The organism is Sphingobium algorifonticola (genome assembly GCF_004005485.1).
GTDB lineage: Bacteria > Pseudomonadota > Alphaproteobacteria > Sphingomonadales > Sphingomonadaceae > Sphingobium > Sphingobium algorifonticola.
In genome coordinates this window covers 1-55320 of record NZ_RZUL01000004.1, presented here as the reverse complement: position 1 = coordinate 55320, position 55320 = coordinate 1, and the positions used below count along the sequence as shown (strand labels likewise).

General features: G+C 63.6%; 56 protein-coding genes and 6 tRNA genes (1 of these 62 only partly in view). 33 read left to right on the top strand and 29 right to left on the bottom strand.

The window, feature by feature from the left end:
- From ENE74_RS12410 to paoA, 9 genes are all read right to left on the bottom strand, one after another.
- Positions 1-132 carry the 5' end (the start) of a cation:proton antiporter domain-containing protein gene (locus ENE74_RS12410; RefSeq protein ID WP_127691251.1) on the bottom strand. Its footprint begins 1683 nt before the window's first position, so the window shows 132 of its 1815 coding nt (coding positions 1-132); its start codon is at positions 130-132; its stop codon lies beyond the left edge, outside the window.
- A complete protein-coding gene (locus tag ENE74_RS12405; protein ID WP_127691431.1) occupies positions 132-566 on the bottom strand; it encodes an iron-sulfur cluster assembly scaffold protein in 435 nt (144 codons plus the stop codon). The genes ENE74_RS12410 and ENE74_RS12405 overlap by 1 nt, the downstream gene beginning before the upstream one ends.
- 45 nt (positions 567-611) lie before the next feature.
- Positions 612-1130 (bottom strand): CvpA family protein, encoded by a 519-nt coding sequence (locus ENE74_RS12400; protein ID WP_127691250.1) that lies wholly within the window; start codon positions 1128-1130, stop codon positions 612-614.
- An 88-nt stretch (positions 1131-1218) separates the two neighbouring features.
- Positions 1219-1291, bottom strand: a tRNA-Arg gene (locus tag ENE74_RS12395).
- A 1-nt stretch (position 1292) separates the two neighbouring features.
- Positions 1293-1366, bottom strand: a tRNA-Gly gene (locus tag ENE74_RS12390).
- Positions 1367-1536: 170 nt separating this feature from the next.
- Positions 1537-1610 (bottom strand) — tRNA-Gly (locus ENE74_RS12385).
- A gap of 53 nt (positions 1611-1663) precedes the next feature.
- Positions 1664-3871 (bottom strand): aldehyde oxidoreductase molybdenum-binding subunit PaoC, encoded by a 2208-nt coding sequence (gene paoC / locus ENE74_RS12380; protein ID WP_127691249.1) that lies wholly within the window; start codon positions 3869-3871, stop codon positions 1664-1666.
- A complete protein-coding gene (locus ENE74_RS12375) occupies positions 3868-4824 on the bottom strand; it encodes an FAD binding domain-containing protein (protein WP_127691248.1) in 957 nt (318 codons plus the stop codon). The genes paoC and ENE74_RS12375 overlap by 4 nt, the downstream gene beginning before the upstream one ends.
- Entirely contained in the window at positions 4821-5453 is a 633-nt protein-coding gene (gene paoA, locus ENE74_RS12370; protein WP_127691247.1) for an aldehyde dehydrogenase iron-sulfur subunit PaoA, read from the bottom strand. Before paoA ends, ENE74_RS12375 begins: the two co-directional genes overlap by 4 nt.
- A gap of 108 nt (positions 5454-5561) precedes the next feature.
- On the opposite strand from paoA, the gene sorA reads away from it, so the two are divergent.
- Entirely contained in the window at positions 5562-6806 is a 1245-nt protein-coding gene (gene sorA / locus ENE74_RS12365) for a SorA family sulfite dehydrogenase catalytic subunit (RefSeq protein ID WP_241241980.1), read from the top strand.
- Entirely contained in the window at positions 6803-7123 is a 321-nt protein-coding gene (sorB, locus tag ENE74_RS18525) for a SorB family sulfite dehydrogenase c-type cytochrome subunit (protein ID WP_127691246.1), read from the top strand. Before sorA ends, sorB begins: the two co-directional genes overlap by 4 nt.
- Positions 7124-7144: 21 nt before the next feature.
- Here the strand turns inward: sorB and ENE74_RS12355 are convergent, their stop codons facing one another.
- Together ENE74_RS12355 and ENE74_RS12350 are read right to left on the bottom strand one after the other, a co-directional pair.
- On the bottom strand, positions 7145-8374 hold the full coding sequence (locus tag ENE74_RS12355; protein WP_127691245.1) for an NHL repeat-containing protein: 1230 nt from the start codon (positions 8372-8374) through the stop codon (positions 7145-7147).
- A gap of 27 nt (positions 8375-8401) precedes the next feature.
- Positions 8402-9583, bottom strand: a complete 1182-nt coding sequence (locus ENE74_RS12350) for a YncE family protein (protein WP_164847465.1) — start codon at positions 9581-9583, stop codon at positions 8402-8404.
- 263 nt (positions 9584-9846) lie between these two features.
- Between ENE74_RS12350 and ENE74_RS12345 the strand changes: the two genes are divergently transcribed.
- From ENE74_RS12345 to ENE74_RS12320, 6 genes are all read left to right on the top strand, one after another.
- Positions 9847-10614: a GntR family transcriptional regulator gene (locus ENE74_RS12345; RefSeq protein WP_127691243.1), complete on the top strand. Its 768-nt coding sequence runs from the start codon at positions 9847-9849 to the stop codon at positions 10612-10614.
- A gap of 193 nt (positions 10615-10807) precedes the next feature.
- The gene (locus ENE74_RS12340; RefSeq protein WP_127691429.1) at positions 10808-11959 is read left to right on the top strand and encodes a fumarylacetoacetate hydrolase family protein; all 1152 of its coding nucleotides are present in this window, start codon (positions 10808-10810) and stop codon (positions 11957-11959) included.
- A 168-nt stretch (positions 11960-12127) separates the two neighbouring features.
- Entirely contained in the window at positions 12128-13504 is a 1377-nt protein-coding gene (locus ENE74_RS12335) for an amidohydrolase family protein (RefSeq protein WP_241241979.1), read from the top strand.
- Complete coding sequence (locus ENE74_RS12330; protein WP_241241978.1) at positions 13501-14799, top strand: MFS transporter; 1299 nt, start codon at positions 13501-13503, stop codon at positions 14797-14799. Before ENE74_RS12335 ends, ENE74_RS12330 begins: the two co-directional genes overlap by 4 nt.
- 106 nt (positions 14800-14905) lie before the next feature.
- Positions 14906-15775: a DUF362 domain-containing protein gene (locus ENE74_RS12325; protein WP_127691242.1), complete on the top strand. Its 870-nt coding sequence runs from the start codon at positions 14906-14908 to the stop codon at positions 15773-15775.
- Complete coding sequence (locus tag ENE74_RS12320) at positions 15772-16455, top strand: hypothetical protein (RefSeq protein ID WP_127691241.1); 684 nt, start codon at positions 15772-15774, stop codon at positions 16453-16455. The genes ENE74_RS12325 and ENE74_RS12320 overlap by 4 nt, the downstream gene beginning before the upstream one ends.
- A 60-nt stretch (positions 16456-16515) precedes the next feature.
- Here ENE74_RS12320 and ENE74_RS12315 read toward each other — a convergent pair whose 3' ends face one another.
- Positions 16516-18375 carry an outer membrane protein assembly factor BamB family protein gene (locus tag ENE74_RS12315; protein ID WP_127691240.1) on the bottom strand — a complete coding sequence of 620 codons (1860 nt, stop codon included), beginning with the start codon at positions 18373-18375 and terminating at the stop codon, positions 16516-16518.
- A gap of 242 nt (positions 18376-18617) precedes the next feature.
- Here ENE74_RS12315 and ENE74_RS12310 point away from each other — a divergent pair, with 242 nt between their 5' ends.
- On the top strand, positions 18618-19589 hold the full coding sequence (locus ENE74_RS12310) for an SMP-30/gluconolactonase/LRE family protein (protein ID WP_338142988.1): 972 nt from the start codon (positions 18618-18620) through the stop codon (positions 19587-19589).
- A 19-nt stretch (positions 19590-19608) separates the two neighbouring features.
- Here the strand turns inward: ENE74_RS12310 and ENE74_RS12305 are convergent, their stop codons facing one another.
- A complete protein-coding gene (locus tag ENE74_RS12305; RefSeq protein WP_127691239.1) occupies positions 19609-20622 on the bottom strand; it encodes an NADP-dependent oxidoreductase in 1014 nt (337 codons plus the stop codon).
- Positions 20623-20795: 173 nt separating this feature from the next.
- Between ENE74_RS12305 and ENE74_RS12300 the strand changes: the two genes are divergently transcribed.
- The 5 genes from ENE74_RS12300 to ENE74_RS12280 are packed head-to-tail and all read left to right on the top strand — an operon-like array spanning position 20796 to position 24895.
- Complete coding sequence (locus ENE74_RS12300; protein ID WP_241241976.1) at positions 20796-22136, top strand: aromatic ring-hydroxylating oxygenase subunit alpha; 1341 nt, start codon at positions 20796-20798, stop codon at positions 22134-22136.
- Complete coding sequence (locus ENE74_RS12295; RefSeq protein ID WP_164847463.1) at positions 22133-22534, top strand: nuclear transport factor 2 family protein; 402 nt, start codon at positions 22133-22135, stop codon at positions 22532-22534. The genes ENE74_RS12300 and ENE74_RS12295 overlap by 4 nt, the downstream gene beginning before the upstream one ends.
- Positions 22534-23295 (top strand): SDR family NAD(P)-dependent oxidoreductase, encoded by a 762-nt coding sequence (locus ENE74_RS12290; protein WP_164847462.1) that lies wholly within the window; start codon positions 22534-22536, stop codon positions 23293-23295. Before ENE74_RS12295 ends, ENE74_RS12290 begins: the two co-directional genes overlap by 1 nt.
- Positions 23292-24092 carry an SDR family NAD(P)-dependent oxidoreductase gene (locus tag ENE74_RS12285; RefSeq protein ID WP_127691235.1) on the top strand — a complete coding sequence of 267 codons (801 nt, stop codon included), beginning with the start codon at positions 23292-23294 and terminating at the stop codon, positions 24090-24092. Before ENE74_RS12290 ends, ENE74_RS12285 begins: the two co-directional genes overlap by 4 nt.
- 8 nt (positions 24093-24100) lie before the next feature.
- A complete protein-coding gene (locus ENE74_RS12280) occupies positions 24101-24895 on the top strand; it encodes a sugar phosphate isomerase/epimerase family protein (protein WP_127691234.1) in 795 nt (264 codons plus the stop codon).
- Here ENE74_RS12280 and ENE74_RS12275 read toward each other — a convergent pair.
- The 4 genes from ENE74_RS12275 to ENE74_RS18265 form a co-directional block, all read right to left on the bottom strand.
- On the bottom strand, positions 24890-26056 hold the full coding sequence (locus tag ENE74_RS12275) for a mechanosensitive ion channel family protein (RefSeq protein ID WP_127691233.1): 1167 nt from the start codon (positions 26054-26056) through the stop codon (positions 24890-24892). The two genes, ENE74_RS12280 and ENE74_RS12275, sit on opposite strands and share 6 nt — an antisense overlap.
- Positions 26057-26129: 73 nt before the next feature.
- On the bottom strand, positions 26130-27215 hold the full coding sequence (locus ENE74_RS12270; protein ID WP_127691232.1) for an acyltransferase family protein: 1086 nt from the start codon (positions 27213-27215) through the stop codon (positions 26130-26132).
- Positions 27212-28576 carry a putative O-glycosylation ligase, exosortase A system-associated gene (locus ENE74_RS12265; RefSeq protein WP_127691231.1) on the bottom strand — a complete coding sequence of 455 codons (1365 nt, stop codon included), beginning with the start codon at positions 28574-28576 and terminating at the stop codon, positions 27212-27214. The genes ENE74_RS12270 and ENE74_RS12265 overlap by 4 nt, the downstream gene beginning before the upstream one ends.
- Entirely contained in the window at positions 28569-28727 is a 159-nt protein-coding gene (locus ENE74_RS18265; RefSeq protein WP_164847461.1) for a hypothetical protein, read from the bottom strand. Before ENE74_RS18265 ends, ENE74_RS12265 begins: the two co-directional genes overlap by 8 nt.
- Positions 28728-28817: 90 nt before the next feature.
- Between ENE74_RS18265 and ENE74_RS12260 the strand changes: the two genes are divergently transcribed.
- Both ENE74_RS12260 and ENE74_RS12255 read left to right on the top strand, forming a co-directional pair.
- Positions 28818-30041 (top strand): TIGR04063 family PEP-CTERM/XrtA system glycosyltransferase, encoded by a 1224-nt coding sequence (locus ENE74_RS12260; RefSeq protein WP_127691230.1) that lies wholly within the window; start codon positions 28818-28820, stop codon positions 30039-30041.
- Positions 30041-31024 (top strand): hypothetical protein, encoded by a 984-nt coding sequence (locus ENE74_RS12255; RefSeq protein ID WP_241241975.1) that lies wholly within the window; start codon positions 30041-30043, stop codon positions 31022-31024. Before ENE74_RS12260 ends, ENE74_RS12255 begins: the two co-directional genes overlap by 1 nt.
- Before the next feature lie 23 nt (positions 31025-31047).
- Here the strand turns inward: ENE74_RS12255 and ENE74_RS12250 are convergent, their stop codons facing one another.
- Together ENE74_RS12250 and ENE74_RS12245 are read right to left on the bottom strand one after the other, a co-directional pair.
- Complete coding sequence (locus ENE74_RS12250; RefSeq protein ID WP_127691229.1) at positions 31048-31341, bottom strand: hypothetical protein; 294 nt, start codon at positions 31339-31341, stop codon at positions 31048-31050.
- Between the two features lie 68 nt (positions 31342-31409).
- Positions 31410-31598 (bottom strand): hypothetical protein, encoded by a 189-nt coding sequence (locus tag ENE74_RS12245; RefSeq protein ID WP_127691228.1) that lies wholly within the window; start codon positions 31596-31598, stop codon positions 31410-31412.
- Between the two features lie 140 nt (positions 31599-31738).
- Here ENE74_RS12245 and ENE74_RS12240 point away from each other — a divergent pair, with 140 nt between their 5' ends.
- The gene (locus ENE74_RS12240; protein ID WP_127691227.1) at positions 31739-32410 is read left to right on the top strand and encodes a S24 family peptidase; all 672 of its coding nucleotides are present in this window, start codon (positions 31739-31741) and stop codon (positions 32408-32410) included.
- A gap of 3 nt (positions 32411-32413) precedes the next feature.
- Here ENE74_RS12240 and ENE74_RS12235 read toward each other — a convergent pair whose 3' ends face one another.
- Genes ENE74_RS12235 through ligK form a run of 5 tightly spaced genes read right to left on the bottom strand, consistent with a single transcriptional unit; the run spans position 32414 to position 36363 of the window.
- Positions 32414-33253: an HpcH/HpaI aldolase/citrate lyase family protein gene (locus ENE74_RS12235; protein ID WP_127691226.1), complete on the bottom strand. Its 840-nt coding sequence runs from the start codon at positions 33251-33253 to the stop codon at positions 32414-32416.
- A complete protein-coding gene (locus ENE74_RS12230) occupies positions 33250-33705 on the bottom strand; it encodes a MaoC family dehydratase (RefSeq protein WP_127691225.1) in 456 nt (151 codons plus the stop codon). The genes ENE74_RS12235 and ENE74_RS12230 overlap by 4 nt, the downstream gene beginning before the upstream one ends.
- Before the next feature lie 57 nt (positions 33706-33762).
- Positions 33763-34644 carry an amidohydrolase family protein gene (locus ENE74_RS12225; RefSeq protein ID WP_127691224.1) on the bottom strand — a complete coding sequence of 294 codons (882 nt, stop codon included), beginning with the start codon at positions 34642-34644 and terminating at the stop codon, positions 33763-33765.
- Positions 34641-35696, bottom strand: a complete 1056-nt coding sequence (locus ENE74_RS12220) for a 4-oxalomesaconate tautomerase (protein WP_127691223.1) — start codon at positions 35694-35696, stop codon at positions 34641-34643. The genes ENE74_RS12225 and ENE74_RS12220 overlap by 4 nt, the downstream gene beginning before the upstream one ends.
- Positions 35689-36363 (bottom strand): 4-carboxy-4-hydroxy-2-oxoadipate aldolase/oxaloacetate decarboxylase, encoded by a 675-nt coding sequence (gene ligK / locus ENE74_RS12215; RefSeq protein WP_127691222.1) that lies wholly within the window; start codon positions 36361-36363, stop codon positions 35689-35691. The genes ENE74_RS12220 and ligK overlap by 8 nt, the downstream gene beginning before the upstream one ends.
- Positions 36364-36472: 109 nt before the next feature.
- On the opposite strand from ligK, the gene ENE74_RS12210 reads away from it, so the two are divergent.
- From ENE74_RS12210 to ENE74_RS12180, 7 genes are read left to right on the top strand one after another with little or no spacing between them, the layout of a single operon-like run.
- The gene (locus ENE74_RS12210) at positions 36473-37699 is read left to right on the top strand and encodes a LysR family transcriptional regulator (RefSeq protein WP_127691221.1); all 1227 of its coding nucleotides are present in this window, start codon (positions 36473-36475) and stop codon (positions 37697-37699) included.
- 55 nt (positions 37700-37754) lie between these two features.
- Complete coding sequence (locus tag ENE74_RS12205) at positions 37755-38645, top strand: DUF1932 domain-containing protein (RefSeq protein ID WP_127691220.1); 891 nt, start codon at positions 37755-37757, stop codon at positions 38643-38645.
- Complete coding sequence (locus ENE74_RS12200; RefSeq protein WP_127691219.1) at positions 38642-39667, top strand: amidohydrolase family protein; 1026 nt, start codon at positions 38642-38644, stop codon at positions 39665-39667. Before ENE74_RS12205 ends, ENE74_RS12200 begins: the two co-directional genes overlap by 4 nt.
- Positions 39664-40074 (top strand): protocatechuate 4,5-dioxygenase subunit alpha, encoded by a 411-nt coding sequence (gene ligA, locus ENE74_RS12195; RefSeq protein WP_127691218.1) that lies wholly within the window; start codon positions 39664-39666, stop codon positions 40072-40074. The genes ENE74_RS12200 and ligA overlap by 4 nt, the downstream gene beginning before the upstream one ends.
- Positions 40074-40916 carry a class III extradiol dioxygenase subunit beta gene (locus ENE74_RS12190; protein WP_127691217.1) on the top strand — a complete coding sequence of 281 codons (843 nt, stop codon included), beginning with the start codon at positions 40074-40076 and terminating at the stop codon, positions 40914-40916. Before ligA ends, ENE74_RS12190 begins: the two co-directional genes overlap by 1 nt.
- Before the next feature lie 18 nt (positions 40917-40934).
- Complete coding sequence (locus ENE74_RS12185; RefSeq protein WP_127691216.1) at positions 40935-41876, top strand: Gfo/Idh/MocA family oxidoreductase; 942 nt, start codon at positions 40935-40937, stop codon at positions 41874-41876.
- A gap of 54 nt (positions 41877-41930) precedes the next feature.
- On the top strand, positions 41931-42944 hold the full coding sequence (locus ENE74_RS12180) for an aldo/keto reductase (protein ID WP_206517701.1): 1014 nt from the start codon (positions 41931-41933) through the stop codon (positions 42942-42944).
- 6 nt (positions 42945-42950) lie between these two features.
- On the opposite strand, the gene ENE74_RS12175 is transcribed toward ENE74_RS12180, so the two are convergent.
- Complete coding sequence (locus ENE74_RS12175; RefSeq protein WP_127691214.1) at positions 42951-43427, bottom strand: Lrp/AsnC family transcriptional regulator; 477 nt, start codon at positions 43425-43427, stop codon at positions 42951-42953.
- Positions 43428-43605: 178 nt separating this feature from the next.
- On the opposite strand from ENE74_RS12175, the gene ENE74_RS12170 reads away from it, so the two are divergent.
- The 4 genes from ENE74_RS12170 (at position 43606) to ENE74_RS12155 (ending at position 46653) form a co-directional block, all read left to right on the top strand.
- Complete coding sequence (locus ENE74_RS12170; protein ID WP_241241974.1) at positions 43606-45339, top strand: sensor histidine kinase; 1734 nt, start codon at positions 43606-43608, stop codon at positions 45337-45339.
- Positions 45340-45376: 37 nt separating this feature from the next.
- Positions 45377-46444, top strand: coding sequence for a polysaccharide deacetylase family protein (locus tag ENE74_RS12165; protein WP_127691213.1), 1068 nt, complete (start codon positions 45377-45379; stop codon positions 46442-46444).
- Positions 46445-46469: 25 nt separating this feature from the next.
- Positions 46470-46546, top strand: a tRNA-Ile gene (locus ENE74_RS12160).
- A 30-nt stretch (positions 46547-46576) separates the two neighbouring features.
- Positions 46577-46653: transfer RNA gene (locus ENE74_RS12155), tRNA-Pro, on the top strand.
- Between the two features lie 63 nt (positions 46654-46716).
- Here ENE74_RS12155 and ENE74_RS12150 read toward each other — a convergent pair.
- Positions 46717-47130 carry a sugar transporter gene (locus ENE74_RS12150; protein ID WP_127691212.1) on the bottom strand — a complete coding sequence of 138 codons (414 nt, stop codon included), beginning with the start codon at positions 47128-47130 and terminating at the stop codon, positions 46717-46719.
- 67 nt (positions 47131-47197) lie between these two features.
- Here ENE74_RS12150 and ENE74_RS12145 point away from each other — a divergent pair, with 67 nt between their 5' ends.
- A complete protein-coding gene (locus ENE74_RS12145) occupies positions 47198-47704 on the top strand; it encodes a 2'-5' RNA ligase family protein (RefSeq protein WP_127691211.1) in 507 nt (168 codons plus the stop codon).
- 5 nt (positions 47705-47709) lie between these two features.
- Here the strand turns inward: ENE74_RS12145 and ENE74_RS12140 are convergent, their stop codons facing one another.
- Complete coding sequence (locus ENE74_RS12140; RefSeq protein WP_127691210.1) at positions 47710-48939, bottom strand: NAD(P)/FAD-dependent oxidoreductase; 1230 nt, start codon at positions 48937-48939, stop codon at positions 47710-47712.
- 236 nt (positions 48940-49175) lie between these two features.
- On the opposite strand from ENE74_RS12140, the gene ENE74_RS12135 reads away from it, so the two are divergent.
- Positions 49176-49252: transfer RNA gene (locus tag ENE74_RS12135), tRNA-Met, on the top strand.
- A 178-nt stretch (positions 49253-49430) separates the two neighbouring features.
- Positions 49431-50684 (top strand): tyrosine-type recombinase/integrase, encoded by a 1254-nt coding sequence (locus ENE74_RS12130; RefSeq protein WP_127691209.1) that lies wholly within the window; start codon positions 49431-49433, stop codon positions 50682-50684.
- 15 nt (positions 50685-50699) lie between these two features.
- On the opposite strand, the gene ENE74_RS18520 is transcribed toward ENE74_RS12130, so the two are convergent.
- Both ENE74_RS18520 and ENE74_RS12125 read right to left on the bottom strand, forming a co-directional pair.
- Complete coding sequence (locus ENE74_RS18520) at positions 50700-50897, bottom strand: DUF5818 domain-containing protein (RefSeq protein ID WP_046902796.1); 198 nt, start codon at positions 50895-50897, stop codon at positions 50700-50702.
- Between the two features lie 12 nt (positions 50898-50909).
- Entirely contained in the window at positions 50910-51479 is a 570-nt protein-coding gene (locus ENE74_RS12125; RefSeq protein ID WP_241241973.1) for a lytic transglycosylase domain-containing protein, read from the bottom strand.
- A 216-nt stretch (positions 51480-51695) separates the two neighbouring features.
- Here ENE74_RS12125 and ENE74_RS12120 point away from each other — a divergent pair, with 216 nt between their 5' ends.
- Together ENE74_RS12120 and ENE74_RS12115 are read left to right on the top strand one after the other, a co-directional pair.
- A complete protein-coding gene (locus ENE74_RS12120; protein WP_127691207.1) occupies positions 51696-52604 on the top strand; it encodes a DUF7146 domain-containing protein in 909 nt (302 codons plus the stop codon).
- A gap of 103 nt (positions 52605-52707) precedes the next feature.
- Complete coding sequence (locus ENE74_RS12115) at positions 52708-55176, top strand: strawberry notch-like NTP hydrolase domain-containing protein (protein WP_127691206.1); 2469 nt, start codon at positions 52708-52710, stop codon at positions 55174-55176.
- Positions 55177-55320: the final 144 nt, after the last annotated feature.

Below are 55320 nucleotides of genomic sequence, written 5' to 3'. Positions count from 1 at the left end.
CGCGACCAGATAACCCAGTACCGCGCCCAGCCCGAATCGCCGGAACAGCATCACCGAAGCGACGCCCGCACCCAGCAGGACAACGCCTTCGGTCAGCAGGATGTCGGTTGCGCTGATCCCCCCGACTGCCATCAGACCGGCGCCCGCACCGCGTCCGCCGCCGCCTGCGCCACCGCATCGAAACTCAGCCGGATGGAGGCGTGGCGGGCGGGATAGGCGCGCGCCGGGGCCAGCACCGCAAGGCCCGGCCAGAAGTCCAGATCGTCGCTACGCCCCTCCAGATAGGCCGCCAGCGCCTCGCGCGTCTGCATCAGCCGCGCGGCATCCTGGCCGATGGCATGGCCCGCCATCAGCGCGGCGGATGCCTGCCCCAGCGCGCAGGCGCGCACCTCAAGGCCAAGGTCGGCGACCCGGCCCGCATCGTCCATCCGCACGTCCACCGTCACCCGGCTGCCGCAGGTCGGCGACCGCCGCTCCACGCTCGCCTGCGGATCGGCCAGCCGCGCGTGATGCGGAATGCTGCTGGCCAGCCGCAATATGTCCGTGTTGTACAGGGGGGCACTCATCATCCCCATGTAGGGGACATGGCGATGATGGGCAATGCGTGGCCCTCAATCGTCCGCCGCAGCAACCCCGCCGTTCCGTCGCTCCTCCAGAAACGCGCTCAGCGCCCGGCTGCTGGCGTCGAGCAGGGGAAAGGTGCGGGAGGATTTGAGCCAGGCGGGCCGCGCCGATCCGCCGCCATAGATGGTGTCGTGCACCAGGGTGAACGCCATGAACAGCAGGGTCACGCCGATCAACCCTTTGATCGCGCCAAAGCCGCCGCCCAGCACGCGGTCGAGCGGCCCAAGCACGGACTTGCGGGTCCGCGCCCCCAGTGCGCTTGCGATCATCTTGCCGACGGCGAAGGTGGTGCCGAACAGCAGGACGAGCGCCAGCGCCGCCGCGCCGCTCGGCGTGCCGACATATTCGGAAAGGACCGCCGCGACCGGCGCATGGAACAGCCGGATTGCCAGCACCGCCAGCACCCAGGCCATCAGCGAAAGCGTCTCCATCACAAAGCCGCGCACCAGCCCGAACAGGGCGCCGCCTCCGATCAGCAGAAGAACGAAAATGTCGAGTGCCGTCATGCCGCCCGCTTAGAGGCTGACGCGCAGGGAGGGAAGGGGGCGGAAGGCTACCACGTCGCCAAAATTGTCAGACGGGCACAGGATGATGTGCCCCCGGCAGGACTCGAACCTGCATAGGTGCGAATAGAACTCGCATGACCATCCAGTTGGTCCACGGGGGCATGGAGCGGCCTAGGAGATTCGAACTCCTGTCTACGGGATGGAACCCCGGCGCCTAACCTCTCGGCCAAGGCCGCATACGCAAAGCGGCGTCAGCGTCTTGGGCGGCGCGTGGACAGGCAAAAGGGCGGGCACAGCACAGGATGTGCTTCAACAGGATGCTGCGATGCCGCTCGATCGATCATGCCGTGGAAGCTAATTTGCCTGAACGATGCGCGCAAGCAGCATTTCGGATGCAAGGCGCGCATGGAGCGGGTGAAGGGAATCGAACCCTCGTATTCAGCTTGGGAAGCTGCTGCTCTACCATTGAGCTACACCCGCGATGCGCCCGCCTCTCTCAATTTTGTGTCAGGCTGTCAACGATTATGCCCGTTTCACGCCTTCGCCATTCCCGCGATTACCTTGTTCAGCGTCAGCGGATAGTCGCGCAGGCGCACGCCGGTCGCGTTGTAGATCGCATTGGCGATCGCCGCGCCCGCGCCGCACAGGCCCAGCTCGCCCACGCCCTTGGCTTTCATGGGTGAGGACTTGTCGTCCAGCTCGTCGATGAACAGCACGTCCTGTTCGGGAATGTCGGCGTGCACCGGCACATGATATTCGGCCATGTCGTGATTGACGAAATAGCCAAAGCGCGTGTCGACGACCAGTTCCTCCATCAACGCCGCGCCGACGCCCATTGTCATCGCGCCGATCACCTGGCTGCGTGCGGTCTTGGGGTTCAGGATGCGCCCGGCGGCGAACGCGCCGCCCATCCGCCGCACCCGCACTTCGCCGGTGTACACGTCCACGCCCACCTCGGCGAAATGCGCGCCGAAGGTCGCCTGCGCATAGCGGTCGGTCAGGTCGCCGAAGCTGATGCTGTCCTCCACGCTCAGGCCATCGCGCCCTGCGGCCTCACGTAGCGGGATTGCCTTGCCCGCCGCCTTGATCATGCCATCTTCGAACAGCGCGTCCTCCGCATTCAGCCCGGCTTTCTGCGCAAGCTGCGACCGCATCGCCATGCACGCGGCATAGACGCCCGCGGTCGCGCTGTTCGCACCCCATTGCCCGCCCGATCCGGCCGACGCGGGGAAGCTGCTGTCACCCAGCCGAACGGTGATGTCGCTGGCTTCCACGCCCAGCATCTCCGCCGCTGTCTGCGCGATGATCGTATAGCTGCCGGTGCCGATGTCGGTCATGTCGCTGGACACGGTGATCCGCCCCTTGCCGTCGATCGCAACGCGCGCGCCCGATTTCATGACGATGTTACCGCGAAAGGCGGACGCGACGCCCATGCCGACCAGATACTGTCCGTCGCGCACCTGACCGGGCTTCGGATTGCGCTTGTCCCAGCCGAAGCGGGTGGCACCCTCGCGCAGGCATTCGACCAGCTTGCGGCTGGAAAAGGGCTTCGACGGGCCGACTTCGGGATCATATTGCACATCGTTCTTGATGCGCAATTCGACCGGATCGACGTCGCAGGCCTCCGCCAGCTCGTCCATCGCCACTTCCAGCGCCAGCAGACCGACGGCCTCGCCAGGCGCGCGCATCGCATTGCCTTCGGGCAAGTCGAGCACCGCCAGCCGATGCTTCGTCATGCGATGCTTGCCGGCATAGAGCTGCCGCGTCTGGAGCGCCGCCACCTCGACTCCGCCGCCGGGCAGGTCGCCCGACCATACTTCATGGCCGATCGCCTCGATCGTGCCGTCCTTCTTCGCGCCCAGCCGGATGCGCTGGATCGTCGCGGGGCGATGCGTCGTGTTGTTCGGAATCTGCGCGCGGGCCAGCGCGACCTTCACCGGCCTGCCAGCCGCGCGCGCGCCCAGCGCGGCGAGCAGCGCGTCGGCCCGCACGAACAGCTTCGCGCCGAAACCGCCGCCCACATAGGGCGCGATCACCTGCACATTGTCCGGCTTGATCTTCAGCGTCCGGGCGATCTCGCCCACACTCCAGGCAATCATCTGGTTCGATGACCACAGGGTCAACTTGTCGCCGGTCCACGCGGCCGTCGTGGCATGCGGCTCCATCATCGCGTGGCTGTGATCGGGGGTCGTGTACCGCTGGTCGATCTTGACAGCGGCCTTGGCGAACGCGCCGTCGAAGTCGCCGGTCCTGGTATCGGCCGGGCTGCCCTGCACATCTTTGGGTGCCGTGGCACCGCGCATGGCGGCGGCCAGATCGAACCGGCCTTCACCGGTTGCATAATCGATCACTACCAGCTTCGCGGCGTCGCGCGCCTGCTCCAGCGTTTCGGCCACCACCAGAGCGAGCGCCTGATCGTGATGTTCGATACTAGGGCCGCCCAGCAAGGTCGCGGTGTTCATGCGCCCCTTGCCAAGGTCGCCTGCATTGGCATGCGTTACGACCGCCAGAACGCCCGGCGCGGCTTCCGCGGCGCGCGTGTCGATGCTGTTGATCGTGCCCTTGGCGATCGCCGATCCGACCATCCAGCCATAGGCCGCGTTCGGCGCGGCATCATGTCGCTCATAGGCATAAGGGGCGGTGCCGCAAACCTTCGCCGGGCCGTCGATCCGGTCGATCGGCTGGCCCACCACGCGCGCGCGATCGATAGGGTTGATGGTGGCGGGTTGATCGAACTTCATGCCCGTATCTCCTGCTGCGCATAGACCTGCGCCAGTGTTCGCCGGACCAGATCGGTCTTGAACCGGTTGTGCTCGGTCGTCTTCGCACCGGCGAGCGCGGCGTCGGCCACGGCATTGGCGCCTGCCGCCGCGGCGGCATCGGCTGCCTCGGTCCGCCACGGCTTGTGCGCCAGCCCGCCAAAGGCGAAGCGCGCATTGCTGTCCTTGCCAAAAATCGCCGCGACCGAAATCACCGCAAAGGCGTAAGAGGCGCGATCGCGCACCTTGCGGTAGACATGGCTTCCGCCGATTGGCCTGGGCAGCACGACGGCGGTCACAAGCTCGCCGGGCGCCAGCGCCGTTTCGATGTCGGGCGTAGTGCCGGGCAGGCGGTGGAAATCCGCGATCGGGATGGCCCGGCTGCTTCCGTCCGCTGCCACCGTCTCCACGGTCGCATCCAGCAATCGCATCGCGACGGCCATGTCGGACGGATGCGTCGCGATACAGTCCGCGCTGGTGCCCAGGATCGCCATGTTGCGATTGAACCCGGCCAGCGCGGCGCAACCGGTGCCCGGCCTGCGCTTGTTGCACGGCTTGGTGGTGTCGTAGAAATAGGGGCAGCGGGTGCGCTGCAACAGGTTGCCCGCCGTCGTCGCCTTGTTGCGGAGTTGGCCCGACGCGCCGGAAAGCAGCGCGCGGCTCAGCACCGCATAATCGCGCCGGACTTTCTTGTGCGCGGCCAAATCGGTATTGCGCACCAGCGCGCCGATCCGCAGGCCACCGTCGGACGTCTCGCGCACCGTGTCGAGGTCGAGCCGGTTGACGTCGATCAGATGCGTCGGCGTCTCGATCTGCAATTTCATGAGGTCGAGCAGATTGGTGCCGCCTGCGATAAATCGTGCGCCCGGGTTGGCGACGGCGGCGGCAGCGGCCTTGGCCGGGCTGGTCGCCCGCTCATAGGTAAAGGCCTTCATGCCTTCTCTCCTTCCGCCACGTCGCGGATCGCGGCGACGATATTGGGATAGGCCGCACAGCGGCAGATATTGCCGCTCATCCGCTCGCGCACTTCCGCGTCGGAAAATGCCACCTTGTCCAGATCTTCGGTCACATGGCTGGGGATGCCCGCCTCGATCTCGTCCAGCACGGCGACGGCCGAACAGATCTGCCCGGGCGTGCAATAGCCGCACTGAAAGCCGTCATGCGTGACAAATGCCCGCTGCATCGGGTGCATCTTGTCGGGCGTTCCCAGCCCCTCGATCGTGGTGATGTCGTCGCCGTCGTGCATCAGCGCCAGCGTCAGGCAGCTGTTGATCCGCCGTCCTTCGACGATGACGGTACAGGCACCGCACTGGCCATGGTCGCAGCCTTTCTTGGTGCCGGTCAGGTGCAGATGCTCCCGCAGCGCGTCAAGCAATGTGGTGCGCGGATCGAGCGTCAGCCGCACGTCCTTGCCGTTTACCTTCAGGGTCGTGGCGATCATCTGCGTCTTTCCGGTGGGGGCGGTTTGGGCATTGGCGGAGGCATGGATGGCCGGGGCGGCGCACAGCGCGGCACTGCCGCCCAGCACGGCCCGGCGGGATAGGGCGGCGGGACTGTCTTTCATCGGTGATGTTCCCCATGGCGGCGTCGATTGCTGTAACGAGGCACACGCCATTTCTATCCGCGCCTGCACAGAAAGTCTTGCGCATTTGACCGAAGGCGGCAAAGCATCATGAGGCGCGACAACGCGATCTGCACAGGCTGGACCATCGGGAGTCGCATCATGATACTGGAAAGGCGTCATCTTCTGCTGGGGATTGGCGCGCAGGCGCTGCTCGGTGGCCGGGTATCGGCGCAGGACGTGACATTGCCCTTCGCTAATGGCGTGCGGCCGCTGGTGCGCTATCCCGGCAAGCGGCCGCTCATCGGTCTTACGAGTCGCCCGCCACAGCTCGAAACGCCGTTCGGCGTGTTCAACGAAACGCTACTGACGCCGAACGACGCTTTTTTTGTGCGCTACCACATGTCGGACATTCCGCTGTCGATCGACATGGCGGCGTGGCGATTGACGATCGGCGGCCATGTCGCCCGGCCGCTGTCGCTTTCGCTCGACGATCTGAAGCGGCAATTCACACCGACGGACATCGTCGCGGTGAACCAGTGTTCGGGGAACAGCCGCGGCTTCTTTTCGCCGCGCGTGGGCGGTGGACAGCTTGGCAATGGCGCGATGGGCAATGCCCGCTGGACCGGTGTACCGCTGAAGGCGGTGCTCGAAAAGGCGGGCGTCAAGTCGGGCGGGAAGCAGGTGACGTTCAACGGGCTCGACAATCCGCCCGCGCCCGACATGCCCGATTTCGTGAAGGCGCTCGATCTCGATCATGCGACCGACGGCGAAGTGATGCTCGCCTGGGCGATGAATGGCGAAGACTTGCCGTTTCTCAACGGCTATCCGCTCCGTCTGGTCGTGCCGGGCTATTTCGGCACCTACTGGGTCAAGCATCTGAGCGATATCGCAGTGCTGGACGCGCCGTTCGAGGGCTACTGGATGAAGACCGCCTATCGGGTGCCCGACAATGACTGCCAATGCGTACCAGTCGGTGAAAAGCCGGCGGCAACGCGGCCGATCGGCACGTTCGCGGTACGCTCCTTTCTGACCAGTCACGCCGATGGCGCGACGGTCAGCGGTGCGGATGCGACGATCCTGTCGGGCATCGCTTTCGACGGCGGCTCGGGCATTGCGAAGGTGGAGCTTTCGCTCGATGGCGGCAGGCAATGGGTCGCGGCGCGGCTGGGCGATGATCTGGGCCGCTATGCCTTTCGTCCCTGGACGCTCGTTCTCCGCTTGCCGCGCGGTGCGCAGGCGGTGCAGGTTCGCGCGACGGCCGTCAGTGGCGAAACCCAACCGATGGAGCCGTTATGGAACCCCGCAGGCTATCTGCGCAATGTCGTCGAAACCGTGCGGCTGCGCGTCGCATGAGGGCGCGTCACCTCCTGCTCGGCGCGCCGCTGCTGCTCATCGCGCTGGCCGCCGCTTCGCCGCCGCGCACCGTCACTTATGCGCTGCCGCAAACTGAAGAGGATTTCACCCTGCCGCCGGGCGAGGGGGCGGAACTGACGGTGGGCAATTGCGCGGCCTGCCACTCGCTCGACTATATCCGCACCCAGCCACGCGGGAAGGGGGCGCAATTCTGGAAAGACAATGTCGCCAAGATGATTGCCGTCTACAAGGCACCGATCGCACCGGCCGATGCCGATGCGATCGCGGCCTATCTCGCAAAAACCTACGGCGAATAATCGCCTTTCGGCACGGTCGGGTCAGCCGCCCGGCGCGCGCATGAAGGTGACGCGACCGACGCTCGTATCGCCCGCATACAGATTGTTCTTCTGGTCGAACACCCAATAGCTGGCCTCGATGAATTGCCCCTTGCCGATGCCCATGCCGTTGCCGACCGCGCCCACGACCTTGCCGTCGCGCGTCATCTTCAGGAACTGGCCGTCCTGTCCGCTCGCCATCCAGGGTTCGCCCTGCGCGTCGAACTGGATCGCGCAGACCAGGTTGCGAGTCTGAATGGTGCGCAGGAACTGGCCCTTGCTGTTGAAAATGACGATGCGATAGTCCTCGCGGTCGCCGACCCATACGTCGCCGTTCTTCGGGTCCACGGCAAGGCCGTGGGCATTCTGGAACTTGCCTGGTCCCACATTGTGGCCGAACCACTGGTTGATATATTTGCCGTTCTTGTCGAGGTGCAGAATGCGGGCGGCACCGATATTGTTGGTGGGGTCATCCGAATCGGTGGTGTTCGGGCTTTCGTTGCCATGGCCCTGCGCGATGTAGATGTCGCCGTTGCGCCCGAACGCCAGCATGACCGGCTCCCACAGCAGCCGCTGCCCCCTCGCTTCATCCCAGTCGCCCGGCTTGCCCCAGCTGCCGATGGTCTGCAGCAGCTTGCCCTGCGGACTGACTTTCTTCGCCGTCGCGTTGGCGGTGTCGATCACCCACACATTGTCGTCTGCGTCGACCGCCATGCCGTGCGCCTTGTCATGATGGTCGATCACATCGTCGCCCACGGACAGGATCAGCTTCCAGTTGGCGTCATATTTCAGCAACTGAGGGTTGCCGACCGGCTTGCGCTGGAACACCCAGATATTGCCCTTCGAATCGCGCGACACCGCCGGGACCCCGCCGATGCCGGGGGGCAGTTGGACGGGATATTCGAATGTGTATCCCATCTCCTGCTTCCACTGGACGCGCTGCATCTCGCCACGCTGCGGCCCCTTGCGGTTTTGGCAGACGGTGGAGTGCGAACAGGTAACCGCCGTCCGCGCGCCAGCGGCGAAAGGCGCGCCTTCGGGTCGCGGCAGGACCGTGACAACACCCTTGGCATCGACCGACGTGCGACCGCCCGGATCGGGGAACGACCCTTGCAGGAACCATGCGGGCGAACCGTTTTCGGCCGGACCGCTCGTCGGCGGCACCGTCTGCGACAAGGCGGCGGTGGCAACCAGTGCCAGCGCCATCGCGCCAGTCAGGGCATATCGGATCATCTCATTCTCCCGTTGCTTTATGATATTCTACCGGCTGAGCGCTGTCGTGATGGCGGCTGGCCGGGTATCGAACGTCAGCGTGGCGGCAGGATCGCGCACCAGCGCCTTGCCGTCGAACCGATAGACTTCAATCTGGCGCGACGCGGCGCTTTGCAGCAGCAGCGTGCGGCCGTCGTCGCTCCAGGTCGCGCCCTGCGCCCATTGCCCTGTCTGCGCCTCGGCCACGGACGTCAGCGTCGCGCCGTTCACGCGATAGACCTTGAGCAGGCCAAAGGGGCTGTAAGCGGGCGATGTCGGGCTGGCTGCCGATCCGTTGACCACCACGACGGCCAGATACCGGCCATCGGCGGACAGGGCGACATGCTCGGGCAACGGGCCGACTTCGACCGTGGCGGCGATACGGTTGGTGCGCAGGTCGATCGCCGTGACCGTACCGATCCGCCCGCCGCGCGGCGGTGGCGCGCCTTCGGCCGGAATGCGGCCTTGAAGATTGGTCGAATAGGCATAGCGGCCATCGCGACTGAACACCGATCCGTACGGATTGACGCCGGTGGGGAATGTCACGCCCGTATCGGTGACTTTGGTGCCGTCGATCGCCAGCCGCCAGATGGCATTGCCGCGCCGCTGCGTCACCACGGCCGTCTTGCCATCGGGCGACAGCGCGATGTCGACCGGTCCGGGTGCCTTGTCGAGTTGAAGCGTGTCGATCAGGGTCAGGCGTCTGGCGGCGATGGAAAACACCGAAATCGTCCCGTCGCCGGTCGCTGCGACCAATGCCATCGTGCCCGCGCGGTTGATCGCCACGCCAGAGGCGCCGTCGCCGGCCTCCACCGTCTGGACCAGCTTGGGCGCGGTCGGATCGGTCAGGTCGATCAACGAAACCTTGTTGTCGAGAACAAACTTTGCCGGATCGGCCGGGTCTGCCTTCTGCGCGGAGGTGACGATCGCGAAACTGCCGTCGCGCGCCATCGCGACGCTGGTCGGCGGACCGATCATGCTGCCGGGCACATCGACTGTGCCTGTCACGCGCGGCGGATAACGGCGCATGTCGATGACAGCCAGATTGTCCGGCCGTGCGCGGAAATCACTTTCGCCGGCGCGCGGCTGCTTCCCGTCGTTCACGGAGACGGCAATCTGCGCAGGGGCATGCGCTGCGATCAGCGCGCCGGCCGCACCGGCAAGCCAGCTGCCTTTTCGTCCGATCATCATGACGCTGCTACTCTCCATGTCATTGCCGGATATCATCCGATCGTCGGCGGACTGGCCGCCAGTTGTCGAGGAAGACTAGCGTCGGATAAATTGCATGCAACAATTATTATATGTATGCATAAATGAGCGGGCTTGGTCTCACTGGAGCGCAGGCCGGTAGTTCGGACCGGACAGCGCCGGACGCTTGATATGTGCATGCCCGCGCTTTAGATGCTTTAAACCCGGGCTATAGCGCCTGGAATACTATAATCGGCTTGAATCTTATGGGCAGACTACAAAATCCCGCAGGCAAGGCGAGTCCTGCCGTCGTCGACACAGAGGCGGATGATATTGGCAAGGAAGAGCCGCGCAAAGGTCGCCTGCGGCTCGATGCCGTCAAATCGATCCGCAAGATGATCTTTTCGGGCGAACTGGCACCTGGCGAGCGCCTGCGCGAAGTGGCGCTGAGCGAAGAACTGGGCATGTCGCGCACGCCGATCCGCGAAGCGTTCCGTACACTGGCGGGCGAGGGACTGATCGACCTGCTGCCCAATCGCAGCGTCATCGTCAGCGTCCCCGACAAATCCGAGGCGGCCGATGTGTTCACCGTTCTGGGCGCGCTGGAGGCGCTGGCGGGGCAGTTGGCAACGCAGCGCATGTCGCTGGAGCAGATCGAGATACTCGGCGAACTGCATGCCGATCTGGCGCATTATTTCGAAACCGCGAACCGCCTGGCGTATCTGGAGGCCAATCGGCTTATCCACGAATATATCGTCGAGGCTTCCGACAGCCCGTCGCTGGTTCTGGCATGGCGCCTGTTGCTGCCGCGCGCAGAGCGGGCGCGGCATGTCACGACGCTCGATCATGACCGGTGGGCAGAGGCGTTTCAGGAACATTGCGAGATTTACGCGGCGATCGTCGCGCGTGATGAGGCACGCCTGAAGCAGCTTCTGGAAAGCCATTTTGCGAATGGCGTCGAGAGCCTGAAAAAAAGCGAAGCGCGCAAGCGTGCGACCGAGCGTGCGGAGATTTACGCCGGCCGCAGCGGCTGAGCCTGTCGCAACCGGCGGTCTCGCGCCTGGCGCCTGGTCAGCCGATTCCCTGTTACTCGGCCTCACTTGCTATCACTCCTTAAGCACTTCTCCAGATTCCCCACGCTGCCCCTTGAATGTATGCAAGATTATAGATATGCATACATAAAGCGCGCAACAGGCGCGGGGTACGGGGAGACGATGCGTGAAGGATATGCTGCCGCAGGACAGTATGGAAGCGGCGCTGATCGGCAGGCTGTCAACAGATGAGGGCCCGGTTCCCATAGCCGTGATCGAGAATCGCGTTTTCGATCTGTCGGGCCATTTCGCGACGGTTTCGGAAATGATGGAGTCGCTTGCGCCTGGCGAGGCGCTGCCGAAGGGGCGAGACATGGGTCCGCTTGCTGCGCTCGGTCTCGATACCGCATGGGCATCGGATGCGGCGCCGCGCCTGCTGGCGCCGGTCGATCTCCAGTGCATCAAGGCGTCGGGCGTGACTTTCGCCGTGTCCGCTCTGGAACGCGTGATCGAGGAGCGGGCGCGGGGCGATGCCGCAGGTGCCAGCGCGTTCCGGGAGAGCATCAGGAAACAGATCGGCAGTGATCTGGGTGCCGTCCGCCCCGGCTCTGAGGATGCGATGCGGCTGAAGGCCATGCTCATCGAGATGGGCGTCTGGTCGCAGTATCTCGAAGTGGCGATCGGTCCCGATGCAGAGATTTTCACGAAGGCACCGGTATTGTCGGCCGTAGGCACCGGTCACTGGGTGGGCGTGCGCAGCGATTCGCACTGGAACAATCCCGAACCCGAAGTCGCCATATTGGTCGATTCGGCCGGTCGCCCGCGCGGCGCGACGCTGGGCAATGATGTCAACCTGCGCGATATCGAGGGGCGCAGCGCGCTGCTGCTCGGCAAGGCGAAGGACAATAATGCGTCCTGCGCGCTCGGGCCGTTCATCCGCCTGTTCGACGCCCATTTCACGATGGACCATGTGCGCGACGCGGAAGTCTCCCTGACAATCGAGGGGGAGGATGGCTATCGCCTCGAAGGTACGTCGAGCATGCGCAAGATCAGCCGCGATCCGCTGGACCTCATCGCCCAGACGATCGGAAAAAGCCACCAATATCCCGACGGCTTTATCCTGTTGCTGGGCACGATGTTCGCCCCGGTCGACGACCGCGATGCGCCGGGGCAGGGCTTTACCCACAAGCCGGGCGACATCGTGCAGGTCGCGACGCCACGGCTCGGTGCCCTTACCAACAAAGTGTGTCTGTGTGAGGATGCGCCGCCCTGGACGTACGGGATTGCCGCGCTGATGCGCGATCTTGCCCGCCGCACCTCCGTAATGCCCGCGCTCGTGACGGCCTGATGGCAGGCATCATGATCCGGTCGCTCAGCCCCGCTCAGTCGCGCGATGGCCCGCGCGATCAGGGTGTCGCTATGGTCGATTTCTATACCCAGATGAAAACCGTCTATTTTTCGGTGTGACGGGCCGCGTGATCCCCGCAGAGGGAAACGGGACAAGAGGAGAATGAAAGTGCGTAAACGTCAATTCCCATTGCATCGCTCGCCGGTAGCGGCGTTGCGTCGCGCGCTGCTGATGGCAGTCGCCGCGACGGCCATTGGCAGCGCGCCCGCGCTTGCGGAAACGACGGTCTTCCGTAACTTTTCGCTGATCGACGGACGCGGCGGTGCGGCGCGGCCGGATTCGGCGATGGTCGTTACGGATGGGCGGATCATCTGGGTCGGTGCGGCGTCGCAGGTGCCGACGCAGCTTCCCGCCGACAGCCAGACCGTGACGCTGGATGGCAAGTTCGTGATGCCCGGCCTCATCGACACGCACATCCACCTCGGCAATGTGCACGACCTGAAGCTCAACGAGCAATATTACACGCGCGAAAATGTCGAGGCCGACCTCAAGACCTATGCCGCCTATGGCTTTACCACCGTGGCGATCATGGGCACGGACAAGGATGTCATCTTCTCCGTCCGCAATGCGGAGCGGGCAACCCGGCCCAGCATGGCGCGGCTGTTCACGGCAGGGCAGGGGATCGTCTTTCGCGGCGGCTATGGCGGGGTGCCCGGCATCAACCGGCCCGTGACCAATGCGAAGGAAGCAGCGGCGGAAGTCGATGCGCAGGCCGCCAAGGGCGCCGACTATATCAAGTTCTGGCTGGATGACGAACTGGCGACGATGCCGAAGATGCCGCCGGAAATCAGCCAGGCAGTGATCGATGCCGCGCATCGCAATGGCCTGAAAGCCTTCGCACACATATTCTACCTGGAAGACGCCAAGCGTCTGGTTGCGCAGGGCATCGACGGCTTCGTCCACAGCGTGCGGGATCAGCCGGTCGACAAGGCGCTGACCGATGCGATGCGGCAGAAGAATGTGGTGCAGGTTGCGGGCACGCTGAGCCGCGAAATCGCCGTCTATGCCTATGGCAAGCCCGCCCCGCAGCTTGAAGATCCGTTCTTCCAGCAGGCGCTTTCACCGGCGGCTTTGGCGGAACTGGGGAGCGCCGAACGGCAGAAAGCCGTGTCGCAATCGCCTTTCTACAAGCGGCTGCCCGGATTTTTCGACCGGGCGATGGACAATCTGAAGCGTCTGGGTGCGGCGGGGGTGCGTTATGCGCTGGGAACCGACTCAGGTCCTCCGGGGCGCGTAGCGGGCTATTCTGGTCATTGGGAAATGGAACTGATGGTCCGGTCGGGCTTCACGCCTGACGAAGCGATCCAGGCGGCGACCGCGCGAGGTGCCGAAGCCTTGGGTGCCGATGACCTGGGGACGCTGGAACGCGCCAAATGGGCTGATTTCGTGGTTCTGGATGCCAATCCGCTGCGCGATATCAAGAATACACGGGCGATCGATGCTGTTTATATCGCGGGACGCCAAGTCCCTTCGGTGAAGCGTTGACCGCCGACAGCGCCACGATGGAGCGGCCGACCCGCGTCCGCCATGCCGTGCTGTGGCTGACAGTCGCGGCCTATATGATCACCTATATGGACAGGGTGGTCATTTCGACCGCGGCACCGTCGATCCAGAAGGAGTTCGGCTTCTCGCTCATAACCATGGGCTGGATTTTCAGTATCTTCCAGATCGGCTATGCATTGTTCCAGATACCGGGCGGCTGGCTGGGCGACCGCTTCGGTCCCCGTCGCGCGCTGACCGGTATTGTCATCTGGTGGTCGGCCTTCACGGCGGCGACGGCGCTCACCTGGTCGGCGGCCTCGATGCTGATTTGCCGGTTTCTGTTCGGCGTAGGGGAGGCGGGTGCCTTTCCCATCGCCACCCGGTCACTTTCGCGCTGGATGCTGCCTGCCGAACGCGGTTTCGCGCAGGGCATCACGCATGCCGGCGCACGTCTCGGCGGGGCGATCACGCCGGTATTCGTGGTGTTTCTGATCCTGCATTTCGGCTGGCGCGCGCCGTTCTTCGTCTTCGCGTTGATCGGTCTGGTCTGGGCGGCATGTTGGTTTGCCTATTATCGCGATCAGCCTGCGGAGCATGCGGGCACCAATGCGGCCGAGCGCGCTCTGATCGCCAGCCATCTGGGCGAAAGCACCGCTGGCCAGCCGCGCGCGGCCGTGCCCTGGCGGCAATTGCTGGGCAACCCCCAGATGTGGACGCTGTCCGCCATGTATTTCTGTTACGCCTACAGTATCGGTATCTTTCTCACCTGGTTTCCCAAATATCTGAATGATGCCCGCGCTTTCAACCTGACGGAGATGGGCCTCTATGCCAGCATGCCCCTGTTGGCGGGGGTGGCAGGCGACATTGCGGGCGGCGCGGTTTCGGATCATCTGCTCAAGCGGTCGGGCAATCTCAAGATGGCGCGGCGTCTGGTTGCCGTTGCCGGGTTTCTGGTTGCAGCGATTACCATGCCGCTCGCGGTACTGGCAGGCGATCCGCTGGTCTGCGTCGCCTGGTTCTGTCTCGCCGTGTTCGGGCTGGAGCTGACGGTCGGTGTATCCTGGGCCGTGACGCTTGATATCGGCGGCAGTTTCGCCGGGTCAGTTTCGGCCGTCATGAACACGTTCGGCAATATCGGCGGGGCGCTCGCCTCGGTCGCGACGGGCTACATCGTCACGCATAGCGGCTGGACTCCGGCCTTCATGGTGCTGGCCGTCCTGTCCCTGGTAGCCGCGATCCTGTTCCTGCGGATCGATGCTTCCCGCCCTCTGTACAATCGTGAGATCAGGCCTGCCTGAGGCACGTTATCGCCATTGACAAAAGGGATAATTCGTTCAATGCATACATATGAATAATGTTGTATGCAACATTTCAGCCGAGCCGTTTCGGGAGTGACGTGACCTTATGCAAATCAGCGAAACAAAATGCGTGGCATGCGGCAATTGTACCTATGTGTGCCCTATGGGGGCGATCTTCATCGATCCCGCCACGCGCAAGGCAACGATCAACCGCGACGAATGCGTGGAATGCTACGCCTGTTACAATGGCCTGAGCAAAGAGCACCTGCCCCCCAAGACAGTGCGGGCGACCCGGCGGCTGATGTCCAAGCTGTTGATGCGGTTTGAACCTGATCCCGATATCTGCCCGACCGACGCCATCGTGCCCGATGAGCTGAGCTGGCCGCGGGTCGTCCGCCGCGCCTTTTCCGACCCGCGTGTCCCCCATGAATCGACAGGTGTCGCAGGTCGCGGGACGGAGGAGGTCAAGACCAACGACGTCTCCAATCGTGTGGCCGTGGGAATGGTCGGGTTCACGATCGAGTTCGGTCGCCCCGGCGTTGGCGCGCGCTTCCGCCAGATCCAGGAAATGAGCATGACGCTGGCTGCGCTGGGCGTGAAGATCCAGCCCAAGAACCCCGTCACCGCCATGATGAGCGACGTCGAGACCGGAAAGATCCGCGAGGATATTCTGGACGAGAAGGTTCTGTCGGCCATTCTTGAAATCACCGTTCCGGTCGAGCGGACGGAAGAGATCATCCGCGCAGTCTGGGCCGTCGAGAAGAAGATCGACACGATCGTCGTGCTGGGGGTCGGAACCCGCTGCGACGATGACGGGGAGGAGCGCGTCGTTGCGCCGATCCTTGAAAAGCTCGGCTACAATCTGAAGCGCGCCAAGACCAATATCGGCCTTGGCCGCACGGTGATCCGGGAACTGGAAGCCAGCCCGCAAAGCGGCGTTACCCGCAGTGCCATGAATGGAGCGATGACGGCATGACGAACACCCTGCATCGCTATGGTACGGCCGAAAGTTTCGTAGACGATTACATTATCTTCGCGCTGCCCGCCAAGGGCGGGGGGCAGTCCGGCGATCCCCTTCCGGCGCTTCGGCGATTTCTGGAACTGGCGACCGAATATAATCCGGTCAACATCGGCGACGCAATGAACGGTGGGGCGATCCGCCCCACCGAACATAGCAAGGCGATCGAGCATTTCGGCACGCGGCCGACGACACCCGATTTCCGCAAGGTGATCGAGGGTGCGACCAAGGCAACGACCTTTTCGGCGGTGTTCGCGCGGAAGGAAGATGCCGAGGCGTTCGTCCGGCGGCTGGTCGAGGAGGATCTGGGCCTCAGCATCAACATATCGACGTCGATCGACAACGCCATGAACTGCTGCAAGGCGGCGGGACTGACGCGGCACAGCGTCGGCTATTCGCTCGGCTTCGAAGGGATACAGGACAATGCGCCCAACCGCCATGTCCTGGCGCTGTCGACCATGTGCGGCCACGGCATGATCAGCCAGTCGCTCGCCAAGAAGATGATCGACTTTGTAAAGGAAAACCGCAGGACACCCGATCAGGTGACGGCGGCGCTCAGCCGCTTCTGCTCCTGCGGCATATTCAATCCGGTCCGCGCCAAGCGCATCATCGAAGACGCCCGCAAGAAGACTTTCTGACGAATAACTCCATCGTTCGACGGGCGGCGGGGTGGCACATGTATGCCCCGCCGCTGACCGTCATTGGGGCAAGGCGAACACGACGAGCTGGCTGACGTTCGCGCGGCTGTTCAGATAGCTGCCGCCTGCCGACACTATCGCCACATGCTGCCGCCCGCTCTTGCCGGTGAAGGTAATGGGGGTGGCATGCGCCGCTGCCTCCAGCGTCATCGTCCACAGCTCCTTGCCCGATCGGCTCTCGAACGCCCGGAATCGGGCGTCGTCCGTCGCACCTACGAAAACCAGCCCTGAAGCGGTCGCCATCGGCCCGCCGATATTGGGTCGCCCGGTCGCCTGTTTACCCGCAGGCGCGCTGTCGGTCACGCCCAGCGGCACCTGCCACGCGATCGTACCGTCGTGCACGTTGACGGCGGATATCTGACCCCAGGGCGGCGTGTGGCACATCCACCGGCGGCCGCGGTCGGCAAAGGCACCCGGACCCTTGCCGACATTGTACCAGTTGCCCTGCGGGTCGCGGCCCATCTGCTCCACGCTGGCAACTTCGGTGGTGTTGATGATGTAATAGCCAAGCTGCGGATCGAATGTGCCGCCGCCCAGATTGGGGCCGCCGCCGCTCCCCGGAAAACGGATGGTCGGATGATCGCTGCGCAGCGGTTCGAACGGCGCGGCGAACGTCAGCTTTTCGTCCCTGATGCGGTCGAGGCAGTATTGGCGATGCTCGGGCGTCAGCGTGGCGATGTCGTCCAGCGTCATCGACTGGCGGCTGATCGAAGGCGGTGCGCTCGGCACGGGCTGGGTCGGCGAGGCTTCTTCGCCTGCAATGCTGCTGGGCGGCACGGGCATTTCCGTCACCTTGTAGATCGGCTTGCCATTGCGCCGGTCGAGCAGGAAGATGAAGCCTGTTTTGCTGACGGCGGCAACCGCCGGGATCGTCCGCCCGTTGCGCTTTACGTCGAACAGGGTCGGCTGACCGGGCAAGTCATAATCCCATATGTCGTGATGCACCGCCTGAAAATGCCACAGATATCTGCCCGTCCGCACATCGACGGCAACCAGCGTGCTGCTGAACAGATTGGCGCCCTTGCGATCGACACCGATCCGATCATAGGCAGGGGCCGCAAAGGGCAGGAAAGCGATGCCGCGTTCCCGGTCCACGCTCATGAGATTCCAGACATTCACTCCCGACCGACGCTTCCACCCGTCGTCGGTCCAGCTTCCATGTCCCGGCTCACCCGGCCGGGGAATGGAATGGAATGTCCATAGCAGCTTGCCGGTCCGGGCATCCCATCCGCGAACATCGCCGTTCGGCCCGATCGCAGGCGATTCCTGGACGCGTGACCCGGTGATGACGACATTGCCCGCCACCACAGGCGCGCTGTTGATGGCGTAGGCGGCATCGGGCATGCCATTCATGACGTCGGCCGTCTTGAGGTTGACGGTCGCGAAACCGGGTGCCGGCTTTCCGCTGCGCAAGTCGATCGCGCCCAGCAGGCCCCCGCGCGTGCCGTAGAACAGGCGCGGCCCGACTTTGCCGTCGCCTGCCCAATATTCCATGCCGCGCCCGCCGACCTGATCGCCATCGGGCAGCACATGGGTCCAGATCACGCGCCCGCTGTCGCCATCGAGCGCCACGATCCGGCTATAAGGCGTTGCAAGATAGAGTATGCCGTCGATCGCCAGCGGGGTCATCTGGCTTACCGCAAGACGCGCCTGCGGCGTTTCGGGCGGTCGCATGTCGAATGTCCACGCGCGCGCAAGGCGCGCGACATTGGCTGGCGTAATCTGCGCCAGAGGTGAAAAGCGGGTGCCGCCCGCGTCGCGACCATAGCTTTGCCAATCGCCGGGTGCGGCGTCTCTTGCGCAGGCTGGAGCGGACGCCAGTGCCCATGCAAGACTTATGGCCGTGCCGATGCCTGCCAAGTGATGAAGTCTGTAACGCCGCCGGTCGTTGCCGCCTGTTCGCACGGTGGTCTGATCCTCTCCGATGGCGGTCTGCGCGCCGTTAGGCTTTTTGCTCTACCATGCCAATCCACCGCGCCAACGGCAAAAAATGACAGAAAACGCGCCGTCTCAAATAGTGAGCGGGGGTCGCATTTTTTGTCTTTCGCAAAGCGTCTACCTCAGCGCATGATAGGAAAAAGCGTCGCTCCCGATGGCGGCCGATGAAGGAGATGGATATGCCGTTCGCGCACGACCCGGACCGCCGTGCAGTGATCGCGGGGATAGCTGCAACTGCCGCCATTTTCGGCCACGGTCGGCGCGTGTCGGCGGCCGAAATGGCGAAGGACGGAGGCTATCGGATCATCCCGCGTGATGTCCGTGATAGCCTGGGCGAAGGGATCACCTGGTCGGCGCGGCGCAACGCAATTTTCTGGATCGATATATTGAAGCCGACCTTGTGGTCGATGGACGTCGGCACCGGCGCTATCCGTAGCTGGCCGATGCCGGAAACCATCGGCTGGGTGATCGAGCGCAAGGGGCGCGACGATTTCATCGTCGGGTTGAAGCGCGGCTTCGCGATACTGCGCCTCGATCCGTTCGAGATCACCACGATCGGCAACCCGGAGCCGGACTATCCCAAAAACCGGCTGAACGATGCGAAGGTCGATCGCTGGGGCCGGATATGGGCCGGAACGCTGGGGGAGGCGGGCGGCTCGCTCTATCGCCTCGATCCCGACTTGCGCTGGTCGCGTCAGGACACGGGCTACAAGACCTGCAACGGGCCGACGTTCAGCCTGGACGGACGGACCATGTATCACAATGATTCAGGTCGCAGGATCTGTTACGCGCTGGACCTCCATCCTGACGGGACTTTGCACAATAAGCGGATATTCACCCAGTTTACCGAGGAAATGGGGGCGCCGGACGGCATGACCACCGATGCCCAGGGTGGCATCTGGATCGCGCACTGGGGCGGCGGGCGGATCAGCCGTTTCCTGCCGGACGGGCGTTTCGATCGCGCCATCGCTTTGCCGGCCGGGCGCATTACCGACATGACCTTTGCGGGTCGGAAGCTGGATCGGATGTTCGTCACCTCCGCCTCGGGCGAACCGGACGCCAAACCCGATTCCGGAAGCTTGTTCGAGGTTCAGGCGGGCGTCCGCGGCCGCGCGCCGCATCTGTTCGCGGGCTGATCCGGCGCGGGCGGGCGAACTAGGCGAGCTTCAGGATCATCTTGCCCTGATTGGAGCCTTCGAACAGCCGCAGGAAGGCGGGCAGGGCGTTATCGATCCCCTCGTCGATATGCTCGTCGAAGCGCAGCGCGCCCTCGCGCACCAGCCCGGCCATCGCCGCTGCGCCTTCCGGAAAGCGATCGAGAAACTCGCTGATGAGGAACCCCCGGATCGTCGCGCATTTCACGATCAGCTGCCACAGGTTGCGCGTGCCGTAATGCGCCGTATTATATTCGGAAATCAGCCCGCATAGCGCCACTGTCGCATGCTGATTGATGTGCAGCAGCGTCGCGTCCAGGCCCATACCGCCGACGTTTTCGAATACCAGATCGATGCCGTCGGGCGCAGCCTGCCCGATCGCGGCGGACAGCGCCTCGCCATCCTTGCCGCGATAGTCGATGGCCGCGTCGAAGCCATAATCATCCGTCAGCCTGGCGCATTTGGCCGGGCCGCCTGCGATGCCGATGACGCGGCATCCCGCGCGTTTGCCCAGTTGCCCGACAAGCGATCCCACCGCGCCCGCCGCGCCGCTCACCAGCAATGTCTGTCCGGCCTTGGGCTGCAATATCTCCGTCACGCCGAAATAGGCCGTCAGGCCTACCGCACCGAGGATCGAGAGGAAATGCGTCGGCGATGGCACCGCATCAATGTCCACGACCTGGGTGAAGCCGCCTGCCTGCGCAACCGAATGCGTTTCGATGCCGTTGAGACCCATCACCCAGTCGCCCGGTGTGAAGCCTTCCGCTTCACTGGCGATCACGACACCGACGGTTGTCGCCCGTACCGGATCGCCCAGCGCCACCGGCGGCAGATAGCTTGGCGCATCGTCCAGCCAGCCGCGGATCGCGGGATCGAGCGACGCATAATGATTGCGGATCAGGAACTGCCCCGGCGCGAGTGGCGGCAGGGGGGCATCGACCAGCCTGAAATCATCCCGCTTCGGCATCCCGTCGGGACGCGCAACGAGCAGAAAGCGACGGTTCATTTCGGGCATGGCGGTCCTGTCGTGGCGAAAGGCATTGAAGGGAGCATGCTAGGCCTGCGTCTGCCGGACCGCGACTTGCGTTTCCGCTAGTTCGTCGCGCCAGACTAGCACAAAGCCGAGTTTGCGCGCCCCTTCTTCATGCTACCCTCCCTTTCAAAATGCCATGCATGGTGGAGAGTGGAGTGACCAAGGAGCATTTTCTGGGCCGGACGCTGGAGGCTTATGACCCCCCGGTGCGCGGCGATCCGATTACCGGCGAACGCTATTACAGCAAGGCGTGGGCGCGGGCGGAATGGCAGCATGTGTTCAGCAAGGTCTGGCATATCGGCGGGCTGCTTGCCGATCTGGAGGAGCCGGGCGACTGGATCACCCATAATCTGATGCGCGACAGCGTCATCATGATGCGGCAGGACGATGGCACCATCCGTGCCTTCTTCAACGCCTGCGTCCATCGCGGCAACCGGCTGCTGTGGTCCGATGTCGGGCATAACGAGAAAATCACCTGTTCCTATCATGGCTGGCAATTCGGGAAGGACGGCACCTTGCTGTTCGCGCAGGACGCGGAGGATTTCCCCAATGGCAATCCCTGCGGCAAGGCGCATCTGACCGAGATTGCCGTCGATACATGGGGGCCCTTCGTGTGGTTCAACATGGACCGGAACGCGCAACCGCTGCACGAATGGCTGGCGCCGCTGCCCGAACAGCTTGCCGGATACCGCATGGAAACGATGGTCCGCGTGCTCGACGTGCGATGCGAGATCCCTTGCAACTGGAAGATCATCCGCGACAATTTCAACGAAAGCTATCATCTGCCGACGCTCCACCCGGAACTGGCGAGCTTCATCGACGACGAATATACCGATACCAGTTTCGAAATGTACCCGAGCGGGCACAACCGCATGGTGCAGAAGGGGTGCCACCCGTCAAAGCGGCTCGATTATCCCGATGCCATGCAGCCGCTGGTCGAAGATGTCCTGCGCGAATGGGGGCTGGACCCGGCGGATTTCGTGGACCGGGCGACACAGGCAAGAGTGGCCATCCAGCAGGCCAAGCGGAAGCTCGGGCCGGAGCGGGGCTTCGTCCACTTCGAAAGCATGAGCGACAGCCAGCTCACGGACTATTATCACTACACGCTATGGCCCAACACCACGATCACCATGAGCCCGGACGGGTTCCAGATATTACGGTCCGAACCGCACCCGACCGATCCTGAAAAGTGCATATTCGACCACTGGTACATGATGCCGCCGGTCAAGGGTCGTCACGAAGTGATAACGCCGGTCGGCCCGCGCCCGTTCAAATCGTGCGAGCGGGAAACGATTATCTATGGCGAGGCGACGCTCGGCTATGTCGCGGATCAGGACATGACGATCGCCGTGGGGCAGCAGCAGGGCCTGCACTCCATGGGCTATAAGGGCGGCATCATATCCGGGCAGGAAAAGCGGATACAGCGGTTCCACGAACTGCTGAACGACGCTTGCGGCATACCCGGCGAACTGCCCGATGGCAGATGGGACGAATGAGTTTCGCGGAAGACATGGCGGGGATCAACGCGGCGCTCGCCCGCTATGTCGATGGCGTCAATCGCCGTGACGCCGGTCTGTGGTCGACATCCTGGGACAGGGATGCCGAATGGTACTTGTTCGGCCCCGACACCATAGCAGGACGCGAGGCAATCGTTGCGGCGTGGAAGGAGGCGATGGCCGGATTCCCCTTCGTCGTGATGCACGTCACCCAGGGTGATGTCGTCATTGCCGGCGATGTGGCAACCGGGCGGTCCTATACGAGCGAGCTCGCGCGAACGGCCGATGGTCAAAGGCTGCGCGTGCTCGGCCAGTATGAGGATCGATATATCAAGCGCGACGGCGTCTGGGGCTTTGCCTACCGCCGGTTCACCATGCTCGACAGCGAGGAAATCTGATGGGACGTCTGACAGGCAAGGTTGCGGTGATCCTCGGCGCATCCGACGCGCGCAGCATGGGCGCGGCGACCGCCCGGCGTTTTGTCGAGGAAGGGGCAAAAGTTGTTCTTGCGGCACGACGCAAGGATGCCGTGGCGGATATCGCGGCGGAGCTTGGCGGTATCGGCGTGGGCTGCGACATCACCGACGAGGCATCGGTCGCCGCGCTGGCCAAGGCGGCCGTGGAGCATTTTGGCGGCCTGCATGTCGCGGTGAACTATGCCGGTCAGAGCAGCCAGGCGTCCGTGCTCGACGTCACGGCGGAGCAGTTGCGCCACCAATCCGAAATCCACTTCGTCGGTACTGCCCTGTTCATCAAGCATATGGCGCTGGCCATGCAGCAGGGTGGATCGATCGTAACGGCTTCGTCGCTGACCGTGCTCGTGCAGGCGCCGGATTTGGGCGCCTATGCCGGGTCAAAGGGCGGCGCGGACGTCTATGTCCGGGTTGCGGCCAATGAGCTGGGTGCGCGCGGCATCCGCGTCAACAGTCTGGCACCGGGCTTCACCAGAAGCGCGATGACGGAGGATTATTTCGCCGTTCCCGCCGTGACCAATGCGTTCCTGAAGGAAATGCCGCTTGGCCGCTTCCCGACGGTGGAGGATATCGCCAGCACCGCGCTGTGGCTGGCGAGCGACGAGGCGTTCGTGACCGGGCAGCGGATCGACGTGACGGCGGGGCAGGCGCTGCGCCGAACGCCCCGACCGGAGGAGTTCATATGAGCGGGCGGCTGGCGAGCAAGACCGCCCTGGTCGTCGGCGCGGCGGGCGAGGGCAATATGGGGCAGGTGATTGCCCGGCGTTTCGCGGCGGAAGGGGCGCGGGTCGCCGTGGCGGGGCGCAACCGTGCGGTCCTTGATCGTCTGGCGGCCGAAATCGGCGGCGTGGCGGTGGACTGCGATTTTTCCGATCGTGCCAGCATCTTCGCCATGGTCGATGCAACCTGCGCGGCGCTGGGTGGCATCGACATTGCGGTCAACGCCACCGGCTGGGGCCTGCTGAAGCCGTTCCTGGAAACCACCGACGCGGATTTTGACCGGATGTATGCGCTGCAACTGCGCGGGCCGTTCCAGTTCGTGCAGGCGCTGATCCCGGTGATGGAGAAGACCGGCGGGTCGATCGTTCAGATCAGCTCCGCCACCGCCACCATCATGTTCCACGACCATGCCGCCTATATGGCGACCAAGGCAGGGACCGACCATATGCTGCGCACCGTCGCCAACGAGTTCGGGCATCTGGGCATCCGTGTGAACAGCATTTCGCCCGGCGTCACCGAAACGCCGATGACGGCCGAGGCAGCCGCCGTGCCGGGGCTGATGGACGCGTTCGTCAAAGGCTATCCGCTGGGCCGCTACGGCACGTCGGATGATATCGCCGCAGGCTGTGTCTGGCTGGCGAGCGACGAATGCTTCATGACCGGCGAGACGATGCAGGTGAACGGTGGCCTCATCTTGCGCGGCAATCCGACAAAGGCGGCGATCGAGGCGTCAGTCGCCGCCGCGATGTCCGCGCAGGAGTGAGCGACCGCATGCCCCGCCAGCATCCGTTGTCGATGGCGGCGGGCATCATGCCGGAAGCGACGCCGCTGCAACTGGTCGAGGCGGCGGCGCGTGCGGGCTTCGACTATGGCGGCATGTGGATCGACGCTGCGGACTGGACGGCGCAGACGACACGCGAGGTCAAGGCCGCACTCGCCGCCACCGGACTGCCACTGCTCGATGTCGAGGTCGTCTGGATACAGCCCGGCCCGCCGAACCCCGATCATCTGCGCATCGTTGACATCGGGCTGGAGCTGGGCGCGCGGAACGTCCTGTGCGTCAGCAGCGACCCGAATGAGGGGGCTACGCGGGACAAGCTGGCCCTGCTGATGGATCATGTCGGTGACGCGCCGATCCGCATCAATCTGGAGTTCGGGATTTTCACCGAGGTGAAGACGATCCAGCAGGCGAGCCGAATCCTCGACGCAATCGGATCGCCAGTCGGGGGCCTCCTGATAGACAGTCTGCACTGGCGCCGTTCGGGCGGTACGCTCGCAGATGTGGCGGCCATCCCGTCGCGATGGTTGAGCTATGCCCAGCTGTGCGATGCGCCCGATCCCGGTGCCGATCCTGCCGATGCCGCCGCCATATTGGAAGAGGCGCTCGACGGGCGCGTGGCGATGGGCGCGGGTGGTCTGCCGCTCAACGATCTGGCCGACATCCTGCCGCCTGCCCTGCCGATCGCGATCGAGGAACGGTCCCGCGCCTTGCGTGAGGGATTCCCCGATCTCAATGCCCGCGCGGCTGAGTTGCTGCGAACCTCGCGCGCGTGGATGGCATCATGATGCCGCGTCGCGCGCTGGCGTCACCGGCGCATAGGGCATGATCATCTTGCCGTTGGGGTCGGCGGTAAAGGTCGTCTGGGTCGGATAGGCGAACTCCAGCCCTTCCTTGTGGAACCGTTTCAGGATCGCGATGCCGACCTTGTGCCGGACTTTGTAGATTTCGTCCCAGTCGGGCAAATAAACGTCGAACTCCAGCTCATAGTCGAGGCTGCTTGCGCCGAAGGCGATGAGGCCGCACCGGATGAAAATGCCGTCAAAACTCTCGACGACTTCGCGCAATATTGCCGGTACGCGCTCCGCCAGCATCGGGTCGGTCTGATAGATAAGGCCGATCGTGAACTTGATCCGGCGATGGTCGAGATGCTGATAGTTGGTGATTTCCTTTTGCAGCAAATTGGCATTGGAAATCACTTTCTTCTCGCCTGTCACGGCGCGCAGACGCGTACTTTTCAGGCCGATGCGCTCCACCGTTGCGGTCGTCTGGTCATAGTTGATCGTTTCGCCTTTGCGAAAGGGCTTGTCGAAGATGATCGAGAGGGCAGCGAACAGATCGGAGAATATCCCCTGCGCCGCGAGACCGATGGCAATGCCGCCGACGCCGAGGCCGGCGACGAGGCCGGTCACATTCACGCCGAGATTGTCGAGCACCACGATCACCGCGATGGCGAACAGCGCGACCGTCACCAGCAGGCGGATGATGCCCATGGCGTTGCTCAGCGTGTCGCTGCCATTGTCCTCGCCGGTGCGCCGCTCGATCAGGCCCAGGATTATCTCGCGCAGCCAGATTGCGCCCTGGAACACGGCGGCGACGGTGAACAGGAACTGGATGGTCCGCAGCAGCAGGTCTGGCGGATTGGCATAACCCGCGACCAGCCGGGCGGAGACCATGATCATGAAGAAATGGGTAGTCCGGCTGAACGCCTTGCCGATCACGGTAGCGAAACTGGCGGCATCGCCGTCGCGGTCACGCAGGCGCTGTGCCAGCCGCTTTATGCCACCCAGGGCAAGATAGATGAGGAAACCGAACCCGGCCGCGACCAGTATCTCGACCCCGTGGAGATCGAACCAGCGCAGCGTACTGTCCCACATATGCTGGATGTCGGGCGGCCGGGCATTGATTTCGACCAGCGGTTCCTTGGGCGTGGTCTTGGCAGCAGTCATGCGATCTTTCGGAAGCGATTGTCGGGCGAGGATGGCTTTAGCGGGCACGAGCGCTTGCGGCCAGTCCTGCTTTTCAACCCGCTCCGGCGGCCTTCGTTCCGCCTCCGGCCCCTTTAAGGGCACCGCTCATCCAGTCGCGCCCGGGTCTTTCGACGGCGTAATGGAGCAGCGCCGACAGGGCGAGAGTCATCATGAGATAGGGGGCCATCACCGCGGGAGCCACGTTGTCGGCGTCATCGACAAAGGCGATCTTGAACCAGATGTAGAGCATGAAATGCGACAGATAGGTGGCATAGCTGATTTCGCCCAGCCACTGGAAGGCGCGGGCGTGTAACGGATTGTGCGGCAGCGCGGACGCATGGGCGAGGGCCAGTATGAGGCAGGCGGCACCGGCCGGGAAGGCCCACAGTTCCGAAGCATAACCCGACAACCACAAGCCCCAGCACAAGAGCACCCCGCCCGCCGAGAGGATGAGCGCCATGGGTTCGCGGTCGGGTCCCCGCAGCCAGAAGGCACACAGCATCGCGCCAGCGGCAAACTCGGCAAGGCAACGGATGAGGCCGAAGCGCGGGATATCAGTGCCCAGCGTGGTGGCGCCTGCCCATTCGAGCGTGGCGGCAAGCAGCGCGAGCACCGCCGCGATCGCCGCCAGCAGGTGAGGCCGTCGCGCGCGGGCGATAGGCGTCCGCAGGACAAGCAACGGAAAGGCAAGATAGGCGGCCGTTTCCGCACTGATCGACCAGGCCGGATGGTTCCAGCTCAGCGCATCGGTGAAGCCCCAGTTCTGCATCATGACGACATGCAGCGGCAACTCGCGCCAGGGATAACCGTCCGCTTGCCTGCCGCTGGCTTCCAGGGCGATCGCGAACAGCACGGTGAGGCCCAGCATTACCCCGTAGAGGGGGTAGATGCGTGCCGCGCGGCGGATCAGAAACGGCCCGATCGCGGCATGCCCCTGACGCAGGAAGGCACGATGCGCCGAAAGGTAGATGACAAAACCCGACAGCAGGAAGAAGAAGTCGACGGCCAGATAGCCTTTGTGTGCGACAGCCATCAGCCAGTCCGGCAGCCATGGCGTGCCGCTGCGGATATGGTAGACGACGACGAGCCAGGCCGCGATGCCGCGCGCGGCGGTCAGGCTGCGCAGTTCACCTGTCATGCCACGGCACTCTTGACGGGCGTGCGCGCGGCAAAGATGGGCACCGCGCTTTCATGCCGCCGCTGCCGCGCGACATAAGTCGACAGGCTGATCTGAAGCGCCAGAAGCATCCATATGAAAGGCTGATAGGCAATGCCGACGAACAGCGCGCCCAGCAGATAGATGAGATGCCCCTGCTGCAACGCCAGCGCGAGCGGCGATATCCATGCATGGCCGGGCCCGGTGCGCGGGCGATAGGCGCGGCGTATCCATTCGGTGCGGGCCAGCGACAGGCCGTGGATCAGCACCCACAGCAGAAAGCCGGGAATGCCCTGTTCGCCCAGCATCTCGAAATAGGCGCTGTGATAGGCACGGCCCTTGTCGACGATGATTTGCCGCTCGACCACCTGCGCCCCGGGCGGCCCCGCCATCTGCCGCGCTTCATAACGGAAGCTGTTGCCGAGATAGGCGTCGAAGCCGCCGCCCCAGGGATTGTCCTTCACATAATCGATCGTCCATTTCCACACGGCGACACGGGTGGAGGCGCTTTCGTCGGCCTGATAATTCTCGATCGTATCCATCCGCGCGGTAAAACTTTGCGGCAGGAACGGAATTGCGGCGACCGCCGCGATCGCCAACAGGGCGCCGTAGAGAACCCGACGCTTCATGTGCATCAGCATCAGTCCGCCGAGCATCACGATACACAACAGGCCGGTGCGCGTTTCGGTGCCGATCGGGATGAGCAGGCAGGCGCCGTACAACGCCCATCCGAACAATGTCACGGGCCGGTCTGGCGGAAAGATCGTGCCATGCCGGGTCAGCCAAAGGATCAGTGGGATGATGGCAATGGCTACGGTTGAAATGGTGCTGCCTTCATACAGGCCGCTGTTGTCGTTCACCATCAGGTTCAGCACGCCATAGCCGCCGCCCGACAGCAATGTCTTGATCCCGCCGGTGATGATGATCGAACTGGCGCACAGCACCATGACAAGCGCCAGCGCCTCGATGCGCAGCCGCGTGCGCAAGGTGAGCGGCAGGAAAATTGCGAAGATCAGTGCCTTCCACGCCCAGTCCCACTTGGTGAGCGCCTCTATGGGATAATCGGCGTGCCATGTCGTGTAGCCGCACCAGCCGAGCAGGACGAGCATCAGCATCTGCCGCCACGAAAGCCGCGTTTCGGCCTTGTCATCGGCGATCAGCCAGCCAAGGACGGCAAGGCCGAAAGCGATGGCGGAAATCGGTATGCTGTTGAGCAGATAATAGGACAATCGCTGCGGCGAAACGATGTCGATATACGCATAGGCCAGCACCAGCAGAAATCCGCGCTTCAGGCCGAGCGCGAAAAAGCCCGCAAGAAACACCAGGAAGAAAATATCACGCATCGGCACCGTCCTGCGCGTCGGTCGGCGCGCCGTCGGTGTGCATAGAGTCAGGAAGCATGGATTCGCGATCGAGATCGGGGCGGGACAGCAGCCGCCACAGCGCGATCAGGATAAGGCCGTGACTGACCATCAGGGAAAATGTGTCGATCACGAGGCGTTGCGCTTCCTTGCCATGGCTGTCCGGGACTAGCCGATCGAGGTTGACGGGCCGTTAATCTTTTTCCGGCAAATCACAGGGGCCATGACCCGCATATTGCATGTCCTCGACCACAGCCTGCCGATGCACAGCGGCTACAGCTTTCGCACGCGCGCCATCCTGCGCGCGCAGATGACGCAGGGCTGGATGGTCCGTGGCGTCACCGGGCGACGGCACAGCGCCGATGGGCCGCCGGTCGAAACTGTCGATGGCCTTACCTTTCACCGCACTGCGGGCGACATCGCGCCGGGGCAGGGCCTCATCCGCGAATGGCGCGAAGTCGCGGCGCTGGCCGAAGCGACCGATGCGGTCGTGCGCGACTGGCAGCCGCATCTGATCCATGCCCATTCGCCGGTGCTCAACGCCTTGGCCGCCGGGCGTGTTGCGCGCCGACACGGCCTGCCGTTCGTGTACGAGATTCGCGCCTTCTGGGAAGATGCCGCTGTCGGCAACGGCACAGGCAGCGAAGGCTCCCCCAAATACTGGCTCACCCGGCAGCTGGAAAGCCATGCAGTCCGGGCGGCCGATGCGGTGATCGTGATCTGCGAGGGGTTGAAGGATGATCTGGTCGGGCGCGGCATTCCCGCCGAAAAGATCACCATAGCGCCCAACGGCGTCGACATGGAGATGTTTGGCGCGCCGGTCCCTCCCGATCCGGCGCTGCGCAGCGCGCTTCGCCTGGACGACGCCGAAGTCGTCGGCTTCATCGGCAGCTTCTACGATTATGAAGGGCTGGACGATCTGATTGCCGCGATGCCGATGCTGGTTGCACGGCGCCCTGCGGCAAAGCTGCTGCTCGTCGGCGGCGGACCCTGCGAGAATGCCTTGCGCCAGCAGGCGGCGGCATCACCGGTAGCGCAGCATATTTGCTTCGTCGGCCGGGTGCCTCATCATGCGGTCGAGAACTATTACAGCCTGATCGACGTGCTGGCCTATCCGCGCAAGGCGATGCGGCTGACCGAGCTGGTGACGCCGCTCAAGCCGCTGGAAGCCATGGCGCAGGGGCGGCTGGTTGCGGCATCCAGCGTCGGCGGGCATCGCGAACTCATCAGCGACGGCCTCACCGGTACGCTGTTCCCGCCCGACGATCCGCAGGCGATTGCCGCCGCGCTGGCGCGTCTGTTCGCGGACCGCAGCCATTGGGATGCGCGCCGCGCCGTCGCCCGCCGGTTCGTGGAGCAGGAACGCAACTGGGCTGCCAATGTGATGCGCTATGAGCCGGTCTATCAGCGGCTGCTGATCGACTATCGCGTGGAGCGCGCCGCGTGATGCGCCGCCGTCCCCTGATGGCCCTGCTGTCGGGCAGTGCCGCGGCGCTCGTCATGCTCTCCGTGCCGGTGCCGCTGCTCGAAATGCTCGTCGCATCGACGGGCCTTGCGGAAATCATGCCTGCCGCCGCGCCGCCGCTTGGCCACACCGCGCGGAGCGTACTGGCCGGTTTCGCCGGCATGCTGGGCGTCGGCCTGGCGCTGGCGCTATCGGCGCAAGGCACGCCGGACATATCGGACGATGAAGAGGATGCCGGGGAACCGGACAAGGGAGAAGGCAAGATGGGTTTTGCACTGTCGAAACTGACCAGCTTCACGCGCGGCGGCCGCCGTCGGGCAACCGTGACCGGGCTTGAAGCCGTGGAACCGATGCCGGTCCTGCGTCGTGCCGATTCGCACCCGGATGCGCCTGCGCGCCGCCCCATTTTCGCCAGCCGCGATTTCGACGGGACGGAACCGTTCACCCGGCCTTTGGCGCCGCCTGCGCCTGATGCCACGGAAGCGCCTGTGGAAACGGCAATACCGGAAGCGGCAGTAGCGGAGGCGCCAACACCGGACGAGATGCTGTTCGGACCGGACCCCGCGCCCTCCGATCATGGCGAAGGGTTCGTCATGCCGCGCGCGCCGGCACCGCTGGACGATCATGTGCTGCTGACCGAGGCGATCGTGGCGCAGGATGACGCCGTGGTCCGCGTGTCGCTCGACGGGCTCAGCCTTGGCGAACTCGTCGACCGGTTCGAACAAGGCATCGCCCGCCGAAAGGCACTGGCGCAGGCCGCTGCGGCATCGCGCCGCGTGGCGAACGTCCTTGCGGAAACCGGCCGTGCTCCGGCGATATCGAGCGGGACAGGCGAAGATGCCATGCCCGTGCTCGCGGACATTCCGCCCGTCCCGCCGGTCGCGGTGCGCAGCGATGTCGACAAGGATATTGACGCTGCCTTGCGTGCCGCGCTCAACAGCCTGCAACAGATGACCGGCCGCTGACCCTCCAGCTTGCTGCGAACCCGTCAGGCGTCGCGCAAAACCAGCGCGGACACAGTGACGATAGCTGCCTCATGCGTGGCATAGGCATCGTCCACCACCGCGTCGGCGACGATGTACCCGCCGATCGCGAACTCCGCCTCGTGGAGCGTCCGGCGTAGCCGGTCGGCGCAGCTCATCGCCAAGGGACCGGGGATGATGAGCACCACCTCGTAGCGCATGCCCTCGAACATGCCGCTGGCCCATGGCGTGCCACGCAGCAGAGTGGCGCGCGTCCCTTCATAGGCCATGGCTTCCAGGGCTTCGAGCAGACGGCGCACGGGATCGCCCCTTAGCCCCGAAGGTCTCTGCGACTGAGATTCCACGATAAAGCATTGCTGCGGCGCGCTCATCGGGCCATATCCTTCCCATATTTGTTCATGAAATGTTCCACGCGCGCCGTCATCCGTGGTCCCGGTTCGCGACCGCGCCGCATGTCCAGCACCAGCCGGGGATCGCGCACGGCTTCGCGCCCGAACCGGGTAGGGGGAATGTTATGATCGCGCAGGAAGCGTTCGATCGTGCGAAGAAGTGTCATGACGTGCGGGATCCTTTCGATCTGTGTTTGTGCCTCCCCAAACGTGCTCCCGGCCGGGACTCGCGCTTGACAGGATTTTTCCTATTTCATTGGCAATTTCCTACTTGTCTAGGAAAAATCCTGCCACTATAGCATCGGCTATGGATGAACTTTCCGCCCGCCAGGCGCTTGCCCGCCTCATCGCCGACCGGCGTGAGCGGTACGAGGCATTGTCGAAGATGCTCGGGCGCAATCCCGCGTATATTCAGCAGTATATCAAGCGCGGAACCCCCCGAAAGCTGGACGAAGCAGACCGGCGGGCGCTGGCGCGCTATTTCGGCGTGGATGAGCGGCTGCTCGGCGGGCCGCAGGATGCGCCATTGCATGGCGCCCCGTCACGCCGCCGCGCCGCGCCGCCGGTGGTGATCGTGCCGCGCCTCGCGCTCGGTGCGTCGGCGGGGGCAGGGTCTCTCGATGATGACGAGCAGGCATCGGGTGCGTTCGCTTTCGATCCCGTCTGGCTGCGAGGCTTGGGCGTCAAAGCCGACGGCCTGTCGATCATTCGGGTGGACGGCGAGTCGATGGCACCGACCCTCAGCGATGGCGACGACATCATGGTCGATCGCGCCGACGGCGCGGAACGCCTGCGCGACGGCATCTATGTGCTGCGGCTCGACGACGTGCTGATGGTCAAGCGCGTGGCGCTCGGTCCCCAGCGGGGCCGTTTCTCGGTGCTGAGCGACAACCGGCATTATCCCGACTGGACGGATATCGACCCGGCGCTGGTGGACATCGTCGGGCGCGTCATCTGGACGGGGCGTCGGGTGGGATAGGCGCTATTCCGTCGGAAGCTGCGCGAGCAGCCGCTGCGCCTGCTTGAGATGCGGCGCGTCGATCATCCGCCCGTCGAGTTGCAGCGCGCCTGCGTCGGGATTGGCGTCAAACGCCGAGACAATCGCGCGGGCGTGGGCGATCTCCGCGTCCGTGGGGGCAAAGGCGGCGTTGATGACGGGAACCTGTGCGGGGTGGATCGCCATCATCCCGGTAAAGCCGTCGCGGCGACCGCGCGCGGCATAGGCAGCGAGCGCATCGCTATCTCTGATGTCCGGGAATACCGTTTCGACTGCGGGCACGGAGGCGGCATGGGCACCGAACAGGGTGAGGGCGCGCACCATCTGATAGGGCGCGGTATAGCTGCCGTCGGCTTCGCGCGCGGTGGCCGCGCCTATCGCGGCGGGCAGATCTTCTGCCCCCCAGGTCAGCCCGGCGAGATGGCGCGCCACGCTGGCATAGCTGCCCAACTGAAACACCGCCGCCGCCGTTTCCGATGCAATCGGCAGGATCGGGATTTGGCGTCCGCCGAGCATCGCAAGCAATGCCTCGACCGACGCTGCGCCTTCGGCCTTGGGCAGCATCAGGCCGTCGGGATCGCCGTCGCCTATCGCCGCAAGATCTTCGGCGACAAGGCCGCTGTCGAGCGGATTCGTTCGTACGAACGCCGGGATGTCGCGCGGTTGACGCAGCCATTGCGCGATTGCGTGGCGCGCCGACGCCTTGTTCGCGGCGGCGACCGAATCTTCAAGGTCGAGGATCAGCGCATCCGCTCCGCTTGCCGCCGCCTTGGCGAAGCGATCCGGGCGATCGCCGGGGACGAACAGCAGCGACCGGAGCTTCATGCTGTCGGGACCTTATGAAGCAGCGCCATCCGCAGGCACTGGCACACTATTTCGTCGCGCTGGTTCAGCAACCGATGGGCGAAGGTGACGATCCCCGCGTTCGGGCGCGACCGGCTTTCCTTCAGTTCCACCACTTCGCTTTCCGCGCGGAGGGTATCGCCCAGAAACACGGGCCTCGGGTGGACGAGCTTGTCGTAGCCCAGATTGGCGACCAGCGTGCCCAGTGTCGTATCGCCGACCGAAAGGCCGATCATCAACGCGAAAGTGAAGGTGCCGTTGACGAGAATTTGCCCAAACTCGGACGCGCGTGCGGCCTCCGCGTCGATGTGCAGCGGCTGCGGATTGTGCGTCATAGTGGAGAACAGCAGATTGTCCGTCTCCGTCACTGTGCGACGGATTTCGTGGGTCAGCCTGTCTCCCACCTCCCACTGGTCGAAATAGCGTCCGGCCATATCCTCGGGCACTCCCTGTGTTGCTGCACGGGCGTTAGCCGATGATGGTGCCGCGCGCTATATCGCTTCCTCCGGCCAGTAGAGACGCATCGGATTGGTAACGAGCAGCCTGTGCTGCAATTCCGCCGTGGGCGCGATGCGCGGGATCATGTCGACCAGATGGCCGTCATCCGGGATATTATCCTGCATATTGGGATGCGGCCAGTCCGTGCCCCACAGGACGCGATCGGGAAACTCGGCGACGAGTGGGGCGACGACCTGCGCGAAATCGTCCCAGGGATCAGGCCGGGCGGAGAGGCGGTCGGGGCATGTGACCTTCGTCCCCATGGTCGGAATGTCGCGGAGCAACTGCCTGAAGGCGCTTATTTCCTTGCCATCCGGCCCCTCCTGCATCGAGGGGCGGCCCATGTGATCGACGACGATGGGCGTGGGAATGGCGCGCAGGAACGGGATCATCTCATCCAATATGTCCGCCTCGAAATAGACGACGACATGCCAGCCGAGCGCCTGAATGCGATGCGCGATCTCCAGAAATTTGTCCTTTGGTGCGTCGTCCACCAGGCGTTTGAGGAAATTGAAGCGGACGCCACGGATGCCCCCTTTGTGCAGCGCGCCCAGTTCCTCCATACCGATGTCGGGTCGCACCACGGCAACCCCGCGCGCCTTGCCCCCGGATTGCGCGATCGCGTCCAGCGTGGCGGCATTGTCCGTGCCGTGGCAGCTTGCCTGCACGATGACATTGCGCGCGAAGCCCAGATGATCGCGCAGCGCGAACAGCATGTCCGGCCCGGCGTCTTCCGGCAGATATTTGGCCTTTGGACTGAAGGGAAACTGTGCCTGCGGCCCGAACACATGGCAATGCGCGTCGACCGCGCCGGGCGGCGGCGTATAATGCGGCTTCGACGGGTTGGCATGCCAGCTTGTGATGCGATCGTTCATGCGAAAATCTCCCCATCCATCAGCTTGCGGGCGGTCCGGAGCATGGCGGCGCTGGTGACATTGCCTGCGTCGTCCAGTTCCATCACGCATGTGGTTTCGCCGGTCGGATGCTCGACCGACATCGTCTTGCGATGGCCCGGCGGCACCGCTGCGACTTCCGCGGCGGGCGATCCAGCGATCAGGCAGGCCGTCGCCACGCTTACGGCACCCAGCACGCCGATCGAGGCATGGGCGCGATGCGGGATGAAACTGCGCACCGTGACCGAACCGCCATGGCGGGGCGGCGCAACCAGCATCATCTTGGGCACCGACTTTTCGGTAACGTCGCCCAGGTTCATGCGTGCACCGACCGCAAGGCGGATCGCTTCGATCCGGGTCTTCAAGTCCACGTCGGCATCAAGATCGTCCCGGCTTTCATAACCGGTCACGCCCACATCGACAGCCTTCATGACCACGCAGGGCATGCCATTGTCGATCAGCGTGACTGGCACACCGTTGACGATATCGACAGCGTTGCCGGTGGGCAGCAGGGCGCCGCAGGAGGAACCCGCGGTGTCGCGAAACGCCAGCGGAACGGGGGCGGCGGTGCCGGGCACACCGTCGATCCTGGCGTCGCCGGTGTAGCGGACGATGCCGCCGGGCGTCCGCACCGTGGCCACGGCGATCTGGCCGGTGTTTTCCATGAAGATGGTGACCCGCGTCTCGCCATCCTGCGCCGACACGAGGCCGCGTTCTATAGCGAAAGGGCCGACTCCGGCCAATATGTTGCCGCAATTCTGGCTGTCCGACACCAGTGGCTTGTCCACGAACACCTGTAAGAACAGATAATCGACGTCCACGCCCTCGCGCGCTGATTTTGAAACGACCGCGACCTTGCTCGTCAGCGGATCAGCGCCGCCCATGCCGTCAATCTGACGTTCGTCCGGCGATCCCATGACGCGCAGCAGAAAGGCGTCGCGCGCGGCGATGTCTGTGGGCAGATCGTCTTTCAGGAAATAGCCGCCCTTGGATGTGCCGCCGCGCATCCACATGACGCGGGTGCCGTCAGACATATTTCAGCCCCATGTCAGCGAGTTTTCCGCGCATGTCATAGATGTCGAGACCCAGTTCCCCGGCGGTGAGGCGCTGACGCTTCGTCTCCTCATTCGCTTCGCGCGCCCGCGCCTTCGCGAGCACTTCGGCAGCATCGGCATGCGGCACGATGCACACGCCGTCGTCGTCCGCGATCACGACATCGCCGGGATTGACGAGTGCATTGGCGCAGACGACCGGCACGTTGACCGATCCGAGCGTCGCCTTGATGGTCCCCTGGGCATGCACTGCCTTCGACCAGACGGGAAACTGCATGTCTTTCAGGTCGCGCACGTCGCGCACCCCCGCATCGATCACGAGACCCCGGCAGCCGCGCGCTTGCGCCGATGTCGCGAGCAGATCGCCGAAATAGCCGTCGCTGCAAGGGCTGGTCGGCGCGAGCAACAGGATGTCCCCTTCGCGAAGCTGCTCGATCGCGACATGCACCATCCAGTTGTCGCCCGGAGGCGCGGATATGGTGACAGCGTTGCCCGCAATGCGCGCACCGGGATAGATGGGCCGCATATAGGGTGCGAGCAGACCGGTCCGTCCCTGCGCCTCATGGACCGTGGCGACCCCGCATTGCGCCAGTCCGTCGACGATCGCGATATCCGTGCGCGCGATAGTCTGTACGACGATACCCGCCATGCCTGTTCCTCCTGCACATCAATGTGGAATTGCGGCGTGACCGCATGCCGACAGGCGCACAATTCGGAAGTTGCGGAACAGATATAAGTTCTTGCTATATGTGATCGTCATGAGCCGCGACGTCTTTGCCCTGAACTTGCGCCATCTGCGCGCCGTGCTGGCGGTCGCCCGGCTGGGCAGCGTGAGCGCCGCGGCCAGTGAGATCAACCTGTCGCAGCCCGCGCTGACGCAGGGGCTTGCGCAACTCGAACGGCAACTGGGCCAGCCGCTGTTCGATCGCCGGCCCGACGGCATGACCGCGACGCCCGCCGGCGGGATATTGGCGGCGCGGATGGAAGCATCGGCGCAGCATCTTGCCGAAGCCATGCGTCACATTCGGCGTGGCGCAGCGGGCGGCTTCATGCGGCCAGACAGGCTGATTACCATGGTGCAGGTGCGGGCACTGATTGCGCTGCGCAAGGAAGGCGGCTTTGTCTCCGCCGCGAACGCCACCGGCCTGTCGCAGCCCGCGCTGCACCGCGCGGTCCGGGATGTCGAGCGATTGTGCGGCGTCATGCTGGTCGAGCGGCGGGGCAGGGGGGTGGCGATGACCGAGGCAGGCCTGCGGCTGGCGCGCGCCTTTCGGCTGGCGATCGGCGAGATCGCGGCGGCGATCGCCGACATGCAGGCGCTGGACGGGACGGACGGCGGTCGCATCGCGATCGGCGCAATGCCGCTGGCCCGCGCCCGATTGCTGCCGACGGCGGTCGCGGATTTCCATCGTGCCTTTCCCGGCGTTGCGCTGGATATTGCGGAAGGATCGCACAGCGAATTGATCGAGCCGCTCCGCGACGGCGAGCTGGACATTCTGGTCGGTGCCCTGCGCGATCCGGCACCCGGCGCCGATGTCGAGCAGGTGCCGCTGTTCACCGATCGGCTGGCGGTGTTCGCACGGGCCGGGCATCCGCTTCGCGAAGCCGGGCAACCTTCGATCGCGACGCTGGCGGCTTATCCTTGGCTGATCGCACGGGCCGGGACCCCGCTGCGGGGGCATTGGGAAGCGTTGTTCACCACCGCCGGAATGCCCGTGCCGCAGGTCATGATCGAATGCGGATCGGTGATGATGCTCCGCGGCCTGTTACTGGAAGGCGATTTTCTGACGCTGCTTTCGCCCGACCAGGTCGCGCTTGAAGTCGAGGCCGGCATGCTCGCAATGGTCGGCGCGCCGCTGACCGACACCCGGCGCGTCATCGGCCTGACGACGCGCACCGGCTGGCGACCGACCGCGAGCCAGGCGCGCTTCATCGATCTGCTGAAAGCTCGCTCGGCGGACTACATACTTCCGGAAACTGAATAGCCTGACGTCGGTATCTATTGGATAGACGCTATGGCGCGGCGGTAGAGCCGCCGTCATGGGTACAGAGGATGTCAGCGCAGGCGTGATCGGATTCGGCGAGGCCGGACAAGCCTTTGCGGGCGCATGGTCGGTGTCGGCGATTGCGTTCGATGCCGCAACCGACGACCCGATGCTCTGCGTCGCGAAACGCCGCGACTATGCCCGCTGCAACATTTCACGCGCCGATACTCTGGCGCAGGCGGTGGTGGGGCAGCATCTGATCCTTTCGCTGGTGACTGCCGACCAGGCCCTTGCCGTGGCGCTGGCGGCGGCGCGGCATATCATGCCCGGTGCGCTCTATTGCGACATGAACAGCGTCGCGCCGCAAACCAAGCGCGCAGCGGCAGAGGCCATTGCGGCTGCGGGCGCCCATTATATCGACGTTGCGGTGATGGCCCCGGTGCATCCCGCGCGGCTTCATGTTCCGTTACTCGTCAGTGGCGCGCAGGGGGAGGCTGGTGCGGCAGCACTTCGTCAGCTTGGGTTTGTGCATGTCACGGTGAAGGGCGTCGATGTCGGGCGTGCGTCGGCGATCAAGATGATCCGGTCGGTCATGGTAAAGGGGCTGGAGGCCCTGACCGCCGAATGCATGCTCGCGGCCCAGGCTGCGGGCGTGCTGGAGGACGTGCTGGCGTCGCTCGATGCCAGCGAGAAAGCCATCGGCTGGTCCGAACGGGCCGATTATAATCTCGATCGGATGCTTCTGCACGGCCTGCGCCGCGCCGCAGAAATGGAAGAGGTTGTTCGGACGCTGGAAGAGCTGGGCACCGGTGCGGTCATGACACAAGGAACCGTGGTGCGGCAGCGAGCGATCGGCACGCTGGGCGTGAAGCCCGTGCCCGACGGGCTGGCAGGCAAGATTGCGCGTATCAACGTTAAGCAGCAGGGCGAGGACAAGGCGGCATGACATTGGTGATCGATTGCCACGGCCACTATACCACGGCACCGCCAGCGCACGATATCTGGCGCGATGCGCAGAAGGCGGCATTCAAAAACGGTGGAACGCCGCCGCCTTATCCCGTCATTTCCGATGACCAGATTGCCGAGACGATCGAGCAGAACCAGCTACGCCTCATTAGGGAACGGGGCGCGGATATGACGATCTTTTCGCCGCGCGCCTCGACCATGGCGCATCATGTGGGGGATGAAAGTGTCAGCATCGCCTGGGCGCGGGCCTGCAACGATCTGATCGCGCGCGTCGTGGGGCTGTATCCGCATGTCTTTGCCGGCGTCTGCATGCTGCCCCAATCGCCCAAGGCCGACCTTGCCGGGTCCATCGCCGAGCTGGAACGGTGTGTTACCGAACTGGGCTTTATCGGCTGCAACCTCAATCCCGATCCGGGCGGGGGCCATTTCGCGCATCCGCCGCTGACCGACCGTTACTGGTATCCCTTTTACGAGAAGATGGTAGCGCTGGACGTGCCGGCGATGATCCACGTGTCGGGTAGCTGCAATCCATCCCTTCATGCGACAGGTGCTTTCTATATCGCGGCCGATACCATCGCGTTCATGCAGTTGATCCAGGGCGACCTGTTCAGGGATTTTCCGACGTTGCGCTTCATCATTCCGCATGGCGGCGGCGCCGTGCCCTATCATTGGGGTCGCTATCGTGGCCTTGCCGACATGCTCAAGCAGCCGAACCTCGATACCCATGTCATGAACAATGTATTCTTCGATACATGCGTCTATCATCAGCCGGGTGTGGACCTTCTGGCCAAGGTGATCGACAGCAAGAATATCCTGTTCGGATCGGAAATGGTGGGCGCGGTACGCGGTATAGACCCCCAGACCGGCCATTATTTCGACGACACCAAGCGATATGTCGATGCGCTCGACGTAACCGACGAGCAGCGCCAAGCCATTTTCGAAGGCAATGCCCGCCGGGTGTTCCCTAGGCTGGACGCGCTGCTCAAGGAGCAGGGGCGGTGAGCGGCCCGACCGACATCCAGCAATATCTGGCCGAGCTGGATGATATCCCCGGCACACGCGTGTTCACGACGGCGCGCGCACGAAAGGGATACTGGCTCAATCAGTTCTGCATGTCGCTGATGAAGCCTGAAAATCGCGACCGTTTCAAGGCAGGCGAGCGCGCTTATCTGGACGAATGGCCGATGACCGAGGCGCAGAAGCAGGCCGTGCTTGACCGCGACTATAATGCGGCGCTGGACGAAGGCGGGAACATCTATTTCCTGGCGAAGATCTTCTCCACCGACGAAATCAGCTTCCTCCAGGCGGTTGGAACGATGACGGGTATGCGCGCCGAGGACTATCAGGCGATGATGATCGCGGGCGGTCGTTCCCCGGTCGGGCAGCGATCGAAGAAGGAGCCTTATTGATGGCACGCATCACGGCAGGCGTCGCGTGCAGCCATGTTCCCGCGCTCGGTGCCGCGATGGACAATGGCCGCACGCAAGAACCCTATTGGCACAACTGTTTTGCCGGTTTCGAATGGACCCGCGCATGGGAAGCGGCGCAAAAGCCCGATGTTGTGATACTGGTATACAATGACCATGCGACCGCGTTCGACATGGATTTCATCCCGACTTTCGCCATTGGCTGTGGCGAACGTTACAAGAGCGCGGACGAGGGCTGGGGACCGCGCCCGGTACCCGACGTCATCGGCGATCCCGATCTGGCGTGGCATATCGCGCAATCCTGCATCCTCGACGAGTTCGACATGACTATGGTGAGCCGCATGGATGTGGATCATGGTCTGACCGTACCGCTGAGCCTGATGTTCGGACAGCCGGATGTGTGGCCGTGCCGGGTTGTCCCGTTGGCCGTTAATGTCGTCACTTATCCGCCGCCGTCGGGCAACCGTTGCTATGCGCTGGGGGAGGCAATCGCGCGAGCCGTGGCAAGCTATCCCGAAGATCTGAACGTGCAGATCTGGGGCACCGGCGGAATGAGCCACCAGTTGCAGGGGCCGCGCGCCGGCCTGATCAACGCGGAATGGGACAACCGTTTCCTCGACGACCTGGTGAACGATCCGCAGCGGCTGCGCCATATACCGCATATCGAATATCTGCGGGAAACCGGGTCCGAGGGAATCGAAATGGTGATGTGGCTCATCATGCGCGGCGCACTGGGGAAGGATGTGCGCGCGCTGCACCGCCATTATCATGTCCCCGCTTCCAACACCGCGGTCGGGCACATCGTGCTTGAACCTGTCGGCTGATATGTCCTGGAGAAAATCATGCGAATAGCTCTGGTCGGTGCTGGCGCCTTTGGCGAAAAGCATCTCGATGGCCTTAGGAACATCGAAGGCGTGACGATCACATCGATCGTCAGCCGCCGTCTTGAACAGGCGCAGGCGGTTGCCGCGAAATATGGCGCTGTGCATGCCACGACGGATCTGGACGAGGCTCTAGCCCGCGACGATGTGGATGCCGTCATCCTGTGCACGCCGACCCAGATGCATGCACGGCAGGCCATCGCCTGCATGGATGCTGGCAAGCATGTGCAGGTCGAAATCCCGCTCGCCGATAGCTGGGCGGATGCCCTTGCCGTCGTCGAGAAGCAGAAGCAAACCGGCCTGACCTGCATGGTCGGCCATACCCGCCGCTTCAACCCCAGTCATCAATATGTCCACAACCGCATTGTCGCTGGGGAACTGAACATCCAGCAGATGGACGTGCAGACCTATTTCTTCCGCCGCAAGAACATGAATGCGAAGGGGGAGCCGCGGAGCTGGACCGATCATCTGTTGTGGCATCACGCCGCCCATACGGTCGATCTGTTTGCCTATCAGGCGGGCCGGATCGTGCAGGCCAACGCCGTCGAAGGGCCACATCATCCCGAACTGGGCATCGCGATGGACATGTCTATCCAGCTCAAGAGCGAGAGCGGCGCGATCTGCACCCTGTCATTGTCGTTCAACAACGACGGGCCGCTCGGCACCTTCTTCCGCTACATCGGCGACAGTGCCACCTATATTGCCCGCTATGACGATCTGGTAACCGGCAAGGAAGAGCCGGTTGATCTGACCGGCGTGGCGGTGTCCAGTAACGGGATCGAGTTGCAGGACCGGGAGTTTATTGCCGCCATTCGCGAAGGGCGCGAACCGAACAGCGCGGTCGGGCAGGTGCTGGATTGCTATCGCGTGCTCGGCGACCTCGAAAGGCAGTTGCAAGGTTGACCGGGACAAGGGCACACATAAGGTGCGCTGAGTTTCGCGAACCAGAGGATTTCCATGACGCTCCCGACCCGTACGATCGGTCCCTTCACCGTTTCCGCCATCGGCCTTGGCTGCATGAATCTCAGTCATGGTTATGGTGTTCCGCCCTCTGAGAAGGAAGGTGCACGATTGCTGAACCATGCGCTGGACGCGGGTGTCAGCTTTCTCGATACGGCTGCGCTGTACGGTGGCGGGCAGAACGAACGGCTCATCGGCAAGGCCGTGATGCGCCGCAAGGCGGAGTTCACGCTGGCGAGCAAATGCGTGCTCGACATGTTCGAGGGCAAGCGCGGACTGGACGGCCGACCGGAATCGATTGCCCGCACTCTCGACCAGGCACTAGGCCGCCTGAACACCGACCATATCGATCTCTATTATCTGCACCGGCTCGACAAGGCCGTGCCGATTGAAGAGTCGGTCGGTGCGCTGGTGCGCGCCAAAGAAGCCGGGAAGATCGGCGCGATCGGCCTATCGGAGATGTCCGCCGCCACCATTCGCCGCGCGCATGCGGTGCATCCGGTCGCAGCGGTGCAGACCGAATACTCCCCCTGGGTGCGCAATGCCGAAGTGGCGGTCCTGGATGCCTGCCGGGATCTGGGCATCGGTTTCGTGGCCTTTTCGCCCGTCGCCCGGGGCATGCTGGCTGCGGCCATTGCGACGCCGGATTATGCGGACGGCGATATTCGCGGGACCATGCCGCGCTTCGTCGAGCCTTATTTCTCGCAGAACCGGCGATTGATCGACCGTTTCAACGCGCTAGCCGCCGACGCCCGGGTAACGGCGGCGCAGCTTTCGCTCGGCTGGGTATTGTCGCGCGCGCCCTACATCGTACCGATCCCCGGAACGCGCAGCATCGCGCATCTGGACGAGGATTTGGCAGCTGCCACCCACAGCTTCGCACCCGACATACTGGCCGCGGTCGATGCCATCTTCACCCCCGGCGCGGTCGCAGGGCCACGCTATTCCTCCGCCATGCAGGCTCAGGTAGATACCGAGCTTCTGCCGGAGGAACTGGTCCTGCCCGCCTGAGCGACGTCAGCCGCTCCGCAACGGTACGCCGGGCGCATTTTTCGAAGTGCGAATGGTAAGCGACGTCTTGACGCTCACCACATTGGGTGCAGGCGTCAGATGCGATGTCAGAAACTGCTGAAAACTTTGAAGGTCGCGCGATACCACCTTCAAAATGAAATCGATTTCGCCGTTCAGCATATGGCATTCGCGCACTTCGGGCAGGCCCGCGACATGATCTTCGAATGCCTTGAGGTCTGCTTCGGCCTGGCTTTTCAGGCTGACCATGGCAAAGACGGTGATTGTGAACCCGAGCGTGGCGGGATCGACAACCGCATGATAGGATTTGATCGCGCCATTGTCTTCGAGGGCACGGACGCGACGCAGGCACGGCGGCGCCGTCAGCCCGACCCTGCGGGCCAGATCGACATTCGTCATGCGGCCATCATCCTGCAGCTCCGCCAGGATCTGCATGTCGATGTCGTCAATATTCGCGCCAGCCATAAGCTGCTAATTTCCTTTCCGGTTTGTGCGTCACATCATAATTATATTTCAGACCAATGCAATTGTCCCACTATGCAACGACCGCAAATGATTGGCGGCATCCCCCTTTCCCTTTCCGCCTCGGCGGCCTAATCCGGACCTGCAAGAGCAAGTGCGGCAAGGGCCGCCGGGGAGTCGCGTGCGTTTCAACGATCTGATGCAGACGGTGCTGGCCGCAGACGGCAAAGGCAGCGGAGCGGTAACGCTCTGGCGGCAATGCGTCGATCTGCTCGCGCAGAACGACCGCGCGGACCGCACCGCCGTCGATCCGGGCGACATCGGCCAGTTGGTGGCGCGGATGGAAACGCTGCGCAGCGCCGTCAGCGAGACCCAGCGTATCGCTTCTGTGGTCGAGCTGGGCACACGGCTGCGATCGCCGACTCTGGTGCGCTTTTTCGCGCAGGACCGCCCGTCGATCTGCGCGGCGGCAATGGCTCGTGCCAATCTGCCCGATGGTCTTTGGCCCGATCTGCTGCCCCATCTTGGTCCGGTGGCGCGCGGCGTCCTGCGCGGGCGACGCGACATGGGGCCTGTGACGCGGCGGGCACTGGAGAGTTTCGGCGCGACCGACTTTGTTCTGGGCGAAGCGGGCGAGCAGGTCATGCTGCTGACGCCAAACATGGCGGCACAGCCGGTGGAGGAAGCAGGGCAGGGCAGTGCCCCGGCATACAGCGCCCCGGCCAGTCCTGCGACCGGCGAGGCTGAGGACAAAAGCCAGATCCGTCGCCTGGTCGATCGCATCGAACAGTTCACCAGCTTCCATCGTGCCAGGCCGGGCGATGCGTCACCGCCACCCCCGGCGGTCGATCCGGGTCCAGCTGTCCGTGCCTTTGCCTTCGAAACCGATGCGCAAGGCAGCATCGTCTGGATCGACGAGGGGCCGCGGACCGCGCTGATCGGCCTGTCGATCGGAGCGCCTGCGCTGCCCGGTGTCAGCGGGCCGGACGCGCATGTCTCCGGCGCTTTCGCGCGGCGCGGCGGCTTTCAGAATGGGCGGCTGGTGATTGTCGGCGGGGCGCTGGACGGAGAATGGCGATTGTCCGCCGTCCCGTTCTTCGATCCGCGATCGGGCCGGTTCCAGGGCTATCGCGGACAGGCGCGACGCCCCCATCTGCACGAGATATCAGGCTCGGTCGGACGGGCCGATGATATGCTTCCGCTCGCCGGCTTGTCGAGCGACTCGGTCCGGCAGCTGGTGCATGAGCTGCGTACACCGCTCAACGCGATCATGGGTTTTGCCGAGATCATCGAGCAGCAGCTGTTCGGCCCCGCACCGGAAAACTATCGGCATATGGCGGGAGAGATTGTCGCCAATGCACGGCATCTGCTGACCGCGTTCGACGATCTTGACCTTGCCGCCAGCGTCGCTCGTGAGGACCAGGCCAGCAAGCCCGAGCCAGTCGATACGGCATTGCTGATTGCGAAGACCGTCGCCTATTACGGGGCCGATACCGCCGCGCAGCGTATCGATATCGCCGTCGCACGCGATCTGCCGCCGGTACGGGTCGATCCGGTGCAGGGCGAGCGGATGATCCAGCATCTGTTGCGCATGCTGCTTTCCGTTGCGCCCGCGGACGAGGCCGTGACCGGGGCCTGCTGGATGCAGCCTGATGGCGAAGGCGGGCGCATCACGCTCGCCATGGACCGTCCGACGTCGTTGCGCGGCATGGACGAGGCGGCGTTGCTCGATCCCGGTTTCGCGTCGGACGACAGCAATTGGCCCGATGCATCGCTGCTGGGTCTGGGTTTTTCGCTTCGGCTCATCCGCAGTCTTGCGTCCGGCGCGGGTGGCGCGTTCGATATCGAGGCGGAGCGGTTCCGCCTCACTTTGCCTGCCGCCGGCATGGCCGATCTGGAAACCGGCGCGCCCTGAAAACGCTCTGGCAACCTTTGCGGGCTAATCAGGCGGCATGACCGGACAGTTTTCAGCCGATCGCGATCATGACGGAGGCCTGCTCCGCGCGCCTCTGCCGCAGGATCATATCGCTCTCGATCCATGCTTCGGCACCCGCTTTGCGCTATTCGTCGATACCGAGGAGGAGTTCGACTGGGATGCGCCGTTCAGCCGCACCGGCCATGGCGTGACGGCGCTGACCGGCATGGCCCGTGGTCAGGCCTGGTTCGCGGCGGCGGGCGTCAAACCCGTTTATGTGGCCGATTATCCGGTGATAGACAGCCCCGCTGCATCGCAGATGTTGGCACAGTGGCGGGACGATGGCGCGGCGGAGATCGGCGCGCATCTGCATCCCTGGGTCAATCCGCCGCATGTCGAGGCGGTGACGGCTGCCAACAGCTATGTCGGCTTTCTTCCCGAAGCAGTCGAGCGGGCCAAGCTCGACGCATTGTGCCTGCGCTTCCATGATGCCTTTGGCACGCGACCGACCATCTACCGGGCAGGGCGCTATGGCGTCGGCCCCAACAGTGCGCGTCTGCTGGAAGATGCCGGTTTCCGCATCGACAGTTCGGTGCGCAGCCATTTCAATTATTCGCATCAGCATGGCCCCGATTTCGAAGGCTTGCCCGTCACGCCTTATCGCGTCGGCCCGATGCGCAATCTCGTCGAATTGCCGCTGTCCACGGCGTTCGTGGGGCGCCTGCGCCGCAACGGTGCACAACTGCACCGCGCGACGCGGGGACTGGGGCGGATCAGCGGCGGTCTGGCGAGGGCGGGCCTGCTCAGCCGCGTGCCGCTGACGCCCGAGGGGGTCAGTGCGCGGGACGCGATCGCGGCGATCGATGCCCTGCTCGCCGACGGCGTCCGACTGCTCAACTTCAGCTTCCATTCGCCGACGCTGGAGCCGGGGCATACGCCCTATGTCCGCAACGCGGCGGACCTTGAAGCATTCTATCGTTGGTGGGGGGCGGTGCTGGCGCATCTGGCGCGGCGCGGCGTGACGGCGACGACGATGGCGGCGTTTCTGGCCGCCGTTCCCGCAGCCGATGGCACCGCACGCCAATCTGCTTGCCAAGCCGCCTGACCCTCGGCTATCGGCACAGTCGGTTGGGCCTGTAGCTCAGTTGGTTAGAGCTGGCCGCTCATAACGGCTAGGTCGCGGGTTCAAGTCCTGCCGGGCCCACCAACCAGGATAGCCCGCGTTCGGGCACCCAGTCGGGGAGTAGCGCAGCCTGGTAGCGCATCTGCTTTGGGAGCAGAGGGTCGCAGGTTCGAATCCTGTCTCCCCGACCATAAATCAATGGCTTATCAGCGGCGGCGCGGGTTACACTTGGTTTACGTGCCGAAGTCCATGCCTCATTTCAGCCAGCTGCGTTTCTTGAGGTGCTGGGCGTAAGCCATTTGTGCCGCGGTTAGCAGGATGATGACGGCCGGAAAGATCGCCGCCGATACACCCTTCACCGCCAGAAGATCGGTCGCGCCGAAGCTGTAGCCGAACTGTATCAGCACGGCCGCCAGCGACACGGCATAGAGGAACACAGCGATTGCGCGGCGCAGGAGCAGGCAGACTGCGGCACATGTGCCGACCCACACCGCCACGGCATAGGCGCTCCATACCCAGACCGGCATTTCCGCGAACAGGCGCGCCTGATACGGATCGGTCCGCGCCAACGCGTCAAGATCCATCGTCACCTGCATAAGATAGGCGGCATCTCCCATGATGTTCCACAGCAGTGCCAGCACGGCCAGCACGTAAAAACTCTTTTGCATCGCCTTGGCTCCCTCCCCATATCTACGGCTATCGACATAGCCTCCTACAGCAGCGAAAGACATATCGATGACGGACCCCATCATCGTGACGGCAACCATGGGGGACGCCGATTTCGCCTGGGCGGACAATCTGCGTCGGGAGCATTTCCCGCCGGAGCGCAATATGCTGTCGGCGCATGTCACCTTGTTCCACCATTTGCCGCCGTCTGCAGAGCTGGAGATATGCGCCCAGCTGGCGCGGCTGTGCGCCGAAGAGCCGCCACCGCGGGCGATGCTCGCCGATGTGCTGCATCTGGGGCGGGGCGTCGCCTTTCGGATAGACAGTGCCGACCTCATGGCAATGCGGCAGGACATTGCCGATGCATTTCATGGCATGCTGACACCGCAGGATGCCGCCCGGCCGCGCCTGCACGTCACGATCCAGAACAAGGTGACGCCGCAGGCGTCGCGGGCACTTTTTGACACATTGCGCGCTACCTTCGTCCCCCGGCCGTTCGCGATCGTCGGGCTTGCGGCATGGTGGTATCGCGGCGGTCCGTGGGAAGCTATCGTTCGCTACCGCTTTCGCGGCTGAAGCAGTCAGGCAAGGCCGACTTCCTTGAGCGGAACGGTCGCATCGGCCAGTTGCCCCTGATCGAGCAGTGCGCCGGACAATATATGCGCGCGGCCCTGCACATAATCCTTCACCATGTTGACGCAATCGAGCGCAATCAGCTTGCCGCTTTTCAGATAGAGCACGGAAAAGCTGCGCGTCGCAGGATCGCCGCGCAGGATGCTGGCGTCATAGCCTGATGACAGGCCAACGGTCTGAAGCTTCAGATCATATTGGTTGGACCAGAACCATGGGACCGCAGCATAGGGGCTTTCCTGTCCCAAGATATGCTGCACCGCGACTTTGGCCTGATCGTTCGCATTCTGGACCGATTCGAGCCGGATCTGCGCGCCGCCCGCGAAGCTGTTGGCATGCGCTGCGCAATCGCCCACGGCATAGATGTCCGGCAGGCTGGTACGACAGAAGGCATCGACATCGACACCGTTGCCGCCGCTCGCCCCGGCGGCGATCAGCGGCCCGGTTTCCGGCACGATGCCAATCCCTACGATCACCATGTCGGCGCCGATTTGCGTTCCGTCCTGCAGGTTGACGCCGGTTGCCCGGCCATCGGTGCAGGCAATGCTCTCGACCATGGTGCTGGTGCGCAGGTCGACGCCATGGGCGCGATGCTCGCCCTCGTAGAACCGTGAGAGATCTTCGCCCGCGACGCGCGCGAGCACCCTGTCGAGGGCTTCGAGCAAGGTCACGCGCTTGCCCAGCTTGGTCAGCACGGCGGCCGCCTCCAGGCCGATATAGCCGCCGCCGATCACCACGACGTGATCGACATCGGGCAGGCGCGCCATGATTCCGTCCACATCCTCGCGTCGGCGGACATAGTGGATGCCACTGGCATCGCCGCCGGGGCAGGAGAGTAGCCGCGGCGTTCCGCCGGTCGCCCAGATCAACTTGCCGTAACCGATTTCGCTCTCGTCGCCGAGGGTTACGAGACGTGCCTCCGGCTCGACTTTCTTGACGCGACTGTTGAGCATCAGATCGATGGATCGTTCTGCCCAGAAACCGTGCGGGCGAATGAGGATGCGTTCGAAGGGCTTGTCGCCCGCCAGATATTCCTTCGACAAGGGCGGACGCTCATAGGGCGGCTCGGCCTCGTCGCCCAGCATGCCGACCGTTCCGGCAAAGTTCATCTGGCGCAACTGTATCGCGGCCTGCGCACCGGCGTGCCCGGCGCCCGCGATCAGCACATCATAATAGCTCATCGGTCATCCCGTCCGTTGCCCTTGATTTGCTGCCGTCCTTGGCCCGCCCGCCCCGCGATGACAAGGGGGAGATGGAAGCCGACCGATATTCGCCGTGCATCGCAAAAGGGCAGGGCGGCATCCCAACGCGCTGTTGACCACCACGGCAAGGCTGCGTATAGCGCCGCCTCATCCTTGGCGCTTGCGCCTGGATGGCCTGTTATCCGTGCTGATGTGACGCATTCAGCCGGCACCGGGGCGGAGTAGCTCAGCTGGTTAGAGCAGCGGAATCATAATCCGCGTGTCGGGGGTTCAAGTCCCTCCTCCGCTACCATTCCTTGATCCGGAAGCTTCCACTAGCTTCCGCATTTTTCCAAAAATCGAAAGAAAAGCAGAGGGTTGCGGGTGATTCGCGTCCGCATGCGCCCATGGTCTTCCACATGCAGCCAGATTTGGTGTGGGGGTATTTTGGGGGTATTTTCGCGGAGTATCGGAAAGGAGCGATACCCCCAATGCCTCTCACGGAGATTCAGGCCCGAAATTCCAAGCCACGCGAGCGCGCCTACAAGATGGCCGACGGGGAGGGCTTATTCCTGTTCGTACAGCCGAACGGGTCAAAGTTATGGCGGATGAAGTACCGCTTCGCGGGCAAGGAGAAGTTGCTCTCGTTCGGCGCTTACCCAGATCTCGGGATAGCTGCCGCGCGTGCCAAGCGCACAGCCGCAAAGGCGTTGCTAGCCGAGGGCAAGGATCCAACGAAATCCAAGGGGGAAGTGATCTCGCAGGAGGGTGCCACTTTCTTTGATGTCGCAAAGCGCTGGCATGAAAATCGAAAGAGCGCGTTGAATGCCGCGCACGCCGAACGCGTCTGGTCGCGCATGGAAAGGGACGTGTTTCCAGCCATCGGCGAGAAACTCGTGCATGAAATCACGGCGCCCGACGTCCTGGCAATGATACGCAAAATCGAAGCAAGAGGCGCGCTCGATATCAGCCGGCGTGCGAAGCAAGGGGTTGGGCAAGTCTTCCAGTTCGCAATCGCGTGTGGCCTGGCCTCGAATGATCCGACGACACATCTGCGTGGGGCGCTAAAGCCGCGACCACGAGTGAAGCATATGAGCCGGCTGCCGCTCAGCGAATTGCCCGCATTCATCGAGAAGCTGCATGCCTACCAGGAAGATGGCGAACGACGGTCCTCAATCACCCGTGACGCAGTTCTCTTTGCGCTCCTGACTTGGGTTCGAACGAAGGAGCTCCGCTTCGCCGCCAAATCCGAGTTCGAAGACCTCGGCGGCAAATCACCTGTCTGGCGCATACCGGCCGAGCGAATGAAGATGGGACGAGAGCATTTGGTTCCCCTCTCGCAGCACGCAACGCACATCGCGAAATCTATGATAGCAGCAGCGCCTGGCGAGTTTCTCTTCCCGGGTAACGGCCCGAACAAGCCGCTTTCAGAGAACACAATGATCTACGCGCTCTATCGCCTCGGATACCACAGTCGCCAAACCGTACACGGCTTCCGGGGCTTGGCGAGCACCTGGGCCAATGAGCAGTTGGTCGAGTTCGGCAAGCCGCCCATGTGGATCAGGAAATACCATGAGGATTGGGTCGAACTACAGCTCGCGCATTCGGAGAAAAACGACGTGCGTGGAGCTTACAATGCCGCTGAATATCTGGCTCCCCGGCGCCGGATGATGCAGGACTGGGCTGACTATCTGAGCGGCGGGAAGGTGATCGACATCAAGAAGGCAGGGAAGCGCGCAGCCTGATAACTATGGCATCGATCAGACCGGTCCAATCCAGTCTGCGCGCAAACGATCTCGACCTGCGACAACCCCCTCGACAATCACCGCTGATCCGACGAATTCGCATTCGGGTTCTTCGCTCTCGATGATCCAGACGACTTCGTCTGTCGTGGTCAGGAACATCCCGCGTCTACCGCGGCTTAAAATTCCCGAGACGCGTATTCGACCCGCGCTCACAACACCCCCCGTTCAAAAACGCCAATGGCGCAGCACTTCGCGCACATAGGCCGGCGTCTCGCCATTGCGAGGAATACCGCCTGCGCGCTCGACGGCACCTGGACCTGCGTTGTAGGCAGCGAGGGCCAGATGAACTACCCCGAACTTGTCCAGCATCTGGCGTAGGTATCGGGCCGCACCCAAGATGTTCGCCTTGGGATCGAAGCGATTTGAAACGCCAAGGTCCCGCGCTGTCCCTGGCATCAATTGCCCCAAACCTGCGGCCCCGGCCTTGCTGATGGCCATCGGATTATATCGTGATTCCGTCCATACAAGAGCGTCGAGAAGGCCGCTTGGTAGCGAGTATTGAGCCTCAGCAGCGTAAACATGAGGAAGGTAGCTTGCCCGACGGAAACCCGATGGCGCGCTGCCTTGGGGCTTTGGATATCGATAGGGCAGATAGGTTCGACCCGTATCGGCAGCCGGCGGCTCGGACGAGACCGTTGGAGGCTTTCTCCAAATGCCGTGTTCGACGAGAAGGAAGCCATCAGTCCCTTCTACAACGCGGAAGCCGTCGGTCGTCAACTCCGAGGCAACGGTCATCTGAGGGGGCTCCATCTCCTGCGCGTGAGCGGGGAGGACGGACCCAAGTCCTGTCGTTGCCCCTGCAACTACTGCCCATTTCAGTCTCATTCCCGAATCCTTTGGTGGTCGAATCGGGAAAGAACATATATAGAACATCTGATGTAGGAAAATGAAACGTCAGCGACGCAGAGCGGAGGCTGCGCGGGTGGAGGCACGTTACGATGGAGATGCCCCATGCACCAACACCGATCATCCCAATTCCAAGGTCTGCAACTGGAAAACCGCGCGCGCAAGATAGTCGAGCAGCTGGGCGGTGCCTGGTCGCGTTCGCGCGGAATGTGCTGCTGCCCGGCCCACGACGATCGGACTCCTTCGCTAAGCATCACACTCGGAAAGCGCGCAATTCTTGTTCATTGCTTTGCCGGCTGCACGAACGAGGCGGTGATAGAAGCCATGGCCGGGCTCGGAATACGAATTGCGGATCTGTTCGATGGCACGAGTGGTCCGATCGTGGCCGAACCGCGCGAGGAAGTCGCCAATCGCAATGCGCTGAGGCTTTGGCGTGAGGCGTCGAACATCGCTGGCAGCCCCGCCGAGAAGTACCTCGTGTCCAGAGGCATCAAGATTGGTTCGCCGGAGCTGCGTTTCCACCCGCATATGCCGCTGGGGCCAAAGGGTGCTGTCCGGTTTCTACCCGCGATGGTGGCGGCCGTGCGCAATGATGCCGGAATTCTGGCGCTCCACCGCTCCTTCCTTGACCTCGACAAAACCAGCTTGGCTTCTTTCGATCAGCCCAGGCGTGCATTAGGTAGCCCCGGTTCTGGCGCGGTGCGTTTTGCGTACCCGGATGGGGGGCGCCTTGGCCTCGCAGAAGGAAACGAAACGGCCCTCTCAGCGATGCAAATGTTCAATGTTCCCTGCTGGGCGACGCTGGGAAACGAACGCTTCGGCCTGGCCACCATCCCGGAATCGGTGCGGCAGCTGTATCTCTTTGTCGACAATGATGCGGGCGGGCACCTTGCTGAGGAGCGCGCGCGCGAGGCTTACGCTTGCGAAGGGCGGCTGATTGTCACCAGGCGCCCGGAGCTAACCGGCGACGACTGGAATGATGTGCTCATGCGCTCAGTCCGAGCTACGGTCTGAATGCCGGTGAGAGGAAAGCGGGCTTGGGGCCTTGTGAGGCCCCAGGGCGGATCCATCCGAACGGACACCCGGACAAACCCAGGGCCTCTTCAGGAGGTCTCTCATGTCACACGCAAATAACGCTTTCGCATTCTCCGATCCCGCCGAGCCGCAAGTGCTGGCAGCGGCGAGGGCGCTGGCCGCGCGGCTCGCTGCAGATCAAGCAATTTCACGGCTCACTGTGAATGCAACAATGGCCGATCACTTCGGCGGTAGCGACGCCGAAGGACGCTGGTCCGTACGCGATGCCCATGCCGCACTTGAATTGGCGCAGGTGCTGTTCCTGGCGCAGGCAACTGAATTCTCACCTGCAATGTCATCCAGCTTTGCCGATGAGGCTTTCACGCGCCTTGAAGGTCTGGTCCCGACCCAGTCCAACCGGAGCGACGAGCAGATCGAGTGGCAACAATTCGCGACGCCGCCCCGTCTGGCCTGGATGGCTGCAAAGGCATGCGCGATTTCTGCCGCTGAACTGGTTCTCGAACCGTCGGCCGGGACCGGAATGCTGGGCGTATGGGCAGCAAAGGCAACTGCGCGTCTTGCTCTCAACGAGATATCGCCGCTGCGCCGTGAATGCCTGGGCGTCGTGTTTCCGGAAGCGACAGTTACGGGATTTGACGGGGAACTGATCGACGAACTTCTGACGCCCGACGTGGGTCCGAGCGTGGTGCTGATGAACCCGCCATATTCACACGGTATCGAGAGGGGCCACGATAGCCGCACTGGCGACCGGCACTTACGTTCTGCCTGGAAGCGCCTTCTGCCCGGTGGCCGCCTGGTCGCAGTGATGCCCGAATGGTTCGAGCTTCCGAAATTCCTCGCCGGGATCGCAGGTCCCCTCTCGTTTCACCTCAACGCGACGATCGAGCGCGGTTTCATCAAGCAGGGCACCTCAATCTCAACCCGGCTCCTGATTCTCGACAAGGCTGAGGATGGTACCAGCCCGATCATCGCCCAGCCGGCAAACTTTGCCGAGCTTCATCTGCTGATCGATATGCTCCCTGACCGGGTAAGCCTGCCCGCGGGACCCAGCATCGGCATCAAGCCAGCATTGCCGCTTCGGCTGGTTGCGAACAAGACGAAACCAGTTCCACTTAAGGTCCATCCAACCAATGCGGCGCCGTCGATCCTGCCGCTTGATTTTACTCCGCTCGAAGCACCTGCGCCGATCGAAAGCCAGGTTGGGCATTATTTGCCCTACCGGCCGAGCCGGATCTCAATTGCAGATGCTGTCCCGCATCCGACCCCCCTAGTCGAATCCGTTGCGATGGGTTCGATCACCGCACCCGTGCCCGAAGTGGTGCCTCAGCTTCCGTCGAGCCTCATTGCTGGGGGCGTCCTATCCGCTGCGCAGGCCGAGACCCTGATCTATGCCGCAAGCGCGCATGCCCGCGATCTGCCGGGACGGTTTGAGCCCGACGACAAGGGCTGCGCCTTGAAGGCGAGCGCCGAGGGGCACGCCTACCGCATGGGCTACTTTCTTGGTGACGGAACTGGTGCAGGGAAAGGACGGCAGGTCGCTTCCGTCATCCTCGACCGGTGGGTGAGGGGCGAACGGCGCCACATCTGGATTTCCAAAAACGAAGCTTTGCTCGAAGATGCCCGCCGCGACTGGAGCGCGCTCGGCGGCCTTCCCATCGACGTCCAGCCCCTTGGCCAATGGAAGCTCGGTGTCCCGATCGGGATGCGCGAGGGCATACTCTTCGTGACTTATCCGACACTGCGTTCGGGTCGAAGCGACGCGACCCGGCTCGATCAGATTCTCGAATGGGCAGGGGAGGACTTTGACGGGCTCATCGTCTTTGACGAAGCCCATGCGATGGCCAACGCCGCAGGCGGGGAGGGCTCACGTGGCAATGTCAAAGGATCGGAGCAGGGCATTGCCGGTGTTCGCATCCAGAATCTGCTGCCGCGCGCCCGCGTGCTCTACGCTTCGGCGACCGGGGCATCCGACGTCAATAATCTCGCCTATGCCACCCGTCTTGGCCTGTGGGGTCCCGAGACGGCTTTTGCCAATCGCGAAGCCTTCGTCGCAGATATCCGCGATGGCGGTATCGCTGCAATGGAACTGGTTGCGCGCGATCTGAAGTCACTGGGGCTGTATGCGGCGAGGGCGCTCTCATTCGCCGGAGTTGAGTACGAGATTCTCGAGCATTGCCTGACCCCCGACCAAGTAGCGGTTTATGACGCCTATGCAGACGCCTGGGCAATCATTCATGCCAACCTGCGCGAAGCTCTCGAGGCAACGCGGATCGTCGACACTGACAGTGGCGAGACACTCAATTCAGGTGCCAAATCAGCTGCGTTTTCGGTGTTTGAAGGCACCAAGCAGCGCTTCTTCGCGCAGCTCCTTCTATCCATGAAGCTGCCGAGTCTGCTGCCTGCGATTGATACGGCACTTGCCGACGGCAACGCTGTTGTAGTGCAACTCGTCTCGACCGCCGAAGCCATGCTCAACCGCCGCCTCTCTGATCTCTCCGATGCGGAACGTGAAGCACTCGAAATAGATCTCTCCCCCCGCGAATTCCTGTAATGTTGAGCTCAACATTACACATATTCTTTGCAGTCGCAGTTTATGTCGAGCGTGGTGGCGGGAGGCGCAGGTTTCCTTCGGTTTCCCATGATTTCACTCCAGATAATTACGGTTCCCTCGACCTCAACAAGTCGAAGGAACCAA

What these genes read in the sequence shown, in the direction of transcription:
- ENE74_RS12145 (WP_127691211.1), top strand. Translation starts at nt 47,198, where the DNA reads ATGACGGACCCCATCATCGTGACGGCAACCATGGGGGACGCCGATTTC.
- ENE74_RS12310 (WP_338142988.1), top strand. Translation starts at nt 18,618, where the DNA reads ATGAAGGAGATGGATATGCCGTTCGCGCACGACCCGGACCGCCGTGCA.
- paoA (WP_127691247.1), bottom strand. Translation starts at nt 5,453, where the DNA reads ATGAAAGACAGTCCCGCCGCCCTATCCCGCCGGGCCGTGCTGGGCGGC.
- ENE74_RS12220 (WP_127691223.1), bottom strand. Translation starts at nt 35,696, where the DNA reads ATGTCTGACGGCACCCGCGTCATGTGGATGCGCGGCGGCACATCCAAG.
- ENE74_RS12125 (WP_241241973.1), bottom strand. Translation starts at nt 51,479, where the DNA reads ATGACCGTTGCCTCGGAGTTGACGACCGACGGCTTCCGCGTTGTAGAA.
- ENE74_RS12185 (WP_127691216.1), top strand. Translation starts at nt 40,935, where the DNA reads ATGCGAATAGCTCTGGTCGGTGCTGGCGCCTTTGGCGAAAAGCATCTC.
- ENE74_RS12275 (WP_127691233.1), bottom strand. Translation starts at nt 26,056, where the DNA reads ATGACTGCTGCCAAGACCACGCCCAAGGAACCGCTGGTCGAAATCAAT.
- ENE74_RS12305 (WP_127691239.1), bottom strand. Translation starts at nt 20,622, where the DNA reads ATGCCCGAAATGAACCGTCGCTTTCTGCTCGTTGCGCGTCCCGACGGG.
- ENE74_RS12295 (WP_164847463.1), top strand. Translation starts at nt 22,133, where the DNA reads ATGAGTTTCGCGGAAGACATGGCGGGGATCAACGCGGCGCTCGCCCGC.
- ENE74_RS12235 (WP_127691226.1), bottom strand. Translation starts at nt 33,253, where the DNA reads ATGAAGCTCCGGTCGCTGCTGTTCGTCCCCGGCGATCGCCCGGATCGC.
- ENE74_RS12270 (WP_127691232.1), bottom strand. Translation starts at nt 27,215, where the DNA reads ATGACAGGTGAACTGCGCAGCCTGACCGCCGCGCGCGGCATCGCGGCC.
- ENE74_RS12205 (WP_127691220.1), top strand. Translation starts at nt 37,755, where the DNA reads ATGGGTACAGAGGATGTCAGCGCAGGCGTGATCGGATTCGGCGAGGCC.
- ENE74_RS12165 (WP_127691213.1), top strand. Translation starts at nt 45,377, where the DNA reads ATGACCGGACAGTTTTCAGCCGATCGCGATCATGACGGAGGCCTGCTC.
- ENE74_RS12175 (WP_127691214.1), bottom strand. Translation starts at nt 43,427, where the DNA reads ATGGCTGGCGCGAATATTGACGACATCGACATGCAGATCCTGGCGGAG.
- ENE74_RS12290 (WP_164847462.1), top strand. Translation starts at nt 22,534, where the DNA reads ATGGGACGTCTGACAGGCAAGGTTGCGGTGATCCTCGGCGCATCCGAC.
- ENE74_RS12350 (WP_164847465.1), bottom strand. Translation starts at nt 9,583, where the DNA reads ATGATGATCGGACGAAAAGGCAGCTGGCTTGCCGGTGCGGCCGGCGCG.
- ENE74_RS12340 (WP_127691429.1), top strand. Translation starts at nt 10,808, where the DNA reads ATGCTGCCGCAGGACAGTATGGAAGCGGCGCTGATCGGCAGGCTGTCA.
- ENE74_RS12280 (WP_127691234.1), top strand. Translation starts at nt 24,101, where the DNA reads ATGCCCCGCCAGCATCCGTTGTCGATGGCGGCGGGCATCATGCCGGAA.
- ENE74_RS12230 (WP_127691225.1), bottom strand. Translation starts at nt 33,705, where the DNA reads ATGGCCGGACGCTATTTCGACCAGTGGGAGGTGGGAGACAGGCTGACC.
- ENE74_RS12375 (WP_127691248.1), bottom strand. Translation starts at nt 4,824, where the DNA reads ATGAAGGCCTTTACCTATGAGCGGGCGACCAGCCCGGCCAAGGCCGCT.
- ENE74_RS12240 (WP_127691227.1), top strand. Translation starts at nt 31,739, where the DNA reads ATGGATGAACTTTCCGCCCGCCAGGCGCTTGCCCGCCTCATCGCCGAC.
- ENE74_RS12200 (WP_127691219.1), top strand. Translation starts at nt 38,642, where the DNA reads ATGACATTGGTGATCGATTGCCACGGCCACTATACCACGGCACCGCCA.
- ENE74_RS12405 (WP_127691431.1), bottom strand. Translation starts at nt 566, where the DNA reads ATGAGTGCCCCCCTGTACAACACGGACATATTGCGGCTGGCCAGCAGC.
- ENE74_RS12265 (WP_127691231.1), bottom strand. Translation starts at nt 28,576, where the DNA reads ATGCGTGATATTTTCTTCCTGGTGTTTCTTGCGGGCTTTTTCGCGCTC.
- ENE74_RS12285 (WP_127691235.1), top strand. Translation starts at nt 23,292, where the DNA reads ATGAGCGGGCGGCTGGCGAGCAAGACCGCCCTGGTCGTCGGCGCGGCG.
- ENE74_RS12355 (WP_127691245.1), bottom strand. Translation starts at nt 8,374, where the DNA reads ATGATCCGATATGCCCTGACTGGCGCGATGGCGCTGGCACTGGTTGCC.
- ENE74_RS12345 (WP_127691243.1), top strand. Translation starts at nt 9,847, where the DNA reads ATGGGCAGACTACAAAATCCCGCAGGCAAGGCGAGTCCTGCCGTCGTC.
- ENE74_RS12120 (WP_127691207.1), top strand. Translation starts at nt 51,696, where the DNA reads ATGCACCAACACCGATCATCCCAATTCCAAGGTCTGCAACTGGAAAAC.
- ENE74_RS12140 (WP_127691210.1), bottom strand. Translation starts at nt 48,939, where the DNA reads ATGAGCTATTATGATGTGCTGATCGCGGGCGCCGGGCACGCCGGTGCG.
- sorB (WP_127691246.1), top strand. Translation starts at nt 6,803, where the DNA reads ATGAGGGCGCGTCACCTCCTGCTCGGCGCGCCGCTGCTGCTCATCGCG.
- ENE74_RS12190 (WP_127691217.1), top strand. Translation starts at nt 40,074, where the DNA reads ATGGCACGCATCACGGCAGGCGTCGCGTGCAGCCATGTTCCCGCGCTC.
- sorA (WP_241241980.1), top strand. Translation starts at nt 5,562, where the DNA reads ATGAGGCGCGACAACGCGATCTGCACAGGCTGGACCATCGGGAGTCGC.
- ENE74_RS12180 (WP_206517701.1), top strand. Translation starts at nt 41,931, where the DNA reads ATGACGCTCCCGACCCGTACGATCGGTCCCTTCACCGTTTCCGCCATC.
- ligK (WP_127691222.1), bottom strand. Translation starts at nt 36,363, where the DNA reads ATGGCGGGTATCGTCGTACAGACTATCGCGCGCACGGATATCGCGATC.
- ENE74_RS12320 (WP_127691241.1), top strand. Translation starts at nt 15,772, where the DNA reads ATGACGAACACCCTGCATCGCTATGGTACGGCCGAAAGTTTCGTAGAC.
- ENE74_RS12225 (WP_127691224.1), bottom strand. Translation starts at nt 34,644, where the DNA reads ATGAACGATCGCATCACAAGCTGGCATGCCAACCCGTCGAAGCCGCAT.
- ENE74_RS12150 (WP_127691212.1), bottom strand. Translation starts at nt 47,130, where the DNA reads ATGCAAAAGAGTTTTTACGTGCTGGCCGTGCTGGCACTGCTGTGGAAC.
- ENE74_RS12130 (WP_127691209.1), top strand. Translation starts at nt 49,431, where the DNA reads ATGCCTCTCACGGAGATTCAGGCCCGAAATTCCAAGCCACGCGAGCGC.
- ENE74_RS12255 (WP_241241975.1), top strand. Translation starts at nt 30,041, where the DNA reads ATGCGCCGCCGTCCCCTGATGGCCCTGCTGTCGGGCAGTGCCGCGGCG.
- ENE74_RS12400 (WP_127691250.1), bottom strand. Translation starts at nt 1,130, where the DNA reads ATGACGGCACTCGACATTTTCGTTCTTCTGCTGATCGGAGGCGGCGCC.
- ENE74_RS12325 (WP_127691242.1), top strand. Translation starts at nt 14,906, where the DNA reads ATGCAAATCAGCGAAACAAAATGCGTGGCATGCGGCAATTGTACCTAT.
- ENE74_RS12115 (WP_127691206.1), top strand. Translation starts at nt 52,708, where the DNA reads ATGTCACACGCAAATAACGCTTTCGCATTCTCCGATCCCGCCGAGCCG.
- ENE74_RS12210 (WP_127691221.1), top strand. Translation starts at nt 36,473, where the DNA reads ATGAGCCGCGACGTCTTTGCCCTGAACTTGCGCCATCTGCGCGCCGTG.
- ENE74_RS12245 (WP_127691228.1), bottom strand. Translation starts at nt 31,598, where the DNA reads ATGACACTTCTTCGCACGATCGAACGCTTCCTGCGCGATCATAACATT.
- ENE74_RS12260 (WP_127691230.1), top strand. Translation starts at nt 28,818, where the DNA reads ATGACCCGCATATTGCATGTCCTCGACCACAGCCTGCCGATGCACAGC.
- paoC (WP_127691249.1), bottom strand. Translation starts at nt 3,871, where the DNA reads ATGAAGTTCGATCAACCCGCCACCATCAACCCTATCGATCGCGCGCGC.